The organism is Chryseobacterium potabilaquae (assembly GCF_902728265.1).
Taxonomy (GTDB): Bacteria; Bacteroidota; Bacteroidia; order Flavobacteriales; family Weeksellaceae; genus Chryseobacterium; species Chryseobacterium potabilaquae.
In genome coordinates, this window is sequence record NZ_CACVBR010000030.1 from 1 (window position 1) to 45,618 (window position 45,618).

46 protein-coding genes and 1 pseudogene are annotated in these 45,618 nt (G+C 34.1%); 38 read left to right on the forward strand and 9 right to left on the reverse strand.

What is annotated here, in order from left to right:
• Nucleotides 1-396 precede the first annotated feature (396 nt).
• Entirely contained in the window at nucleotides 397-774 is a 378-nt protein-coding gene (locus CHRY9293_RS13625; protein WP_162033485.1) for a hypothetical protein, read from the reverse strand.
• A gap of 47 nt (nucleotides 775-821) precedes the next feature.
• Complete coding sequence (locus tag CHRY9293_RS13630) at nucleotides 822-1,316, reverse strand: helix-turn-helix domain-containing protein (RefSeq protein ID WP_162033486.1); 495 nt, start codon at nucleotides 1,314-1,316, stop codon at nucleotides 822-824.
• A 355-nt stretch (nucleotides 1,317-1,671) separates the two neighbouring features.
• Between CHRY9293_RS13630 and CHRY9293_RS13635 the strand changes: the two genes are divergently transcribed.
• From CHRY9293_RS13635 to CHRY9293_RS13695, 14 genes are all read left to right on the forward strand, one after another.
• Nucleotides 1,672-1,890, forward strand: a complete 219-nt coding sequence (locus CHRY9293_RS13635; protein ID WP_162033487.1) for a hypothetical protein — start codon at nucleotides 1,672-1,674, stop codon at nucleotides 1,888-1,890.
• Nucleotides 1,887-2,099, forward strand: coding sequence for a hypothetical protein (locus CHRY9293_RS13640; RefSeq protein ID WP_162033488.1), 213 nt, complete (start codon nucleotides 1,887-1,889; stop codon nucleotides 2,097-2,099). The genes CHRY9293_RS13635 and CHRY9293_RS13640 overlap by 4 nt, the downstream gene beginning before the upstream one ends.
• 60 nt (nucleotides 2,100-2,159) lie before the next feature.
• A complete protein-coding gene (locus tag CHRY9293_RS13645) occupies nucleotides 2,160-2,555 on the forward strand; it encodes a hypothetical protein (RefSeq protein WP_162033489.1) in 396 nt (131 codons plus the stop codon).
• Between the two features lie 67 nt (nucleotides 2,556-2,622).
• The gene (locus CHRY9293_RS18890; protein WP_262887720.1) at nucleotides 2,623-2,757 is read left to right on the forward strand and encodes a hypothetical protein; all 135 of its coding nucleotides are present in this window, start codon (nucleotides 2,623-2,625) and stop codon (nucleotides 2,755-2,757) included.
• Nucleotides 2,758-2,782: 25 nt separating this feature from the next.
• Nucleotides 2,783-3,211, forward strand: coding sequence for a hypothetical protein (locus CHRY9293_RS13650; protein ID WP_162033490.1), 429 nt, complete (start codon nucleotides 2,783-2,785; stop codon nucleotides 3,209-3,211).
• Complete coding sequence (locus tag CHRY9293_RS13655; protein ID WP_162033491.1) at nucleotides 3,211-3,900, forward strand: lambda exonuclease family protein; 690 nt, start codon at nucleotides 3,211-3,213, stop codon at nucleotides 3,898-3,900. Before CHRY9293_RS13650 ends, CHRY9293_RS13655 begins: the two co-directional genes overlap by 1 nt.
• 22 nt (nucleotides 3,901-3,922) lie before the next feature.
• Nucleotides 3,923-4,111, forward strand: coding sequence for a hypothetical protein (locus tag CHRY9293_RS13660; RefSeq protein ID WP_162033492.1), 189 nt, complete (start codon nucleotides 3,923-3,925; stop codon nucleotides 4,109-4,111).
• Between the two features lie 4 nt (nucleotides 4,112-4,115).
• Entirely contained in the window at nucleotides 4,116-4,694 is a 579-nt protein-coding gene (locus tag CHRY9293_RS13665) for a type II toxin-antitoxin system RelE/ParE family toxin (RefSeq protein WP_162033493.1), read from the forward strand.
• A complete protein-coding gene (locus tag CHRY9293_RS13670; RefSeq protein ID WP_228455542.1) occupies nucleotides 4,666-4,986 on the forward strand; it encodes an HNH endonuclease in 321 nt (106 codons plus the stop codon). Before CHRY9293_RS13665 ends, CHRY9293_RS13670 begins: the two co-directional genes overlap by 29 nt.
• Before the next feature lie 91 nt (nucleotides 4,987-5,077).
• Nucleotides 5,078-5,821 carry a phage antirepressor KilAC domain-containing protein gene (locus CHRY9293_RS13675; protein ID WP_162033494.1) on the forward strand — a complete coding sequence of 248 codons (744 nt, stop codon included), beginning with the start codon at nucleotides 5,078-5,080 and terminating at the stop codon, nucleotides 5,819-5,821.
• A 123-nt stretch (nucleotides 5,822-5,944) separates the two neighbouring features.
• Complete coding sequence (locus CHRY9293_RS13680) at nucleotides 5,945-6,967, forward strand: DUF6291 domain-containing protein (protein WP_162033495.1); 1,023 nt, start codon at nucleotides 5,945-5,947, stop codon at nucleotides 6,965-6,967.
• The gene (locus CHRY9293_RS13685; protein ID WP_162033496.1) at nucleotides 6,930-7,676 is read left to right on the forward strand and encodes a hypothetical protein; all 747 of its coding nucleotides are present in this window, start codon (nucleotides 6,930-6,932) and stop codon (nucleotides 7,674-7,676) included. Before CHRY9293_RS13680 ends, CHRY9293_RS13685 begins: the two co-directional genes overlap by 38 nt.
• Before the next feature lie 153 nt (nucleotides 7,677-7,829).
• Nucleotides 7,830-8,156 carry a hypothetical protein gene (locus CHRY9293_RS13690; RefSeq protein ID WP_162033497.1) on the forward strand — a complete coding sequence of 109 codons (327 nt, stop codon included), beginning with the start codon at nucleotides 7,830-7,832 and terminating at the stop codon, nucleotides 8,154-8,156.
• A gap of 116 nt (nucleotides 8,157-8,272) precedes the next feature.
• Nucleotides 8,273-8,794 (forward strand): integrase core domain-containing protein, encoded by a 522-nt coding sequence (locus tag CHRY9293_RS13695; protein WP_228455543.1) that lies wholly within the window; start codon nucleotides 8,273-8,275, stop codon nucleotides 8,792-8,794.
• A gap of 155 nt (nucleotides 8,795-8,949) precedes the next feature.
• On the opposite strand, the gene CHRY9293_RS13700 is transcribed toward CHRY9293_RS13695, so the two are convergent.
• The 5 genes from CHRY9293_RS13700 to CHRY9293_RS13720 are packed head-to-tail and all read right to left on the reverse strand — an operon-like array spanning nucleotide 8,950 to nucleotide 17,815.
• Complete coding sequence (locus CHRY9293_RS13700; protein WP_162033498.1) at nucleotides 8,950-9,393, reverse strand: DUF4265 domain-containing protein; 444 nt, start codon at nucleotides 9,391-9,393, stop codon at nucleotides 8,950-8,952.
• Nucleotides 9,394-9,440: 47 nt separating this feature from the next.
• Nucleotides 9,441-9,827: a DUF2750 domain-containing protein gene (locus tag CHRY9293_RS13705; protein ID WP_162033499.1), complete on the reverse strand. Its 387-nt coding sequence runs from the start codon at nucleotides 9,825-9,827 to the stop codon at nucleotides 9,441-9,443.
• Nucleotides 9,811-13,197 (reverse strand): DUF6443 domain-containing protein, encoded by a 3,387-nt coding sequence (locus tag CHRY9293_RS13710; protein ID WP_162033500.1) that lies wholly within the window; start codon nucleotides 13,195-13,197, stop codon nucleotides 9,811-9,813. Before CHRY9293_RS13710 ends, CHRY9293_RS13705 begins: the two co-directional genes overlap by 17 nt.
• A gap of 2 nt (nucleotides 13,198-13,199) precedes the next feature.
• A complete protein-coding gene (locus CHRY9293_RS13715; protein WP_162033501.1) occupies nucleotides 13,200-16,268 on the reverse strand; it encodes a hypothetical protein in 3,069 nt (1,022 codons plus the stop codon).
• Between the two features lie 8 nt (nucleotides 16,269-16,276).
• Nucleotides 16,277-17,815: a T9SS type A sorting domain-containing protein gene (locus CHRY9293_RS13720; protein ID WP_162033502.1), complete on the reverse strand. Its 1,539-nt coding sequence runs from the start codon at nucleotides 17,813-17,815 to the stop codon at nucleotides 16,277-16,279.
• Between the two features lie 739 nt (nucleotides 17,816-18,554).
• On the opposite strand from CHRY9293_RS13720, the gene CHRY9293_RS13725 reads away from it, so the two are divergent.
• The 7 genes from CHRY9293_RS13725 to CHRY9293_RS13755 all read left to right on the forward strand — a co-directional run bounded on the left by CHRY9293_RS13725 (nucleotide 18,555) and on the right by CHRY9293_RS13755 (nucleotide 28,322).
• On the forward strand, nucleotides 18,555-18,737 hold the full coding sequence (locus CHRY9293_RS13725; RefSeq protein WP_162033503.1) for a hypothetical protein: 183 nt from the start codon (nucleotides 18,555-18,557) through the stop codon (nucleotides 18,735-18,737).
• 9 nt (nucleotides 18,738-18,746) lie between these two features.
• Nucleotides 18,747-19,157, forward strand: coding sequence for a hypothetical protein (locus CHRY9293_RS13730; RefSeq protein WP_162033504.1), 411 nt, complete (start codon nucleotides 18,747-18,749; stop codon nucleotides 19,155-19,157).
• Nucleotides 19,123-20,448, forward strand: coding sequence for a phage terminase large subunit (locus CHRY9293_RS13735; RefSeq protein ID WP_162033505.1), 1,326 nt, complete (start codon nucleotides 19,123-19,125; stop codon nucleotides 20,446-20,448). The genes CHRY9293_RS13730 and CHRY9293_RS13735 overlap by 35 nt, the downstream gene beginning before the upstream one ends.
• A gap of 6 nt (nucleotides 20,449-20,454) precedes the next feature.
• Nucleotides 20,455-21,084 (forward strand): hypothetical protein, encoded by a 630-nt coding sequence (locus CHRY9293_RS13740; protein ID WP_162033506.1) that lies wholly within the window; start codon nucleotides 20,455-20,457, stop codon nucleotides 21,082-21,084.
• Nucleotides 21,085-21,204: 120 nt separating this feature from the next.
• Entirely contained in the window at nucleotides 21,205-24,534 is a 3,330-nt protein-coding gene (locus tag CHRY9293_RS13745) for a coiled-coil domain-containing protein (protein ID WP_162033507.1), read from the forward strand.
• Between the two features lie 79 nt (nucleotides 24,535-24,613).
• A complete protein-coding gene (locus tag CHRY9293_RS13750; protein WP_162033508.1) occupies nucleotides 24,614-26,557 on the forward strand; it encodes a hypothetical protein in 1,944 nt (647 codons plus the stop codon).
• Entirely contained in the window at nucleotides 26,544-28,322 is a 1,779-nt protein-coding gene (locus CHRY9293_RS13755) for a hypothetical protein (protein WP_162033509.1), read from the forward strand. Before CHRY9293_RS13750 ends, CHRY9293_RS13755 begins: the two co-directional genes overlap by 14 nt.
• Nucleotides 28,323-28,527: 205 nt before the next feature.
• On the opposite strand, the gene CHRY9293_RS13760 is transcribed toward CHRY9293_RS13755, so the two are convergent.
• Nucleotides 28,528-28,749: an integrase core domain-containing protein gene (locus tag CHRY9293_RS13760; protein ID WP_162033510.1), complete on the reverse strand. Its 222-nt coding sequence runs from the start codon at nucleotides 28,747-28,749 to the stop codon at nucleotides 28,528-28,530.
• A gap of 514 nt (nucleotides 28,750-29,263) precedes the next feature.
• Between CHRY9293_RS13760 and CHRY9293_RS13765 the strand changes: the two genes are divergently transcribed.
• The 17 genes and pseudogenes from CHRY9293_RS13765 to CHRY9293_RS13840 all read left to right on the forward strand — a co-directional run bounded on the left by CHRY9293_RS13765 (nucleotide 29,264) and on the right by CHRY9293_RS13840 (nucleotide 44,257).
• Entirely contained in the window at nucleotides 29,264-31,495 is a 2,232-nt protein-coding gene (locus CHRY9293_RS13765; protein WP_162033511.1) for a M12 family metallo-peptidase, read from the forward strand.
• 115 nt (nucleotides 31,496-31,610) lie between these two features.
• Nucleotides 31,611-31,730 (forward strand): annotated as a pseudogene (locus tag CHRY9293_RS19000) (IS982 family transposase); the annotation flags it as partial.
• 77 nt (nucleotides 31,731-31,807) lie between these two features.
• Nucleotides 31,808-32,413 carry a hypothetical protein gene (locus tag CHRY9293_RS13770; protein WP_147474530.1) on the forward strand — a complete coding sequence of 202 codons (606 nt, stop codon included), beginning with the start codon at nucleotides 31,808-31,810 and terminating at the stop codon, nucleotides 32,411-32,413.
• 7 nt (nucleotides 32,414-32,420) lie between these two features.
• Nucleotides 32,421-34,124: a hypothetical protein gene (locus tag CHRY9293_RS13775; protein ID WP_162033512.1), complete on the forward strand. Its 1,704-nt coding sequence runs from the start codon at nucleotides 32,421-32,423 to the stop codon at nucleotides 34,122-34,124.
• Nucleotides 34,121-34,915, forward strand: a complete 795-nt coding sequence (locus CHRY9293_RS13780; RefSeq protein WP_162033513.1) for a hypothetical protein — start codon at nucleotides 34,121-34,123, stop codon at nucleotides 34,913-34,915. Before CHRY9293_RS13775 ends, CHRY9293_RS13780 begins: the two co-directional genes overlap by 4 nt.
• Nucleotides 34,882-35,910 (forward strand): hypothetical protein, encoded by a 1,029-nt coding sequence (locus CHRY9293_RS13785; RefSeq protein WP_162033514.1) that lies wholly within the window; start codon nucleotides 34,882-34,884, stop codon nucleotides 35,908-35,910. The genes CHRY9293_RS13780 and CHRY9293_RS13785 overlap by 34 nt, the downstream gene beginning before the upstream one ends.
• Nucleotides 35,911-36,363 (forward strand): hypothetical protein, encoded by a 453-nt coding sequence (locus CHRY9293_RS13790; RefSeq protein WP_162033515.1) that lies wholly within the window; start codon nucleotides 35,911-35,913, stop codon nucleotides 36,361-36,363.
• Nucleotides 36,356-36,844, forward strand: a complete 489-nt coding sequence (locus CHRY9293_RS13795) for a hypothetical protein (protein WP_162033516.1) — start codon at nucleotides 36,356-36,358, stop codon at nucleotides 36,842-36,844. Before CHRY9293_RS13790 ends, CHRY9293_RS13795 begins: the two co-directional genes overlap by 8 nt.
• Complete coding sequence (locus tag CHRY9293_RS13800) at nucleotides 36,841-37,158, forward strand: hypothetical protein (protein WP_122637455.1); 318 nt, start codon at nucleotides 36,841-36,843, stop codon at nucleotides 37,156-37,158. Before CHRY9293_RS13795 ends, CHRY9293_RS13800 begins: the two co-directional genes overlap by 4 nt.
• Nucleotides 37,143-37,505 (forward strand): hypothetical protein, encoded by a 363-nt coding sequence (locus CHRY9293_RS13805; RefSeq protein ID WP_162033517.1) that lies wholly within the window; start codon nucleotides 37,143-37,145, stop codon nucleotides 37,503-37,505. The genes CHRY9293_RS13800 and CHRY9293_RS13805 overlap by 16 nt, the downstream gene beginning before the upstream one ends.
• Complete coding sequence (locus CHRY9293_RS13810) at nucleotides 37,493-37,963, forward strand: hypothetical protein (protein ID WP_162033518.1); 471 nt, start codon at nucleotides 37,493-37,495, stop codon at nucleotides 37,961-37,963. The genes CHRY9293_RS13805 and CHRY9293_RS13810 overlap by 13 nt, the downstream gene beginning before the upstream one ends.
• A gap of 2 nt (nucleotides 37,964-37,965) precedes the next feature.
• Nucleotides 37,966-38,823: a hypothetical protein gene (locus tag CHRY9293_RS13815; protein WP_162033519.1), complete on the forward strand. Its 858-nt coding sequence runs from the start codon at nucleotides 37,966-37,968 to the stop codon at nucleotides 38,821-38,823.
• A 183-nt stretch (nucleotides 38,824-39,006) separates the two neighbouring features.
• Nucleotides 39,007-40,080, forward strand: a complete 1,074-nt coding sequence (locus tag CHRY9293_RS13820; RefSeq protein WP_162033520.1) for a hypothetical protein — start codon at nucleotides 39,007-39,009, stop codon at nucleotides 40,078-40,080.
• Nucleotides 40,081-40,095: 15 nt separating this feature from the next.
• Nucleotides 40,096-42,423 carry an autotransporter outer membrane beta-barrel domain-containing protein gene (locus tag CHRY9293_RS18610; RefSeq protein WP_185153220.1) on the forward strand — a complete coding sequence of 776 codons (2,328 nt, stop codon included), beginning with the start codon at nucleotides 40,096-40,098 and terminating at the stop codon, nucleotides 42,421-42,423.
• Nucleotides 42,424-42,489: 66 nt separating this feature from the next.
• Nucleotides 42,490-43,332, forward strand: coding sequence for a DNA adenine methylase (locus CHRY9293_RS13830; protein ID WP_162033521.1), 843 nt, complete (start codon nucleotides 42,490-42,492; stop codon nucleotides 43,330-43,332).
• Nucleotides 43,333-43,357: 25 nt separating this feature from the next.
• Nucleotides 43,358-43,705: a hypothetical protein gene (locus tag CHRY9293_RS13835; RefSeq protein WP_162033522.1), complete on the forward strand. Its 348-nt coding sequence runs from the start codon at nucleotides 43,358-43,360 to the stop codon at nucleotides 43,703-43,705.
• Nucleotides 43,706-43,717: 12 nt separating this feature from the next.
• A complete protein-coding gene (locus CHRY9293_RS13840; RefSeq protein WP_162033523.1) occupies nucleotides 43,718-44,257 on the forward strand; it encodes an N-acetylmuramoyl-L-alanine amidase in 540 nt (179 codons plus the stop codon).
• A gap of 154 nt (nucleotides 44,258-44,411) precedes the next feature.
• On the opposite strand, the gene CHRY9293_RS13845 is transcribed toward CHRY9293_RS13840, so the two are convergent.
• Nucleotides 44,412-45,416, reverse strand: a complete 1,005-nt coding sequence (locus tag CHRY9293_RS13845; RefSeq protein WP_162033524.1) for a phage integrase family protein — start codon at nucleotides 45,414-45,416, stop codon at nucleotides 44,412-44,414.
• Nucleotides 45,417-45,618 lie beyond the last annotated feature (202 nt).

Sequence of the window (45,618 nt, forward strand, 5' to 3'; positions counted from 1 at the left end):
GCAGAGTCTTTTAATGCGAAAATCAAAAACTTTAGATTGCAACTAAGAGGGGTAAAAGACAGAACCTTTTTCTTATTCAGATTATCCAAACTTTTTGCATAGCCCCCAACTTTTGCGCCTGATCCTAAAAAAGCCTTACAAAAATAGATAATTGAAATGTTTAGCTTAGGCAATATATTTAATAAAAAAATTCCGAAAGATTTTCGGAATTAAGATGAGCCAATATCGGGATTTGAACCCGAGGCCTCTTCCTTACCAAGGATTTGAACGACAGACAACGATTTTAAAATAAACTGAAAATCAAACATTTATATTTTCAATTATGTTAAATTTCTTTTAAAATTCATGGGTAATGTTACCTTAAGTGTTACCCTTTTAATTTTGTTTTTTGGTCTTTTATAGTTTGGGATTAAACTCAATTATGTCAATGAACCTTTCAATTAATTCTTTGTCTTTTTTTATTGATTCTGCCATTATCAAATTAGCCTTAGAATTATTTTCTGCAGCCTGTGCCAGATGTAAAATAACATCATAATGCTGATTGTCATTTTCAACTTGTTTCTGTATTAATTTAGATAATGTAATATGTGACTTCGACATATTGTTTATAAAGTCTACAGATTCATTTATTCTTTCAATAATTTTTCCCTCCATTGTTTTAATATCTATTACAACATTTGTGTTATGAACCTGATTGACTTTAACAATACTTCCTAAAATGTTTCCAGAGTTCATAATGTTTTCATTTCCTTCGATTACGATAAGCCCATTCATATTAATTATAGAATATTAGTTTTTAAAAATACGAAGAGCTTATTATGTCATTTTTTTAATTGCTCTTTTAATAAATTAATTATTTCATCCTTAGAATTAATTATTTCATCCTTAGAGTTAATTATTTCATCCTTAGCTTTTAGTAATTCTTCTTTTTCTTCTATAATTTTTTTAAGAGTTTTTATCGATTCCGTTAGGCAATTTGATTGAGAATTACTATCATTTAATATATCTCCACCTATATTACCTGTATTATTTAGATTGTTATTTCCTTTTATTTTTGTTGTATTATTTTCCATCCTTCCTTCTCCTGTCAAAAACCAAATTTTATTTATTTCAGGAAAATATTTTAAAAAACTATCTATAACATCAGGGCTTGGCTGGTTTCGTCCTGATTTAATATGGCTTATTTGAGACTGTTTTATTCCCGAATTATCTTTTTCTAGTTTATATCCTGAAACATCTTTCTTTTCAAGAACATAAAGTAGCCGTTTACTAACTCCAGACAATTCATTTACATTTTGTAATCTATTTTTATTCATTTTTTTTGTATAACTATTATTATCGAGCTACATAAATGGCAATCAAACACAATTTATTAAGAGACTAATAAATGGCAACTTTACTATAACATCAATAAAAACACTTATAGCACTTTAATTAATTACCCTCTCCAGTTATCATAAATACATATTATACAGTTATTTGTTTAAAAATGTCTTTCTTATAACAACCTTAGACTCTAAAGCTTCTTTTGAAGGGGAGGATATTAAAATTTACCATTTGATTTTCAATTAATTACAAAACAAAACAAAAATGAATTACATTTTGTTTTGTAGTTTACAATTTGTAAAGTATATTTGTACAGTAAGTATATGACAAAAATAAGATAAAATTATGATAGCCCAAAAAAAATATTGTGAAATAGTCCTTAATGATCCTAATATATTGGGAGAATTAATAAAGAAAATGGGCAGAGAAATGAGATTACAATCTATTGAATCAGCCTTAAAAAGAGGTAACGCCTCAATTCGAAGAACAGCAGCTTTTATTGAAACACTAGAATATGCGGGATATAAAAAAGAAGAAATAATTGAAAAAGAAAGAGAATTATGACAGAAGAAAGAGCAAAACTTCTCCTGTCAAAAATTAAAAGGATAAAATCAAATTCCGCCATTGTCGAAGCTGAATTAATGGTTGTTATAGCCGAATTAAATGCTTGTCTGGGTAGCGTAGGAACTGCCCAGAATAAGCAGAAAAAAACAAGAGCAGAAAAAAAAGCTGTAGAAATCGAAAAGATTAGAGCACAGTTTCATAAAAAATAAAAAAACCACCTGTTGACGCAGATGGCAGATAGTTTAACTATAAAGATAAACAATTTAGTTATGGATACAACAAAGTTACAAAAAACAATTTTAGGAGAGAAAATTAAATCTGTCCAATTCTACAGAATGAACGTTCCGAAACTTTATAAGGAAAGAATTTTTGGATTTATATGGCTAGAAAGAGGTCTAAGAGTTCGAATTGAGAATGGTAGCTACTACCTAATTAACCAAGAAGATAAAAAAGAGGATGCGATCCTAAAAACTTCAAATGATTACAAAAAAATAAAAAGAATGATTTCGAGATGGTTTGCCCATTATCGCAATAATGGAATATGCCAACATGTATCTTACTGGAGAGCTAGAGCTGTTGATGGAATGCATAATGTAAAATTATTTAAGCTTTCAGGGATTTCATTTAAAGACAATAAATCTAATTTTTTAAAACTTGCATCATGAAGGTAATTAAATGGTTAGAAAAATCATACAAAGATTTTATAATCTACTTATTCAGATATCAATAGCAATGAAAATAATAATCAAAATAGAGAATGTAGGAGGTATTTTCTACATCAACGGGAAAAGATTAGGTCAAGAACCTCTATCAGAATTTGAGCAGGTAGCACTGAATGAATTCATAAAAGAATATAAGCAAAAATGAACAATAATATTAAAAATTTATAGTAATGTCACAATTAGAAAAAACAAACGAAAACCAATTACAAGCATTTGATTTAATGGGAAATTTACCAAACCTTTTAGAAGCAAAGGTAATTCCTGCAGATTTGACCAGTGAATACTGGACACCTTCAGAACCCGGAGAATTCAAGCTATGCTTTTTCCAAGAAATTAAAAATTCTACTTATACTAATGAACAGACAGGTGAAACAATAGAGCTGCCGTGTATTGTGTTATTGGAGCAAACAACTCTTGGGGATTTAAAAACAATTAGAAATGGTTCTAAAAGATTAGTGGCATCTTTAGAAGATGCTTTACATCAGGGAAAAATTAAAGCCGGAACTCCTTTAAAAATTGAGTATTTAGGAAAAATTAAAAATACCACAAATACTTACCAATCGGATAGATGGAGTGTTAAACCTTTATTAGTTGGATAATGGAATATCAAAACTTAGCCCTGCCTGATCTTTCCCAGGCAGTGGTTTTATCGCAAGAGTTAGATAAAAACGAGCTATGGCGTAAGCAGCGAGAAGATAAATTTACTTCCTCAAATGTTTCAAAACTTATGACGTATGAAGACAAAATAGAGGAACTACCAAAAGGAGCAATAACATATATTGAAGAAGTTGCCGCTGCGATTCTTACAGATGGAGAAAGCATAGAAGATTTTAGAAATGAAGACATGGAGCGCGGAAATGAAAAAGAGCTTGAAGCCATTTTAAGATTTGAACAGGAAATGTCGCTTACATGTTATGCAACAGGAGAAAATCAAGAGTTTGTAGAATTATGTTCTTATTTCGGTGGTACTCCTGACGGATTATTTAATGAGGACGGTTTAGTTGAGATTAAATGCCCTAAATCTAAAACACATTTGTCCTATCTCAGAAATATCAAAAATGTTCAAAACCTAAAAAAACATAAACCTAACTATTATTGGCAGATACAAGGAAACTTATTGGCAACAGGAAGGCAAAATGGGTTCTTCATTTCCTATGATGAAAGATTTAAACAAAAAGATCATCAGATTTTAATTATTAAAGTGCTAAGAAATGATGAAGATATAGTAAAGTTAGAGAAGCGTCTTCAATTAGCTGAGAGCTACAAAAAAGAACTATTAACAACATGATCCAATCTAAATTTATTTATAAATGGAAGACACGGATATAATGCCTTACGGCATTCATATGGGAAAGCAAATGCAAGATGTTCCCGCTGACTATCTCCTTCGGTTATATGAAGAAGGTCAATTAACAGATCCAGTAAAGATATACATTGAAGATAATCTTCAGGTTTTAGAAATAGAAATAGAACGAGACAAAAAACAATTCACAAAATAAAATGATGGAATTAGTAAAAAACATAGCATTTATCCACAACTTTAGTGTAGCAGATAACGATGAAAATCTACCAGAAAATTTAGGAAACTTTCAAACTATAGAGGAGTTTCAAGAATATTTTGCTCTCAATACCCTTTCTGAACATCAAAAAGTTTTTGCAAAAAGATATTACTCTGATGAGGAAATCCACTATTTCAGAAATGAAATTTTAGAAGTAGCAGAAAACGAACTGCCAGAAGCAAAGCAACAGTTAGCAGAAAAAGATATTCAATTTTCAATGGCAAAAAAGGAAAAGAATATAGCATTTGACTTTGTTAGAGCTTTACAAACTAAAATCAATGATCTTGCTGCTGAAATAAAAATTGGTAAAACAGGAATTGAAGTTCCAGCAAATCGGACTTACAGAGTTCCATATAAGGGCAGGCTTTATTTCTATACATGGCAAGACAATGGAGACTGTGTACTGGTTAAAGTAGCTTTAATGTCCGATGAAGAAAAAGAGGAATTATTCAATCACACAGATAAAAATGAACAATTCTTTGAAAATTTTAAAAATGTCAAGAATAAAAGGCAGACCCAGTAAATATCAAAAATCATTACAAAATGACGAAAACTGGAAAGAGGTAAAAAGAAAAGTAAAAATCCGGGATAAACATCAATGCCGGATTTGTGGTGAAAAGATTGGTTTGGATGTTCATCATATTACCTATTTCGTAGATGGTGAAACTATTCGCGGACAGGAATTGGAACATCTACAATGGCTCATTACAGTTTGCAGAAAAGATCATAAAATAATTCACAAAAATCCAAACCATCCTTTGAATCCCAGAAACAGATTAAAGCAAAATGGAGAGACATACAAAAGTGTATCGTAATTTTTCTCCTATCATAATAGCTTCCTTTGAGGTTTTCCATAAAATTGTGGAAAACCCCAAACGGAGGAAAACCTATACAAAAAACAATACTATGAATGAATTAATCAAAATAACAGAAAATAAAGGCAAACAAGCTGTATCAGCTAGGGATCTCTATGAATATTTAGGGTTTGACAAAAGTCAATGGGCTAGATGGTACAAAAAGAATATTATCGAAAATGAATTTGCAATAGAAAACGTTGACTATCATGTATTCGACATAAAGTCGAATTCAAATAATGGAAGTAAAACTAAAGAATTCGCTTTGTCAATTGAGTTTGCTATGAGAATTTCAATGATGGCAAAAACCAGAAAAGGAGAACAAGCTCGATTATACTTTATAGAATGTGAAAAAATTGCTAAAAATAAAGTGATTGACTTCTCTGATGCTTCAGCTGTTTTACAATTAGCACAAAAATGGCATAATGAACAACAAAAACGCTTGGAAATAGAACAAATATACCAAGCTAACAAACCTAAAGTCATATTTGCCGATGCAGTTTCAGCTTCAAAAACATCAATTCTTATAGGTGAGCTTGCCAAAATCCTCAAACAAAATGGAGTTGAAATGGGGCAAAACAGATTTTTTGAATGGCTTAGGCACAATAATTTCCTGATCAGTAGAAAGGGAACTGATTTTAATATGCCCACTCAAAAATCTATGGAGTTGGGGTTATTTGAAATAAAAGAAACAAGCATTACTCATTCGGACGGACATATATCAATAAACAAAACGTCAAAGGTTACTGGAAAAGGACAGCAGTATTTCATCAATAGACTTCTCGTATCGGCATAATTAACGATATAAAAGTATTGCATATTGATTGCTTTTAAAAACAAAATCATACCAATAATGAAGATTTTTCACACAGGGAAAGATCTCGCCTTTTATTTTATAGCAAAGATAAAACATTAAGAAATGAAAGATAATGGCGTAATATTTCTAAAAGACTGGAAAATTCTTGTCAATTCACTTTCTCCTGAAAATCAATTGATATTTTGGGAGATGTTTACACACTATGAGTATGGCGTGGAACAGATTTGTGAAAACCAATATGTATTTCCTATTTGGAATTTCGTGAAATCCCAGTTGGACAATATGAAAGATAAATACAACGAAAAAATTGTAAGTCGAAACCAACTTAATGGATCAAAAGGGGGAAGACCAAAAAAAGAAGCCAAAGAAACCCATTTGGAAAATGAAATCCCAGAAAACCCACTGGGTTTTTCAGAAACCCAAAAAAGCCATAATAACAATGAAAAAGATAATGAGAAAGATAATAACAATAACAATGATGTTCTTTTAAAAAAAGAACCAAAAGGTATGACCGAGATTTTCAATTTTGAAAAAGTTTGGAATTCGTTTGAAGGTAAAAAAAATTCTTACGAAAAGGACTATAAAAATTTTCTAGGAAAAACAGATGGACTTGAAGTTGATTTTGAAAAACTTTTTAATGAAGCCAAAAAATCTAAAAACATTTATTTTCAATCTTGGATAAATAGCATCTATTCGAAATCTTCCAAAAAAGTTGCGCAAAAAAAGGTTTCAATTCCAGAATACGATGAGTTTTGGGGATATACAGAGCGATATATTATTTCAAATAATCTCGGGCCACCGGAAAATTGGAAAATTCCTATAGAAGCTAAATACAATGCCTGGAAAGAAAATGGGTGGAAAGATGGTAATGGAAAATCAATTAACAACTGGAAAACAAAAATTCAAAATACAATTCCTTTTTTAAGGCCAATCAAAAATGGACAAACAACTTATCAAAGCACAAACACAGGATATAACAATCAGCAATCAGCTGCAAGTGGTACGATTTCAGGGCGACAAATTATTGCCAAAAGAATTAGTGAACACTTTGCCCGAAATTCTGAAGGCGGAAATAACACAATTGACATTGAAACAACTATCAAAAGAGAATCTTTCAGAAGTTGAGAAGTTTGCATTTGAGGTTATAAGTAAGGTGAATGTTAATTTCTCCAAAGAACATGAAAACTATGAAATAGATTTAGCTATTTCAGAAATCAGAAGATATGCTGCTCAATCACAATTAACACCTCAAGAATTCTTCCAAGCAAGAGCCTATTTGTCAAAAGGAATGCTTACTGATTTTGATGGGGAAATTTTAAAACCATATAAGAAAATTGATTTTGAAATGTTCAATCAGGTAGAAGTAGCATACATTGAATATAAGAAAATTGACAAACAAAGAGAATTAGGAATTGAAAAAATTAAAATATTCCTAGAACCACCAAAACCAGAGTTAACACCAGAAGATAAGAAAAGGGAAAGAATCAAATTCTATAGATCAGATTATGAAAGGCTTCAAAAACAAGGAAAAGTTTTAGGAACTCTAATTTTTTATGATTTAATCAAGAAAAAAAGACTTGAAAAAGTAAGCTTAAAATTTGTCGAAAATATTTTAGATAATTTCGTTCCTGAAACAACCGGAATTTCTCATTCAAAAGAACCAGAGCAAATGAAACTTACAAGAATAAAAAAACAGGATATAAAAGTTTTTTTCATTGATGTGGTTGTAAATACCTATATTGAAAAAAATAAGTTAAAAGAACTTTCAGAATCAGAATGGATTGAATACTGGGAAAGCATTTTTGAATCCACTACAAGATCAGATCGAAACTAATGCACATAATTAAAATGTTTTCATATTCATTTTTAAATAAAATTGCTTAGTATAGGACGAAAAATGTAATTTATTAAGAATCAAATTAATTTAATATAAATTTGCATAAATAGCTGCTCCAAAAAATAAAAAAATCTAAATAGGAATATTTATATGGAAAAAGAATACAAAGAACTATATGCTAAAATTGACAAAATACTTGAAATACAAGAGCTTATTCTAAAAAGATTGGATGATGGGGTTGTATTATTTAAAAACAATCACAACCCCAGTCCCAGTAGCACCAGAAAACTTACTAAAAGAGAAGAGCAACAAATGAAAACGGAAAGACTTAGGGAAGATATTAGATTAAGCTTAGAGTATGGACATCAATTACAAAGGCAATTCAATTTGGCAGTACAACCACATATTAACAAAATTCGTGCTTATTTAGAAACTAAAAACCCTTCTGTTTTTGATGGATTAAAAAAAGATAATTAAATATGATAAAAGATAAACTAAAAAGATTTCGTTTCAGCGGCAATATACCCTAGTTGAAAACCTTTATCCATGAATAAACAACTTATCAATTTACAGCTATTGATGACTGTACAAGAATGAAAGTTATTAGGATCTACTCTAATAAAAAAGCAGAAAGCACTATACATTTTTTAGGGGAAATTTTGGATATATTTTATTTTCCTATACAGCATATTCAAACTGACTGGGGAACGGAATTTTTTAATTATTCCTTCCAATATGAGCTGCATGAGCATTTTATCAAATACAGACCCATCAAGCCCAGATCCCCTCATTTAAATAGTAAAGTAGAAAGAACTCAACAGACTGACAAATCCGAATTCTGGTCGCTAATGGATTTATCTGATCCAGATCTTGATTTAAATGCTTTAGTTATTGAATGGCAGGAGTTTTACAATAAGAAAAGGCCACACTCTTCTTTGAATGGAAAAACACCTTGGGAAAAATTACAGTCGTTGGAACATCTCATCCCTATTCAGCCTGATGTTACTGCAAAATTTTGGGACTCGAATGAAGTAATATTGCCCAGAAATTATACTTACTTAAGTTATATAAAACGAAAAAATATTAATTTAGTTTCAAAGCCCAAGAGAAAGTAGGCTCTGTTGGGGAGCAACCTACCAGCAATAGGCTTTTAGATATACGGAAAGGGAGACCCCAAAAGGTCTCCTCTTTTTATTTCCGGTATCTTCTATGGCTAAAAAAACCTCTCTTAATTTGTAGCGAATCTATTGTTATAGCACAAATAATATCTCTATCTCAAATTTTTTAAGTGAGTTTCAGACAGACATGCTTCTTTATAGTCTAAAATTTTATTATCAAATTGTTGATATAAATATTCTTTTACCTTTTTGTAATCTACGACGGGAGGTATATCAACTGCTATAAATTGCTGCTCGTGCATTCCTTCCCAAGAACAGTTTAATGACTCAATATCCTTTATTGTTTGCTCAATTGTTTCGTTTCTAAAAAAAGTAATTTGTATAGTACTATGTTCAGATGGTTCAACAATTTCTTCAAAGTATAAACTTCCTTCATCCTCTTCAACAGTGATAATATCGTTATAAGCAAGATTAGGAGCAAAAAAGGGTATGTTTTTTATTTGATACCTCTTATTGTCTAATGAGTCTATCCATAAAGTCTCTTCTGCTACATTTTCCCAAACATCATAATAAGTTAAAATAACTTTATTTTCCATATTTTGATAATTTTCCCAAAGAAGTTTCTTTAAATTATGATGTTAATTTATTCATATTGCTCTAATTCCTCCTGTAAATCCGAATATAAATCATTAGGATTGATAACGGTTCCTTTAGCGTCTGGAGTAAGAAAAATATTTACTAATGTTTTATCATTTATCATTCCAGGAATCCACTTTTCGATAAAATTATCTAATTCTATTGATTCTGGTTTATAATCTTTCCATTGATCAATGGCACACAACTTTGCAAATTCTTTTTCAGGCCATAGTGGTAATATTTGATTTCCATTATCATCTCCAAGTAAAGCCCAACCGTCATCACTTAGCCCCCAAATTTCTTCAAAATCAGTAACCTTTCTTATGAAATAATCGTATCTTTCATCTTCTGTCATTTTTAAAATGTTCGCAATTTTCTTATTTGTATCCTCCATATTTATGTTCTAATTTATGTAAATCAGCATCTTGTAATTTTGTATCTTTATAACTATTACCGTCTTTTGCTCGTTTCCCTCTGGGATGGGCTAGTTCGGTTCCTCTTGTTTTAGAGTTTCTTGAATTTCTTGGATTTCGTATTGTCTTTCTATTACCATATTTAATGTGTCTCATTTCGTTCTTAATCCAACCTCTGTTAAAACTACTTACTTTTGCATCATTGGCAAGTTCTTTTAGTCTAGCCTGTTTTCCGGATCTTCCCACACTTTTTAAATTCTTTACCTCCTCAATAGCTTTTAAAGCTGGTACTTTCCCCCCTTGAGTCATTAATACTCCTTCCGGGCCACCTATTATAGTTAAAGCAATTGTAGAGAGATCACCTATAGTATTTTGGATTTTTTCTTTTTTTGTTTCTCTTGGAACACCAGTGACTAAGGTTAAAGAGCCATCGTTATCTACTTCATATTTATTTCTTACCTTATCTCCTGTAAGGGCATTGTAGCCTCTTACAACCAAATTAGAAACCGAAGCTCTCAAGCTATTAACTCCTCCTCCTATCATCTCCGCAAATGCGACCGGATTGTCAGGAAGGCTAGAACCTGAAGGAGGATCAGGGCAACAACCTGCCTCAAGTGCTTCTTCTGGAGCATTTCCATCTGGATCTGTAAATCTCAGTGGATTATTGAATGCATAATTATAAGAAGTCCAATCCGAAAATTCTTCACTTAAAGAATCTGGAGATAGCCAGCGTACAGCATCAGGCATGTAGAATCTTGCTCCGTAATCATACAGTCCAGTCTCCTGTAATTCCTTTCTATTGTATTTATATTGATAACTAGGATTACCACTTAATATATTATACCCTTCATGTTTTAATCCAAAAGGATAATAATTGTTTTCTTCAAGAACTTCTACGCTTGATCCATTGTTGAAATAGCTCAAACGCACATTTCCCAGATGGTCTGTATAGTTGTAAATATACTTATTTTTTATAAAATCGAAGTATCCTTCTGAGGTTGGAACAAACTTTAAGGACGAATAAGAAGCTAATACATTGGAAGCACTACTATTATCATACTGAAATCCATTTAGATATTGAGTCTCTTTTGTCGTGCCTCCTAGAATATAATTTTTCGAAACCTTTACTCCATCTGCACGGTAGATATAACGGGTAATTGCAGCATCTGAATTCCCTGAATTAGATTTAATCTCAGATGGAAGATTCAACAAGTTATAGCTGATAGTATTGATTCCTTTATCAAGATGGCTTATCATATTCCCATTGTTATCATAACCTATAGGATTTCCCCCTCCAGGATAACCATAAGAACTTTGAGTTGCATCCGTAACTTTAGAGAGTCTATTTCCAGAATAAGTATAGCTAAGATTGTCAATCTGCATCGCCTGCCCATTCGGGTTTTTAGCATTTCGATATAAATGAGTAATATTTCCATTCAGATCATATTCCATAGATTCTCCAAAATGATCCGTCTGAGGAATCGTACTCAAAGGTTCAGCATAATGTCCATACAAGAGTCTATTCAATGCATCATAATTATAAGCATATCTCTTTAAGATTCCATCGTTAGAAGTCTTCCAGTCAATCTCTGCAATATTTCCATTGTATTTTGCAGGAGCAAGGGTGGCAAGTACAGGATTATTATATTTGATTTCATATCCAAACAATCTTCCATTCAAATTGGAAGGATCATTGATCTTAGTCATCCATCCACGAATGTTGTACTTATAATCTATAGTTTGAACTGGACTGGTCAGATTCACTCCTCCAACTTTCTTTGTTTGTAATTGGGAAAGTTCATTATAGGTATTCTGAGCTAAAATTTCCTCAGGATTGTTATCTACTTTATGGGTCTGTTTTAATAACCTATTCTCATGATCATAAGTAAATACTTCGGTGATGACTTTTTCAGTATCGGTATTCAATCGCTTATGTTTAGTGATTGTATTTTGAACTACTCCTGTAAAATCCAATTTGGATTCTATTCTGGTATATCCTCCTAAATGATTGATAGAATGATTTCCTATCACTCTTCCTGTAGTATCATAATAGGTGTAATTCTTGATCCAATTATCATTTTCAATATTCTTTACCAAACTCATCACAGAAAAGCTCTTGGTACTCTTTCCTCCACTTGTGGATGGATTATCAGTCAAGACTGACTCTCCCTGAATACTTGTCGGAAAAGTAGGATTGAAACTATAGAGAGGATAAGTATCATAATAGTTCACTGATAATACGGTTTCAAGATAAGGAAAGTGATTATTGGTATATTGAATCGACATTCCATTCTTGGTAAATCCTGGAGGATTTCGGTTTTCAACAATCAGATTGTTAACAATCATATTTTGCATATCTGATCGAGAAGTTCCTCCTACGATTCCTGTGATAATCACTCTCCCAAATAAATCATATTTACTGAAAAGCCATTTATTTTGGGCTCTCATGACTTCATCCTGAGTGAACACCAAACGGTCTGCTTTATCATACACCATATGCTCCCAACCTTTACCAGGAAGTTTCTTTTCTACCAATCTACTTCTTCCATCATAACGATATTCATAAGCCAAAGCCTGTTGATCTGCCAGATCCCAAGTCTTCTTTTTGGAAAGAAGTGGAGGAATTACCCATGCAAGCTGATTATATTCATTATAAACATAGTAGGTATCTGCGTTTTCACTCGCACTTAATACTTTTCTTACCAAAAGCAATTGTCCTCTGCCATTTTTGAATTCAATGGTTTTATTCCCATCTTCATCGGTGACAGTATTTTTATAAAGTTGGTTAGCTCCATAAGTTCCTTTATATTCAATGGATGATTTTGTAGCGTTGTTTTCCCAAATGGTATTAGTGGTATATTTTATAACTTCTCCTGCTATATTAGCACTATAATCGAACTTTACAGGTTTATTAGTCCAGTCGTTTCCTACCTGTATTTGCTGTTGGATTCTATCCAATGGAGAGTTTTCCAATACTTTTTCGGAATAGATCTTTTCAGCTCCATAAATAGATGAAGCATTTCCTAATGGATTGGGGACTATCGCTCCGTTTCCTGTTGACGACTGAGGAATTGGTAAATAATCTTTGGATTGTCTTCCAAATGCATCATATTCGATATGGGTCACCACATCTTTTCCTTGCGGAGAAGCTTTTACATTGACAACTTGCTTAGGTCTTCCTAATCCATCGAAATATTGAACCGTTTCCGATGTCTTCACATTGGGTTGCGTCGGATCTGAAAGATACGTTTTTGAAGATACATAGTTTTCAGTAGGACTTAATTGGGCAGGGAATAATCCTATCACAAATAAAGTATTGACTGATATAATTGTTTTTAATGTATTGGTCATTATTAGTTCTTGTAATTGTATTGGTATTCTTTTATTGTTTTATAAATGAGATTTCCTCCGGCATCTTTTTGCTGCTGCTTTATTTCTTTCAATCGGTTAGCATTGTCATACAGGTATATTTCTCTCATTCCTGATGGCAAGGTAATATTCGTTACTCCGATTTGAAGATTATACGTATAGGTAGTAATCTGAGTAGTCATCAAAGCCGGTAAGTTTCTAAAGGCCTCCAATGCAACAATCAGTGCATTCTCTGAAACATCATTCCCTTGTGCTGCATCAGTATGTGAAGCAGAAACAATTCCGGAGATTAATCCTTCCACCTGATTATACATAGCTCCTTCTATTTTAGCAATAGGCTGAGTTTGATTATATCCCCAGATAATGGATACAGGAATTCCGTCTTTAGTGGTATACTGTTGAAGGTTACCTTTTGCGTCATATACATCATAAGTTACTTCCGTAGAAGAACCACTCAAAAGATCATAATTCAGGGTAGAGCTTGGATAAATATTCGCTGTATGATCATATTTCGTTTCCGATTTTGATAGGGTTTTATTGATTCCGTTGAGCGTTTGTGTCGTCATCGTTTCCAGAGGAGTATCTACTATATTCGCATTAATCAACTTTTGATTTGCTTTTTCATGAGCGTATTTATAGGTCGTTTCTGTGATATTTCCTTCAGCGTCCGTATTTTTAAGTTTCGATAAATTAAGTCCGTTAGCGGATTGATATGAATATTCTGTTGTAGAGGAAATCGGATTATTATTAAGAATTTCATGAGTTATTGTTTTAGAAGGAGCAAACGAGCCTCCATATAACTTAAAGAAATATCTCGAAAATATTCTGTCTGTTACATAGGTTACAAAATTATTCGGAATAATTTCAGAAATATCCGTAAAATCTGTAGTGGAAGATTTAATTTTCACAAAGTTCTGATCATAGATCTCTTGTTTATACAACTTTCCTCTTTTGTAATTATTGGAGCGATAAGGCAAATTAATATTTCCCATATTGGGTGGAGAATAAGAGATTGGATTTATGGGTCCTGTATTATTATACACCTCCTTAAAATTCGGATCATCCGGATACATTTTATAATCCGTAAAATAAGACTTTGTATATCCTTTATTATTCTCTATTTCCGTTACTTCAGAATACAGAACAGGAGAAGAGTTCATGGATGTTTCAATTATATTATTAGAATATACATGAAGGGTTTCTCTTGTGGTTGGTCCTACTTGTACCTTCAGATAATCCAGATTTCTATAATAATTTGACAAGATCCCACTTGATTTCGTATTCGCTGCATTGGGAGCATAATTGCTGATATATTTATATTCCTTTATTCCTACTTGTGTTCCGTCATTGGAGTAATGGATCATCTTTTGGATACGCCCTCCCCCTACAGAACCTATAGATGGTACTAATACATTTTTAAATTGAGAAGAAGAATTTCTGTCCATCTTTTCACTGTATTGATGAGGCTCATAGATAAACTCACTTTTTCCTTTAGTAGGATATGTAATGTTTTTCATCAAACCTACAGAACATAATGCAGGATTGGCGTCTCTGGTATTATCTGTAATGGTATAATCACCGGTATTTTTATCCAATGTAAAGTTGGGAATAAGCTTTGACATGGGTTTATTATTCCAATACCCCCAATAATCGATAAGCCCGGTGCTATCATCGGGAAGATCCTCTTTATTATAATAATCAAACCCATATTCTTGCAAATATTCCAATGATAATTTAGCTTTTCTGAACATTTTCACGTTATCCAAAAAGAAATAATCTTTATTTCTATAGTAATTAAGATTCACAGTCTTAACAATACTACTCCCTGTGATATTATAGAAATTAATATTTTTCAGTTTTAAGGAAGGAATAGCAGATATTAGATACTTTTCATATCGCTCATAATCAAAGGAGACAATAGTTTTTCCGTTGAAAAGAACTGTATTGGGAAAACTTTTTTTGGTAGCCGAATATGACTGTCTATTCGTATCAGCCGAACTGCTCGAACTTCCCCAACGTACAGTACCATCAAACAATAAATTTCCCACACTATAATTATCATTCGTTACATTAAACTCCTGCTTGAAAATGATATTACGATCAAACATCAGCTGAAATGGTTCCTGTAACGTCAGAATGTCATCATAATTGACACAAAAGTTTCTATCACCAGAATAGGCATCTGCCGTACGGTATTTTATTTCTAATATATCAGAATTAGGATACTCTATTTTATAAAGATTCCAGGCTGTAATGGTAAATCTGTTTTCTGCTTCAGCGGGATTCAGGTTATAAGATATTTCCAGATTTTCGTAATTCCCTCCAAAATAATATTGAATCCCTTTTTCATCTGTTATTTTTATCGTGGTTGTTTGGGTAAGACATTTAGCCCCATTTTGTAACTTAGGATGAAGAGGTTGTTTGCTGGATAATCCGGAAATATCAATTTTCAAATTTTTATTATCAGAGATAATAATCGGCTTCATATCATTTCCAATAAAGAAATATCCACTATTCCCCATGAAATTAAAACTGAATTTATCCGGTTCCAATTCAAAACTATGGTTTCCACATTTGATCCCTTTCCCACCATATCCGACAGGCAGGGATGGATAGTTTGAATTATAGATGTCATTATTATTTTTGTTGCATGTTTTAACTCCTTCTAAATATCCATATAATTGATTGGAAGATTGTGGGAAATCTGAAAAAAAATCATCAGCAACACCTCGTACCTCCCTACTTATTGTTCCTCCTATATCTAATGACCAATCTAAACCTACATAATTGGATTTTTTTGCAGGAACAAATCCCGTCCCGTAGTAATTAAGGCTTATATCATACCCATTTCCATTATATAAGTCTCCGTAATGGAATAAATTAATATTATAGGAAGTACTCCCCGAATTGAGACTGACAGGGATATTACCAAATTTCTCAATATTGTAAGTTTGTGGAGATTTAATAACTGGTATTATTTGCGCATAGTAAGATGATATTGATAAAGTAGTAATCGCTACTATCCCTCTGCATGTATTCTTTAAAATGTTCATACTTATATTTATTTCTTAATCAATTTTGCGTTCGTTGTTTTATTCGTATCGGTTTTAATGGTAATCAAATAGGCGCCATGAATGAGAGGCTGCGTGTTAATCTTGGTCACCTTATTATTAGTTTTCATACTTTGCACTTGCCTTCCACTCATATCATACATTAGGATATCAGCTTCCTTGAAATCAAATCCGATTTCTACATACGCATACTCTGATACAGGGTTGGGATAGATCTTTATATCTTGCTTCTCGATTAATTGATCGATCTGCTTATCTTCTAGTTTGACAATTTTCCAATTTTCAGAGCCAAATTTTTCAGCGCTGGTTCCTGCTATAATGATCGAGCCATCTTTATTTAATTGAATATCAGAGAGTCTTTCTTCTCGTTTTTTTGATTCACCTTTGACATACTTTCTCCACTGTTCATTACCATTTCCATCAAGGTATAACATCCAAAAAGTCATATCTCCCGTTTCCATTCTTTCCTCAGATTGAGTATAGCCTCCTATCAATATCCCTTGAGTAAGATCTTCACTTTCAATAACATGGGTTGCCATTAATAGATCACGATTTTTGAAATTATAGGATTTCTGCCAGATTTCTTCACCTTTTTCATCCAGTGAGATTAGCCATACATCTGTTCCTTCTTCCAATCCTACCGTTTTATTGCCTGATCTATCGGATCTGGATTCTCCTCCTATAATAAAACCTGTAGAGGTTGATGCCAATGTTCTAAGATGGTCATCCTCTCTTCCTCCAAAGTTTTTTTCCCATTCTACCTTTCCTAAGTTACTGAGTTTTACCACCCAAAAATCTCCTTCGCCATAGTGATCTGTAGTCTTTGATCCACTCGCATTGCTTCTGGAATAGATTCCTAATAAAGCTCCTCCATCCCTCGTAGGGATCATCTTTTCAATCTCATCGTTTACCTTACCACCTAAAATCAATTGTGACAATTCTTTTCCATTTTTATCCAGTCTTACAACAAGAACATCCTTTGCTCCATATCCTTTATCTGTGTTTTGAATATTCCCTGCTACAAAGAATCCTAGATCAGTAGTCTGGATAGCGGCTCTGGCCTGTTCCTCAGCAGCCGAACCAATGGTTTTTTGCCAAATTTCATCTCCAAATTCATTAATACGGATGAGCCACATATCGGAACCTCCTTTGGACTCTTCTTTTTTATCCAGACCTTTTCCTGAGTATGAAGTTCCTGCTAGAAGATGACCTCCATCCTGAGTGGATACGGTGGCAGATAAAAAGTCATGGTTATCCCCTGAGAAATATTTCTCCCAGACCTCTTCTCCTTGCCCATTAAGCTTAATCAAATGAAAATCGTAGCCCTTATTTTGTTTGTTGCCTACATTTTGAAGCTGCTGACTCTGGATAGAACTTCCCGTAATTAAGTATTGTCTATCAAGAGTAGTAGTGATCTGACTTAGAAAATCCTGCGTTGAGGATTGAATATCTCTTTGCCAGACGACTTCCTGTGAAAAAAACACAGGAATAGCGCATAGGTACAGCGCACCGAAGTAAAGTTTTTTCATTGTTTTATTTTTAAAAGTTGTGAACTTAGAAATTCAATTTATTTATCAAAATGGAGAAATCCCCTATTTTATTTTGATTATTCTAGGCAACTATCAATTGTAATTCTATAGGTGTAATTTTGATTTATGTCCATGGATAAAGGCATCGAGAGTAATTTTGATTTCATTTATAAGTAGTTGTATTTGTATTATTTAAGTTTGCAAAAGTAACACCTTTATATGGGTATTAAAAATTCCTGCATATGAGATTTATTAGGTCAGTGTTTTAATTATTTCTGCAAAGATATTTTCTAATAGCGTCAAAACTCGACGTATTATATTTTTCTTTATCTTTTATGAAAATATTTTTTTTCAGTATTCTTTAATCACGTTGGGGGATATATTTTTTCTAGTGTTAGTTTATTCTAACATTTTCATTGAATTTGTGTAAAATAAATGTTAGATAGCTTGTTTTATTAATCTAACATTTGTAACTTTACTTTGATTATAAGGGATTATTTCAATAGTATCCCTTTGTAGATTTAGACTCATCCAGCTTACATCATGCCAAAAAAACAAATCGATATTACGGATAAAATTATAGGTATTTATGTTGAGAAATACTTTGGTGAAAAACTGTGTGATATTCAGGGAAGATATCATGTAAAGTGTCATTCTGCTATTTATTTTTATTGTTCTGTTGTAGAAGACCGGTTGAGATTTAATAAAGAGCTGAGAGAAAAGATAGAAATTAAGAAAAATGAATACAAATCAAAGATTAGAATTAATAGAGAGAGAAGGGAAAATAGCTTCCGTTCTCAAAGATGAACTTATGGTGATACAAAACAATGCTATTGCAGAAGGCTATTTGCTCACCTACCTGTACTCCGATAATGTCTTTGTGTATATGTTATTCTCGAAATTCACATTACCAACTGCCTAAACTCATGAGATGGCTTACAAGAAAAAAGAAATCTTTGAAAAAGCTAAGGAAGTTATTCCCCAATACAAACTTTTCTTCATTGAAGATATTGTTTCTTTTCTGCCTTGCGATAAAACTACATTTTATCGTTTTTTCCCACCAGAATGCAACGAATACAACGAGCTAAAGGAATTACTGGAGAAAAACAGAGTTGAACTGAAAGTATCCATGCGATCAAAATGGTATACATCGAATGCTCCAGTCTTACAGATGGCATTAATGAAACTTCTTGCCACTCCCGAAGAACTTCAAAAATTAAGTCAGACATATATTGATCATTCTAATAAAGGAGGAAAATTCAATGATGGAAAATTAATTATAGCGGGCAAAAAATTCGCAAGCCAATATGAAAACCCACAAACCGATGAGTCTTCAAATTGAAATTGATGAAAGTGCGTATTCAAAGAATTTTGAAAACCTGTTGGTCTCACATGATAGGTATATCGTTGCCTTTGGGGGTAGAGGAAGTGGAAAAACAGATACTTTTTATCTCAAATATCTTTTGGAATTATTCCAGCCTTACTCCTTTAAATTGGCTTATATCAACAAAGAAAAAACGAATATTAGGGATCAGCAATATGCTGGATTTAAAAGAGTGGCACAAAGAACAGGTTTGTATGAGTATCTTCATTTTTCAGAGGGGACCTATAAAATAGTAAACTCTGAAAACGGGAATGCCTTAGTCCCCAAAGGAATGGATGATCCGGAAAAAACAAAAGGGCTTGATGGGATCACAGCCATTTGGTGGGATGAGATCAACAAAGGAACCAAAGAAGATTTTACCGCTTTAAATAAACTGTTGAGAAGTCCTGAGGCTGAATATCTTCAATTTGCCTTATCTTTTAATCCTGTAAGTGAAAATCATTGGCTAAGATCCATGTTCTTTGATGAAAAGAATGGATATGGGCTTAATGAAAGATTTAGAGGTAAAGGCTATCTGCATCATTCAACCTATCGGGACAATGAATTTATAAACCAGGAAGAATATCTTGAAACCTTACTTGCTGATAATTATGATCAAAGCAGTATTGACTGTGATATTTACGGAGTATGGGGAAATCCTAAGAAGGGTAATTTATTCATCAATACCTTCAAAAAAGAAAAACATGTTCCTCCCATTCCCTATTTATTTGACAGAAGTCTGTACACCTATATTTCTGTTGACTTTAATGTTAATCCTATGACCGCTCTTGTATTACAGACGGATCTTCATTTACGGAAAATAAGAATCATCAATGAGTTTAGGGATTTTGACAGTGATATTTATAAACTCTGTGACTGGATCGGTAGAAATTATAATACAAGAGATCTTTTCATCACGGGGGATAGCAGTGGAAATAACCGGCATTCTTATTCTAAAGGGAGCTTAAGTGGATATCAGATTATACAAAACCAATTGAAACTCAACTTTACTCAAATCAAAGCCATGAAAGGAAAACCAGCCGGATATGTTCAGTCAAAAAGATTAATCGGAAATGCTTTTTTTGCAAGACATCCCGATATGAGTATCAGTAATGCCCCCTTTTTAGTGGAAGACCTGGAGTCGGTTTCATTAAAGCCTTCCGGAGACATGGATAAGACTTCCGATCCTTCCCAATCTCACCTGCTTGATTGCTTATTGGATGGACTATATACCATTACAAGAGGAAATGTTAAAAACATACCAAATTAAAATATCATGTATAAAGTATACAAAAAAACACCTCAGGAAGTTTGGGTAATGAATGAAACCTCCAAAGAACTAACTAGGCTTAAACGTATTAAAAGCCATTGGGAATTAGGAGACTTTTATGTATTTAACAGTGTTCTATCGATGCCTTATCAGAGAAAGGTCATGTTTGATCTTATCCAACAGTTTAATACACTAGGAATAGACAAAGAAGAACTCATTAAAGAAAATAATGAGATTCTTACTTTACTTGAATCCAGAGAACAGGGGTTTGAAATGAAGATCTACAGTAAAATTACGGAGATCAACAAAACTGCCAAATCCTTGTGGGACTATCAAAGATCCTCCATGCTTATTGCGGCACTTCTTGTAGTGCATGAGGATGATCTTGATCTCATCGGTATTTTTGATCAGCAGCAGGCCGAAAAAAGAATTAATGAATGGTCTAAAGATTCTGAGCTGCTTGCTTTTTTTTTGAACATAGCACAAATGAAATGCAACAATCTGATAAACAAATTAGAAGTGAATTTACCCAACTTTTTGGAAACAGAATTCCCCTCGATACAGCCCCAACTCATATCCAAAGAAGAAAAATGGTTCTTAAGGCTCATAAACAAAATAAAGAACTTATTGAATTGATTGCCGGAGGAGATATTGAGAAGATCCACTATATACAATCATTATCCGTGGCGGAAGTATACCGGCTTATGAATGATTTTTTGTCAAAATCCAAAAAGACATAAACGATACATTTGTCTTATGGATCCAAGTGCTATTTTCACCGTTGAATTTGACAAAGAGAAGTTTGTCTATAATGTTTCTGAGGCGATTAAATCAAGCGAAAAGTTCGAGGAGAAAATGGAATCTTTATCTAAAAGTGCCGATCAAATTAATTTCTCCCGACCCATATCCCAACTTAACAAATTTAAAGAAGAGCTTACCTCTGCCTTTAAAGCTCAAAACTCACAATTGGGTCTTTCCAAAGATCAGATCAATCAATCGGTCGATACTATCATAAAGTCGGAATCAAAAATAAAAGAATTTCTAAGCGCCTTCAAGAAAGATTTACAATCGGCAACGGATCCTCAGGAGTTTAAAACGTTGAGAGATGCAGTCACTCTTACTGAAAATGCTCTTGCCGAATTAACAGGAGAAGAACTCAAAAACGAAACGGCCACCAAATCGGCAAAAGCGAGATTGAGAGAAATGAAACAGGAACTCATAGAGCTTGAAGATGCAGGTCTTGATGATACCCAAATGTTTCGCCAGCTCACCATAGAAAGTGCCCGGCTAACAGATCAAATGGGTGACCAGGCAGAACAAATCAGGGTCTTATCTTCTGATACTTTTGGTCTGGATGCAGGGGTTGACTTGCTCACGCAATTGGCTGCCGGCTGGCAACTCACCGAAGGAGCAATGCAACTGTTTGGACTTTCTACTGAGGAAACAGAGGAGCAGATGCAAAAATTGGTGGCCATTCAATCCGTCATGAATGGACTTCAGGAAATTCACGCTTTTTTAACCGGTCAAAGTGCCGCGAAATTAGCCCTACTCAACGGGTGGAATAAAGCAGTGGCCCTGAGTACAGCGTTAGTGGCCACAATTACCGGGGAAGCGACGCTGGCTACAAGAGCCTTTTCCACCGCTTTGGCAGCAACCGGTATAGGAGCCGTAGTGGTAGCCTTGGGATTATTAATTGCCAATTGGGAAGAAATTACCGCAGCTATTACAGGAGCCACTGCTGCTACTGATGCAATTGAAAAAGCCCAAAAAAGTGCCACAGATACCTTAGCATCGGCCAATAAAGAAATTGAACTTCAAAAAGGTTTATTTGAAGCAGCCAGAAAAGGCGTTATCAGTAAAAAACAGGCTTTAGATGATTATAACAAAACATTTGGGGATGTGCTCGGAACTGCTAAAAGTTATAATGAAGCCGAAAGGATTTTCAGGGATAAGACAGGCGCCTATTTAGCAGCACTAAAAACAAGAACAATTGCAGAAGCCTTATTTCAAGAATCGGCAAAAAAAAGAGCCGAAGCCGCTACTCTCCAATTAAATGGATTGGATAAATTCCGGTCCAGATTTTTTCAGCTTACCGATTCGGAACAAAAAAAATACCAACAAGTCCTGAAAACACAAGGCAAAGATGCCGCAGATAAATACTACGAAGGAGTTAACGAGGCCTATGTTTTGGCTCAGAAAAAGAAACCCCTTATCGGAGATGCCAATGACATTGAAAAACAAGCCACTCAATTTCTTATGGAATCTCTTAGAATTGAAAAAGAAAATCAGCTCCAATTAAACGCCGAAAAAGAGAAGACGAAAAAAGAAAAAAATAAATCGCAAGTTGAAAATATCTATGAAGAATTAAAACGAGGTTTTCAAAGTGATCTTGAAAAATTAAATACAGCCGATTTGAATGGCCTCTCTGCTATCAATGCCAAAGCGGAAGAAAATTACAAAGAAAGAATTCGTAAAATAAATGATGCTCTACAGGATGGCAAACTCACCAGGCTTCAAGCTCAGGCCCTAAGAAGTACCGTTGTGGGGATCAAAAAAACAGAAATCCAACAGGAAGTTAAAAAATTTCAAGAAGAAAGAGCTAAAGCGCTGGAAGAGGCAGATAAGCAGCAGCAATCCCTACAAGATGAATTGAGCCAAAACAGACTCGATACTATTCAGGATGAATATGAGCGTGAAACTCAAACCATCAAACTCCAGGAAATAGTAAGGATCCAGTCCATTGAAAATGCCAGAAAAGAAGCAATAGAGAAGATTAATGATCTTGAAAAACAGGAATATATTAATCAGGAGCAGGCTCAAAAAAGGAGTAAGAACTTACAAGAGGTATATGACCTGCAAATCGTTGAATTGAAATTAGCCACCAATAAAAAACTTCAGGATGTCAATCTGAGAAGACTGGAGGGTGAACGCGATTTATATGATAAACATCTGGAAACATTACAGTCCTTTTTAGCCAGTCAGCAAACCCTGGAGATAAAAACCATTACAGAGAGATTCAATGCAGGATTAATTAATGAAGAAAAGTTAAACTCCGAGATCAGCAAAATCCAAAAAAAGTATAGGGAGCAGGAAAAACAAAACAGGATTCGTCAGATTAACGATACTATAGAAGCTTTACAAATAGAGATTCAGGCCACAGAGAGTGCTAAAGAGAAAGAAACCAAATTAAAACAAATCTATGACCTTCAAGCCGAGCGAAATACGTTAGAAACCAACCAGAGAAAAACACCTACCTTTTTAGAACAAATATTTGGGAATGATGAAAAGGCTAAGAAAAAGGCGGAAGCAGTACAAAATCTTGTAAAAACTACGATCCAGAGTTCTATTGATCTGTTAAAAGAACAGTCCCAGTTAGAAGTAGAAGCCTACGATCGTGCGATATCACTACAACAGGGAAGGGTCGATGAAGCCCGAAAAATTGCAGATGCCGGAAATGCTGAATATCTTAGAGAGGAAACTGACCGATTAAATGAACTGGAAGCCAAACGTGAAGCAGCGGCAAGAAGACAGCTGGAAATTGATCAGGCGGTTCAGGCTTCACAGATACTCGTAGCCGTTGCCGGAGCGGCTGCTCAGATCGCACAAGGAGGAACAGTGGCTGTTATTACAGGAATTGCCTCTATCATAGCAGCTCTGGGAACAGGAATTACGCTGGTAAATCAAATGAAGTCCAATGCGCCTGAGTTTTACCAGGGAACTGAATATGTTGAAAGAGGAGCTCACCCGGAAGGTAGAGACACTATTCCCGCTATGCTCAATATTGGAGAACGGATTGTTCCCACCTATATCAACAAACAATTAAAAGGAATTAAAAATAAAGATTTACCCAAACTCCTCACTGGTGAATTGTTTTACAACCCTATGATCCAAATAAGTGAAAAGAATCTATCAAAAGAAGATCATACTTCCGGATTGGAAGAAAGACTAAAAAATTTGGAAAGTATACAATCAGAACAATTGGAATATATAAAAGCATTAGGAATAAACATTGTCATGGATAGTGAGGGCTTTGCGGCTTCTTTAGAAACCGTTTCACTCAAAAAGAAAAAAATGTTTAATGCATAAGTATGCCTAATTCATCTAATGAAAATGGGTCTACTCATCCAGCTCAACATTGTTTACTCTCCCCCCAGATACTACTATCATGCTTACTATTGAAATCAGAAAACACCAACATGTAGATCATAATGCTAATAACGTATTGATCGATTGCACAAATGCTATTGCAACCTATATTCCGGGAACAATACCGGATAACGATTGGATTGATATTACCCAGGATTGTGAAAATTTAGATACCCTGGAATTTTCAGAAAAACAACCTGATAAGCAAAATAAACAAAGGGAAAAAGGAGCCACCAGCCAGATTGTAATTGGTTTTGATGCCTATCATCTTATTATGGATTGGCTCATGTCTACCCCTTGTAGTTTTCTCAATTATTTTGATGTCAGGATCACAGATACGGATTTAAACTATCAGTACAAGCCTTATGAACTCAAACCGGACAATATAGAAATGTGTGAGGATGAGGGTTGTCAATTAACTTTACCTCTGAGGGAATCAGATCATTTAAAAAGTGTTGTTGATAAATTATCCATTCATGATAACTGGCAGGGATGGTTTGGGAGTGGAGCAAAAGATTTTCCATGCATTCAGGTTTTCAAACATTTGAATGCGATGACTAAAGCCTTTACCATTGGGGCATGGGCAGTAATAGATGCCATCAAAGCCTTTTCAATCATAGGCCTCTTTATTGATATATCCACTCTCTATAAAAAAGCCTATGGATTCGGAAATTTTCTTCCATCACCCTATATCAGAGATATTCTTGAAAACTGCATGTCAAAGATCGGATATACGATTAATACTCCATTTGATGTGGGTCAATTTGCAGAAAATGACGTTTTTGTCTATTCCAATGGATATTATCACACCAACTATGATGATGAGCCTGTAAGTCCCAGTCAAAAATTTATATTTGAAAACAGATTGGTATGGCAGCTATCAGATTTTCTGGAAGCCATTTGTGACTTGTATTGCTCTATATGGTTTATTTCAGGAACTACTTTATACATTATTCCTCAGAAAGATAATAATAATTCAGAACCTGTTTTCGAAATAGCAGAACAGGATGTGGTCAGTGATTGTAAAACATTCTCCTTTGAAAAAGGAAAAGCAGGAGGCAATTATGAGTATAGTAAAGATGGTGCTGATACCGCAAGTGGTGATACCATCAACGAGTATAATGATATAGTGGACTTTGATGGGCTAACCAATAACGCCATGCTGGAGGGGCTATTTGATAAAAAATTCAGATTTTCAAGTTCAAGTTTTTGGGGCGATTCTTTTGGAGAAGATCTGCAGGAAGAAATAGAAAATTTTTCCATTATAGTAGCCGTTCTAATCGCTATCGTACTATCCTGTGTGGCTTTATCTTTTGTTACCGGTACAGCAGGAGCGAATGTGGCTGCAGGCGGTTTTATTGCCTCTGCAGCGATTGTGATCGCAGCCACTGTAGCGATCACTGGTGCTGCTATCGCATTTATCAATGGACTTGGAAGTAGCACGAAATACGGTTACAGCAATGCTCATTTCAAAGGATCATTAAAGGTGGTGGGGACCGGAAGTATATTTACACCACGAATCATACGCATGAATCCCGGTAGTGATAACAGAAATAAAAAACCCGTTATTATCAGTAGTGACTCCATACAGATTAATCCCTATTATAATACCTCAGGGATTTCATGGCGTGATCAATGGACAGGGTATGGTTACGGAGATTTTAATGAGGCCTTTAACTATCCTTTATTCTTTGATTCCCTGTATTTTGGAACACTGTATGATACGCTACATGAAAAAGTAGACAATGCTTTGTTTCTTTCTCAAAGCAATGAGTCAAGAAAGCTAGTTATTCCTTTATGTGGAGAGTACCTATCAAAAACAGGCGTGAATAATGATCAAGAATCCATTATTGGGAAAATTATTCTCTACAAAAATACCCGATATAAAGTGATTGATTTTCAGATTAAATATACAGACTTAAGTATCACCTTCAATTTGAAAAAACAAAATGAGATTATATAGTTCAATAAACAGTTTTTGTGATTCCTATGCGATCCCCATTAGTGAAAGTACCATTGGATATTTGCAGTTTTTTAGTGAATTGGTCATCCCCAATTCTACGGATGTAGTCACATTAAAATGCTATGTTGTAGATGCTATTGCGATGAATGAGGTTTTGGCAACTCCCCTTAATAGTATTGTTCAATACCTGGGAGATGATACTTTTAGGATGCTTATTCAGGGATTTCATGATATCCCCGAATCATTCAGGTTCCGATTCAAAATAGTCATCACTACCGATTCAAACTCAGCCATAGTATATTCCGATTTGTTTTCGTTTGAGAAATGTGTTGTCAGTTATCCGATCATTCCCTGTTTGGCAGAGGGGCAACAATATTCAGGATCTGGCGCTTTTCTAGGAGAAATCACCGGAAGTATTGTGTATCAAAGCTGGCATACCCATGAACCTAAAAAATATACCCCTGTCGTCTTTTTACGCAATCTGTCATTTAATAAAAAAACAAGTACTATTGAATATAAAAAACTTAATAACAAACCCTTAAAAAGCACATTAAAAAAGAATTTCAATTTAATTTGTGAACCTGTTTCAAGTATGTACAGTGAATATGTAATGGATATTTTTGGTTTTGGAAAAATCAACCTTTTAACAAAAACCTATGCTTTTGATACCTATTCTGATGAAATACTCGATGAGAAAGACTGCTATTCGCTTTATAAAATTTCAGCTACTGCCTATCAGGAAACTCAGTTGAGACTTCAATGTTCTAACCAATGTGTGGTGTTGGATCCCATCACCTGTGAGGATTTGGTAAGTCCTGATGAAAATATCATTGTGCAGGTAAGTCCTGATGATTTTGTGATCGGACATACCCTAGATATTACCCAACAAATTTTAAACAGCACCGGATTTGATATTTCTGAACTGGATTTTTTAAACGGGATCCGAAATGATTGTTGGATTATCGTCTATGATGGAAGTTATATTATGCTCAGATATGATCCTGTCAATCCCAATGGAAGTTGTGAAGAATTAGCATTTAATTATAGTATTTGTGGTGTTATGATCTCTGTTATTATTAAGATGGTGACTCAGGAATTACCATGTATAGCTTCTACATTAACTTCTATAACCTATTCTGGTATCGATCCGATGGGTTATACTATCATAGGGGAATTCAATACAGAGGTTAGGTTACAGTATTCAATTGATCATGCAAATTGGATAGATGCGGGTATATTCCCTATAGGAACGGAAATATTTACCAACAGCTTGCCTGTAGATTCTCAGCTGTATGTAAGAGTGATTTCGACATGTGAAGAAGGCTTAATTTCTAATGTTATTGAATACCAAAGCTTCATTATTGACTACAGATCTGATTTTGTTTCAACCATCTATAAAGCGGACTCTGGAAGTCACTATGTAGGGCAATTAAAATTCAATAATTTACAGATTCATACCGTTGATTTGTCTGATATTGTGAAGGTAGAAGTGAGGTGTAGATTTAGAGCGATAGGGGAAAACATATGGTTTGATCAAACAGAAACATACGATATTCCCATCCCTTCCCCTTCTCTATCTTTATCCCATCAATTTATCTATGGATTCAAAGATCCTTCAAAATATATTGGGACAAGAGACTGGAATGGGGCTGATAACTTCTTCCATGAAATAAAAATATATACCTCATTGGGAAATTACATCGCATTTCCGCCAGCTACTGCCAATCAAATGTGGTATGGTGATTATCCTGATGCCATTACATAAAGTCTACCCGTAATTTATCGTTAGTTTTATTCAAAGAGACTGTTTTAAAAGACAGTCTCTTTTTTTGTTCATGACTATAAAGGGAGCGATTCACGATATGATGAATGTAATAAAATTAATTTAAGTTTTTTATAGCATACATGGCTGTTTAACGCAGGAATCGTTTCTGAACCTCAAATACATATAATACCTGGGCAATATTTCTTCATTCGATTCCCGATTTTCTAGGAATATAGGGTTGAATAGGAATGATATGCTCCAATTTTTGTAATTTCTCCCAATGCGTTTTTCCATTCAAAGAAGAATGTGGTCTTTTCTTATTGTAAAATTTCTGCCATTCAATAGCTAAGGTATTTAAATCAAGACTTAGATCAGATAGATCCAGTAGCCACCAAAATTCAGATTTATCAGTTTTTTTGCTTGTCATTTAAAAAAAATCATTATATTTACATATATCACAAATATTTGAATTAGTATTTAATATTCAACCCCTTTATCACTTGGGAAGTATTTAAAGAGTATAAAACTTTATAATAACTAAAGATATACCTAAATTACACTTTTGAATCAGACTCTGTTTAGGTACCACTTATAAAATAACTTTAGTATAATTTATAAAGGAAAGCTATATTGGCTTAGAAGGAATCATTTACGAACGGTATAAGTTGATATCCGTTCACCGAGAATTACTGATTTTAATCCAAATGTTATTAATACAATAGGAATTAATAGAATATAGGAGTTTCTCTATTCCTACTCAACATTCATTCCTTTACTGAAACTTGTTTAGAGTTGCTCCTCCTTTAGGAGTACTGACTTTATTATCCCATTATACCTTTGTAAATAAAGGTTCTCCAAAATTTGAATTGTTTAAATATTAGGCAAAATCCCGCTATTTATACAAGTTAGATATACAACTTTTAACCTTAAAAATAAATATTATGAAGAACTATTTATTACTAGTCTTAGGATTGTTTTTTTCACAATGCCCATCTCAAGGTATTAATTCTATAAATTTAGAATCCAGCGCGTTAGTTAAAAAAAACAGAGAAACCTCTCCTCCGGAGAAAGCGCAACAATTGAGACCTGTAGCTCAAAGAGTATCAGAATATCATCGGAAAACTAAAACCACAAAATTTGATTTATTTGAGATTAATAAAAATTCTGGTAAAGAGGCTAAATATAAAAAAATAGCAAAAGATATTACGATAATGAAGATTAAATATGAGGAGCTTAAAAAGCTGGTTAAAGGAAAACCAAATTTTATTGAAGTATCTTTTCCTTTTGATCAGAATAAGGAAATTACAGTAGAGCTATATAGAAATGAAATTTTCACAAATGACTTTAAAGTAACTACTGAAAAAGGAGAAATTGTAAATTATACTCCTGGGGTTTATTACCAGGGAATTGTAAAAGGAGATAATAATTCTATAGTAGCCTTTAGCTTTTTTGAAAACGATGTGGTAGGAGTTGTTTCTGATACTGAGTCCGGAAATGTAGTGGTAGGAAAATCGAAAAATTCCGATGATTTTGTCAGTTATTCAGAATCAAAATTAACTATGAAAAATCCCCATATCTGTAGCACTAATGAATTACAAGAAAATCAATCTCAAAAAATATCCTTTGATCCACAAACAAAAGAGATGGCACCTCAGGATTCAAATAAATGTGTAAGAATATTTTATGAACTTAGCTATAGGGCGTTTCAGAGTAATAATTATAACGTAACAGCTACTGCAAATTGGATGACGGCTATCCATAATAATGTGGCAACTCTTTATAATAATGATAATATTAGTATGGCTGCCAGTAGTATTTATGTGTGGACTACTCAAGATCCTTATTATAGTAGTCTTGATCGTTTTAGAACTAATAGAACCTCATTTAATGGTGATTTAGCTCATTTAGTAGATCCGGGATCTGGAGGTGTTGCTTATTTAAATGTCCTTTGTACGAATTATAGATATGGCTATTCAGGGGTTTACCAAAATTATTCAAATGTCCCCACTTATTCTTGGACTGTGGGAGTAATTACTCATGAAATAGGACATAATTTAGGTTCTCCTCATACACATGACTGTTCATGGAATGGTAATAACACAGCTATTGATTCTTGCGGGACATCTGCAGGCTATGGCGGAGGATGTAATGCTTCAATTCCTTCAGAAGGAGGAACAATTATGAGTTATTGCCACCTTACTTCAGTAGGAATTAATTTTAGTAAGGGATTCGGGCCCCAACCTACTCAATTAATGATAAATAGAATAGCTTCAAAAACATGTCTTGGAAATAGTTGTACTGCAATTTCCTGCACAGGAACAGTGAATAATCTGGTAATAGATAATATTACTCAAAATTCTGCGAATGGAATAATTACAGGGGTCAATTCTACTTCTTGGAAGTATCAGCTTACCAAATTGGATGGGACAGTGATAACAACGAGTACAACAAATACTCCGAGTTTTAGTCTTTCAAATCTCCAGGCTAATACTTATTATAAATTGTTTGTTGCAGCAGAGTGCTCAAATGATTATCAAAAATCACAAATATTTTTGACAGATGCGGATTGGTGTGGAGGAGCATCATTTACAGATACTGGTGGACAGAATGGTAATTACGATAATAATGAAACGATAATAAAAACATTTTATCCTACTACCCCAGGTATGACGATGACTTTAACCTTTTCACAGTTTACTTTAGAAAATAATTATGATTATATGTATGTCTATAATGGACCATCTATAGAATCTCCTTTATTTACCAATGGGGCTTTAACAGGATCTAATTTACCTCCAGCTTTCACTTCTTCCCATTCTTCAGGAGCAATAACGGTTAAGTTTGTCTCTGATTATTCTATAAATAATAGTGGATGGATAGCTAGATTATTTTGTGGTTATAGGAATAGACATTATAGTTCGAGTACTCAACTCAATGAAAAAGCTGATGTACAAATTTTTCCAAATCCGACGAAGAATATTATAACTATTTCGTCCCAAGAGGGACTGAAGTCTTACAAAATATATGATGGAACTGGAAGGATTATAATTTCATCATCTTTGCTAAAGGGAAATAAAATTGACGTTGATCTGTCTTCTATTAAAGAAGGAAATTATCTAATAACAATAGAAACAGAAAAACAAATAATACAAGAAAAATTAATTAAGCTCTAGTTCACTAGTGTCCAATTAGTATATTAAAACACTCTCTCAGTCTACTGAGAGAGTGTTTTAATAGAGGTCATTGCTCCAATTTTATTTAAAATATATTTCGTCAATAGCGGAATTGAAATCATTTGATGGGTTCAAAACTAGAATACTTGCTAAACTGATAGCATTAACTGTTGTAAAGCCGATTAATAAACTAAACAACAAAAATATCAACAACTTAAAAACTGCAATTGCTTAAATGCACTACGGGTTAAAGTCTATATTTTGTCAAAATAAGAAAGTACTGAGCATTTACCTTTGTTAAAAAATAGAAGCATGTCTATACTAGATGAATTGTTAATTGCGTGCAGTACAGACTGTGCAACCGAGCAGCTACCCTCTATATCCGACCCCTGTAATCCCGAGGTCTGGTACGGAAGGGCAAACGAAATCTTATTTGTTCCCTGTACTGAACAAATTGACGAGAGCTGGATTATGAATTTAGGTAATTGGCAAAGAGTATTTCATGATGCGGGCTTTCTGGGTCGAAAAACCGGAAAAGGAATAGGTTCTTATACCCAGGTCAATGCCACTGCTATTGATACAGGGGCCAACTGCGGAATACCCACTCTTGTGGGGACTAAAACAACATGGGAACTGAGCTATAGAAAAGTTATTATTGACAGATCCACTCAACTTACCACTCATACTTTTGCCAACACATTACAGACGGGCGCTTTACATCAGTATAAATTATTTGTCCGATATTGTGATGCTGTGGATATGATTCTCCCTATTGGTAAGGTAGCCTTGAGTAAATTCAATAGTACATTACCTGAAGGAGTCGATGATTTTATGACCATAGAATATGGGTTTCAGTGGAAACAAACAGGGATTCCTACCCCCATTCTTGTACCAGGTTTAGGAGCCGTTTTACAATAAAAATATCATGACCACCTATTCTATAGAGAATGTTTCCCAGCTTGCTAAAAAAATAAAAGGGAATCGCGATGAAAACGCATTCCCTTTTAATTATTGGAATAAAAAGAAACTGGATCTTCAGGTACACACCAAAGGAAAGATGTATGAAAAAACAATGACGGTGTTTAAAAATGAAGAACCTTCAGCTTCCCATTTTGTGATGGAAACCTATGAACCTATCACAAAAAGTTCGATTTGGAAAGGCATTGATAATATTTCAAGGATTTTTAAAAATACAGGATTTGATATTACAACCGATGCAAAGACAAGTCGGTTTATTGCTCAAAGTGACATTAAAGAAAAGATTATTGACAACTTTGTTAATGGATCCATGTCTAGTGATCCTAATATCTTTGCCGTTCCATATATGGGCGATCAGGAAAATTGGGAAATTAGATTTATAGAATCTCATCTTATTACCTCCATTGATAAAGAATCCATTTCCTTTATCGATGAAACCCACAGCACGTTTGAGATTGAATTAGCCTATTATCCGTTTTTGAGAAAAAACCATCAAAACACCTATAAAGCTGATTGTTTATTATCAAGCTATCCTAAAAAAATATTTTCTCAAAACAAGATCAGATACATTTATATTTCTCGTGAGCAGTATATTATCATAGACTTTAAAGGTGAAGTTTTTACCGCAACATTTCATACGCTTGCTAGAGGGACTTATCCTTATATTGCTACAGGAGTCAATAAAGAATTCGGTTTTGTTTCGGAAAGCCCCGTAAGCCCGTTTGTTCCATTTGGAAATATCTCTTTACTGCAGCATAGAGCGGCAAGAAGTGTGGAAAACATTTTCGGGTATCCGAGAATGAGCGAAATGGAACTCCCTTGTGATCATTGCCATCAGGGAAAAGAAAAATGTGAAATAACAGAAGACTATCCTCTGGGGGAAAGGGAGTGTACCAAATGTCACGGAACGGGATCCTTATCACTCCAATCCATATTTAAAATTTATAAACGGAAACTCTCGGAAGACCCGGCATTAAATGCAGATATAGATCCCGTAAAATTTCATACACCCGATGTCGGGATTCTGGAATATATTAGCCAATCATGGAAAGATACCCTCAGGCTCGGAGAGGATGCGATCTATGTTCAGCAGATTGTAGAAACAGGCAATGTACAGAGTGCTAAAAGCAGAGAAAAGCAATTGGAACAAATGTACAGCTGGCTGGACAGATTGAGTAATTTCTTTTATAATTCTGCCTCCAGGATTATCAATAATGTATGTCTGCTCAATGGGTATGGCCATGTGAGTATTGAAAAGCCCATTTCATTTGCTATTATGAATGAACTGGAAAGCTTTGAATATCTGAACATGATTGTTAATTCAAACAGCCCCATCTTCATTAAAACGGTCCATATAGAAAATTTCCTTAAGAAATACATCAGCAGTTCTAACCCTATTATACGGGTGGTGGATCTGCTTAAAAAAGTAGATGTATTTTGCTTCTATTCGATGGATGATCTGCAAAAAATGAGCAATAGTGGGGTTATTGATGATAAACAATGGAAAATACACGCATATGCTTTTCCCTTGCTTAATCAAATGTATGCTCTAAATCCTGAACTATTCCTACAGGATGATAATGAAATTATTAAAGAACTGGAGGTGAGGCTAGGTGCTGTTATCCTTTCTTCAAATGCTGTATTGCTATGATATTCGACGATACTCTTCTGCGTGAAAAAGAACTGATTGATGATAAAGAAGTCAAAAAGTTAGAAAACTCGCTGGTGGCGCTCCTTATTGAAAATATTTCTGAGAATATTAATATGGTCAATAGAAAACTGGAATTTTCAAATACCACCGATAGCATTGTCAAAAAATCCTTAAAAAAGTTTTACAACACCAAAGTATACCGGGAGTCATTGACAAAGTATCTGACAAAAATAGAAGATATTTCTCAATTGAAACGCGCTGCTTATCAAAAAAAAGGTCTGTTTATTCAGTCTTCAGAGATTAATCCTCTTCAAAAACTGGCGATCGATGAGCATTTGAGCTATTTGAATGAAAATGGGCTTAATGCAAGGTTTAATCAAATGTTGCGAAAGATTATCTATTCCAATATATATGCGGGAAGATCACAAAACCAACTGGAAGCGGAATTGAAAAACGTCATTTCCCAAAAAGAAGCGTTAAGCAAATATATAAAGCAAACTCTCATGCAGGGAGCCGATGCGTATACTTCCATTATTGATCAAAAAATTACAGATAAATACATTGACAACCTAACAGGATATACCATGGTAGGCTCACTCATTGAGTCTTCAAGCCCGCAATGCAGGTATTGTGTGGAAAAATTAAAAAGAAATATTAAAAAAGAAGACTGGAAAGCCGTTAAGGAAATAGCTTCACAAAACGGTCTTATGGAAGAAGCGGAATTTAAAAATCTTCCCACCCATAAGCTACATTATGGATGCAGGCACCAATTTACACCAATAATAGAATGATTATGGATTGCTTACAAAATATCATACAATTTAAAAGTCTTTGCTCCTCTTCTTATAATGGCAGATATGTGGAGGATTTCGTACAGGTAAATAGCATACTTCTTTCCGATCTTGTTAACGAAAATGAATTAAGCGGAAAAGACTATGGAAACTTTATGATCGAAGCGGCATGCCAAAGTGTATTATCAGACCTCTATACGAGTTACGGGAATATAGTGCTGGAAAATGTGGTTGAGAATCTTGTTTTTTCAGGGCATTTCAATACACTTTCCATGGCAGGGGGCGGTTTTTCGTTAAGAGATATGTCGGGTTCTACCATGACTAAAATGGTTATTAAATCGTTAAAGATAAAACCGCTTTTCGATGGTCATTTTACCGTTATACTCGATGACGGAAAAGAGCTCAAAAGCGTTGACTTTGTCGCTCAGAATACCGTGGAAACTACCTATGTACTAGATTATGAAACTTCGTCTAAAATACTAAAGGTGTATGTTACGGATCCATCAAAAGAATTTTCACAAATTAATGTTACGAAAAAAACATGTGGCAGCTGTTCAGGGGTAAAATATAATGTAGTATTACAGCCCCTTAAAAATAAGCTTCCCGGAAATATCTATTCTACCTTTATTCCTGACGCCTTTTTACTATGTGATTCTTCTGGTTTTATCTGTAAACTATTACAAAGTCCGGTTATAAAGCAGGCTATTATAAAAGCGGTGGCTATTCAGTGTGGGATCAGCGTATATGAAAGGCTTCTTTTATCTCCAAGGGTGAATGACTCCACGATGAATATTAATAAACAGGCTGCAGAACTGTATTTAAATACGCTGGTGGGTAAATATCAGGAATTTGTTTTCGGAACTAATTTTGCCTCAGGAATTTCCAAAGCGAATAATATTCCATTAACAGAGCTTATTAAGAGAAATATCAAAAACTTCAAAGATATTTGTATCAGTTGTAATTCGAATTATCAAACAAGTACGGTTATTTTCTAAATGAATGCAATCACTCAAACTTTACTCAACATTAAAGAATTTGCCGAGGGTGAAAAACCTTTAGATTATATCCTCATTGCCGTGAATGAAGCAAAAGCTGAATTTCAGAACAGAATATTTAATTCTGAAGAAGGGGCAAAAGATGAAAAAGGTAAAGGGCTGGGAAGATATACTAATGCCTATGCCCGATATAGAATCACAAAAGGCAGACAGGCAAAAGTAATCGATCTTGAATTAACAGGTTCTCTACGACGTGATATCAAAGTGATTAAAAACCAATCGCAGGTACTGATTATCATCATTTCTGATGTAGAATTAGAGAAACTTGAGCATCTGGAAATGATCTATACAACAAAAATCTTCTCTCTCAATGAGCGGGAACATGAGAGGTATGCAGAAAAAGCGGCAGAACTTTTTATTGGAGAACTCATACATATATTTAATAATGAATAATACGATTAAAAGCAAAATTGGTTCATTATGGCTTGAATCAACCTGTTACCATGAGGTTAGCCTTCAAAAAATAGGTGGAAGAGAAACGGCTTGCTCCTTTGATGGGAAGGATTATATTTCTCTGAATCCTAAAGACAGTGAGTGCTCTTTTAGTTATTTCAGAAAATTAAGTGAAGAACCTTTATACATTGATACAGGAGATTGTAACCTTCTTATGAGTAAAATAAAAGAAGCCTATCGGTTTGTGTATTTTTCTAAAGAAAAAAAAGAGGTGGAACTTCTCTTATTATTATTTCAAAAGAAACTTTCTCAAGAATTCTCACTGGTGATAAAAAGCATCAACAGGGATGAGAATAAATTGTTAAAATGGGAATGTGGAATAGTTGATCATGATATAAAACTTAAAAACTGGACCTATTTCTCCATCGACTTTCAACTCACCTATAAATACGATAACTGTTTAATCTCTGATTGTCTATGAATTGCTATACCTGTTCGCTTAATCTTTGTACGATCTATCTGGATTGCGACAATAACGCCAGCATTGATTTGAATTTTCCCGCACCCGAAAACGGTGAATATATTTTGTATCTCAAATACCTGAATATCGTATTGTCTTTTTCTAGCATTTTTCAGCAAGGAGAGAATCTCCTCTTCAATCTCACAGAGCTTAATGAACATTACGCATACTCTTTTCATATCATGATCAATGGAGAAAAACTTTTTGTCAATAATGGCATGAAATCTTATGATAACTTTACTTTCAGGACAAGAAAAGAATGGAAAATATCCTGATCATATTATCGTGTATAGGTTTTTGCCGGGCTTTTTATTATGCCATTGGAGAACCCATGTCTACCATGAACGAAAACGCCATACTATACTGTTATACGGATCGTATCAGTAGGCTTATCGCAAGGATTCATCATATCCCGCTTCCTGGTGACGGGACTATCGCGTATTATGCTGTTTTGGGATATATCGAAAGATATTACAAATTCTTAGGATTTTGTTATATCTGTTTTTCCTTTTGGGTAGGAATGATCTTTTGTGGGTTTTATTTCCATTCAATCCATGACAAAGTAGCCTATTTCGGCTTATTTATATTAATCAATTTTATTATAAGAAAATGGACCATTTAGAACGTTTTAAACCTGAAAACCTTACCCGGGAGGCAATTGATGAAATCAATGCTATGCCTCTTGAAGAGCTCATAAAACTGGAAGATATTCCCGGTGTTCTTCTCATCAGAGACAAAGCTTCGACCCATAAACATTACACAGGACAATCTACCTATAAAAATCTTGCAGTGCTTCATAAGCTAGGGTTTAAAAAAAGATACGAAGTCGTGGGAACATACCCGAGTCCCATGAGATCTATTACTTTACCTGAGGAAAATTTCACCAAAGAGGATTTTATTGCTCCTGAAAAGCAGATTGTAAATCAGGAAGGGGAAGATTCAGGGGAAACCTCCGGGGAACATGCTATAGAGGAAAGTGAAGAGCCTGTATCAGATATTTCCGATGCTGACAACACCAATACAGAAGAAAAAATAACAAAAGCTCAACCCATTGAAAGTAAAGCAAGAAAAACAAAATAAAAATGAGCGAATTATTATACACAAAATTAGGAATTGATCCTTCATCTCTTGAGGGGCTAACAGAAGAAAAGGCTGTAGAAATTGCCAGTACTATCGAAAGTGGAATCCGATCAAAAATTCTTGAAAGTGAAGATTTTTATAAAACTCTTGATGAAAATAAAATCCCTTCTGAATATAAAAACAAATATCTTTCGGAAGGGACATCCAAAATTGCAGGAATTGCTAAAAAAACACTGGATAAAGAGTTTGCTCTAACCCAGGAAGATAAAAGTAAATTTGGCGAAGAGGACCTTAAAAATATCGACAAATATATTTCTAAAGTAAAAGAGATTTATTCCGGCAAAGTCAATGCAGGAAATAACGAGGTGGGAAATCTTCAAAACGAAAACTTAACCCTCAAGCAGTCTGTTGAAGAATATAAAGGTCAACTTGAAAACCTTACTACTGAATATGAATTAAGAACGGCAGACAGATTAAAACAAAAAGACATGGAATCACTGACCATGCTTGAAGTGATTAAATTAAGTGGTCAGCTCATGGGTAATATCGGAGCGACCTTTAAACTGGTGTATCCGTCCCTTACTGAAAAGTATGCCCTAGTAGAAGAAGGGGGAATTCCTTCTATCAGGAAAAAAGATAATCCTGCTTTTAAAGTTGAATTTGATAATGCTGGGAAAAAAGAGCATTTATCATTGAATAAAGCACTTGAATTAGAATATAAGGCACTGGGACTGTGGAAGGAAACAGAAGAAAAATCCAATCCCCAAACAATAACGATAAATACAGATTTTATGAAGAAAACAATCCCTGAAAATATTCAGGAGAGTATTAGAAAAGAAAGGGCGTTTTTAGAATCCTAATGTTTCGCTATACACCTGTAAAAGCATCTTATTTTTTAGAGATGCTTTTTTATTTTGTCAAAATAGATCCTTTTATATCTGCTAATTTTGTTGGGGCAGCAGTGCCGTACAACTCTTTTATTCTGTGCGCAAACACGAAATTGCAACAATCCAAATAACCTTTAACGAAAAAATAATGATAAAATGGGTCAATTAACACCTTCTTCAGGTCTCTGCATACCTACCACAGGAGAGCTTGTAGAATATTTCGGTAAAAACACTCCGGAAGGAAGAGAAAATGACGGACTGGGATTTCTTCAATTTTTGAAATCTCAGGCTAATATACAAGGCACCAAAAGATTGTCTGACAGCATAAAAGGAGTGGTAGGGAAAAGACGAGGGGTAAAATTAATGTATACCTCTCCGATTTGCTATTCTATTTGTGCAAGTCCTTTCAATTGTCTGGAAATTAGAACGCCTTATTCTGTTCCCTTAAACGTGGTGGACTATGAAATTGAAACAAGATATACCCCTTGTGATGGTACAGGTGAACCTATGGAGCTTACCCTCGATGCAGCTCAATATCAGCAGTATTGTGACCTTGATGATGCCTCTTTTTTTGGGGATCTTATTATGGGCTATGATATGAGATTTATGAAGGAACTCAATAAGGTTCTTGTAGAAATGCTCCTTACCAATATTACTAATACTCAGGTGAGTTATCCCATTGTTTCTTCAAATCAGATGACAGGACAAAGAGTGGTTAATAATGAATTGCCGTTATGGCTTAAGGAACTTGTAGCTACCGCTAAGATGGATTATTCAGAATATGTCATTTTCGGCGGACAGCTGGTGAATCTCATAGCAACGAAATTTGGACTCAGAACCTCTACTACCCAAGGGGAAGTCTATACTATTAATGATCTGCCCCCTTTATATTATGACAGAAACTTTGATACTGTTTTCGGGAAAAACTCTTTGGTACTGCTTCCTAAAAAAGCATTTCAATTCGTAGACTGGACTCAATATGAAGGTTCAAAAGCATTCAAGGGTGAAAAAGAAATTTTCTTCACCAAAAATGTGCCGTTGGGTAATTCCTCATTTCAGATTATCGACTGGATATGGAAATGGGATCCTGAATGTTCAAAATACAAGTATATGCCTTCTCTGTATGCAGAACTGGTAAAAACCATTGGGGGAAATTGCCAGGATGCGGATCAGGATGGGATTTTTATTATCAAAGATTGTAGTACTACAGTAATTCCTGTATGTCCTTAATATAAATAAAAAAAGATGCCTAATCTTATTAGTCTCCATGTTGTGTATGATTCAGCCGGTCTTTTGACCGGACTGAATGATATTGACCTTATCTGCTCAATTTCACCACCCGAAAATAAACAAATCTCTAGCGCAGTATATGATATTTCAGTGAGCCCACCCGTAAAGGTTTCTAATCCTATCAATGGAAATACGAAGATACTAGTCAAAATAGAAGACTGTGATGGTTCTTATTATTTAGTATCCGATTCTTATGGAAAAATATCCGATGCAATGCAAGCCGATTGTGAGTTTTGCGTGTCGGAACCTTTTGGTGGAGAGCCGGAAACGGATCCTATATTTTTAGCATCCCCCGCGCATGATATTACATCAGGTCATATCACGTTTTTAAATGCGAAGGATTACAATAGTCTGAACAATCGGCCTGATCTTTCATTAAAAGCCGATTTGGTAGGAGGGATAGTTCCAGCGTCACAATTACCAAGCTATGTGGATGATGTGTTGGAGTTTGCTGATTTAGCTTCTTTTCCTAATCCGGGAGAAGAAGGGAAAATATATGTGGCTTTAGATACCAATAGAATATACAGATGGAGCGGATCAGTGTATATCGAAGTATCACCAGATACGGATAATTTGACTCAAAGATCAGTAATTCAAAATGTAACCTATACTCAGGATTCAACGAATTATTATATCAGGGGTCAGGTTTTACACCTGGCCAAAGATCAAACGGCAATCAACTTTGCACCTGGTGTTCTATCATTCTATCTAAATGGAGTATTACAAACTGGTACAGGTATATTAATAGATAGAGAACCAACTCCTCTCCTAGCTAGTACTAACTCTCTAGTAGATATGAATGAAGATTCAGTGACAGGAGGATATGCTTTTATCAGATTCTTTATTACAATACCAAAAGCTACTAATACATCTCCTCTATATACAAATGGAGATGGTTATATATCATTTGTACTTAGGTATAATAGTTTTACTCCTGATAATACTGTATCAACTCCTATGCATGTGATGAGAGCTGTGTTTACAACTTCATTAGGAATGTTCCTGCCCTTAGCAGGAGGGACTATGGTAGGGGCCATAAATTTTCCTGCAAGTAGTGCAGTCCCTGTATCTCTCACTAGAACTTTTGCTGGAGTAGCAGGAACTTCTGGATTTGCAAGAGATTTTACTCAACTTATAGATAATACTGGAATTTTAGATTCTTTTGGACACTATGGGGTTTATACTGATGGTGTTATAGCTAGTGGTTGGCATGGGTATCTCGGAGGGCAATCTTATCTCACAAAAAATGCTATTAAGTGGGATTCTAACCAAGCTGTGATTATTGGATCCCTGAATAATGCGATGCTTGCTACACCAGGTTATGCTTTGGATGTAGTAGGTAATGAATTAGTGAGAGGAAATGTTGATTTTACAGGAAATCTAAATACAACTGTTGGAGATTTAGTAGTTCAAAGAGCAGGAGTTACAGCTTTTAGATCTACAGCAACAGATAGTACAGTGTCAGGTAACGCTCCTACTGGTGTAATATATTTAAGACCTCAAGGAGATACAGTTTCCGGTGGACAAGTGATCATTAATCCGAATAATACACAATATGTAGATGCCTATAATTTATTATTTGGAATACAGACAGTTTCAGGATCTTCTTTATTTAATACAAATATACCCGCAGATGCCATAAGAGGTTATGGATTATGGATGGGCCAAAATTTACAATTCAATGGAACAGATTTTATTCAACCTAGAGGAGATTTACCTTCTTATGGTTTTACGGTGAATAATCATAAGAAATTTTCTTTTAATAGAGGTGCGAATACCGGAGTTAGTGGAAGTGTAGTAACGTTGACAGAATTGGTAAGCATCGATGATACGGGAGTAATAGCTACCTTAAATACCGGAAATAGTACTGGGTGGAATAATAAGCAGAATGCTTTAGTTAGTGGAACGAACTTAAAGACGGTAAATTCTAATTCGCTGTTAGGGAGTGGAAATATTAATATTCCAACACCTCCTGTACAATTTGGGGCTTCCTATACAAAAGAATGGAATGGCGCCGTTACGACAGCTACTAATACCGCTGTTTTTGATATATCTTCGGCCTCGTTTGCTTCTATTTCCAATATTTCAATTGGAACAGAGTTAATCGGGGCTAATGTTAATAATGCTCCGTTAGGAGCCATTACAGCAAGAAGTTTAACAAGTATTACGATCTCCTTATATGAGAGTAAGAACACTGGTGTACTCATTGGTGGTAATATAGATGGGTTGGAAACTCATGCTACAGCCAATACGGTGGTGTATTTAACCGTCAAGGGAAATTAAGAATTCAAATTGTGAAGGATAGGAGTTATAAAGGCTGAGCACAAATTTAAAATCACCGAATTAATAATGAAAAATTATACTCAGGCTCCTTTGCCTTTTCAGGGACAAAAACGTCGCTTTTTAAAACAATTTAAAGAAGCTTTAAAGGAATTTTCTCCTACTGCTACCTATGTAGATTTATTCGGAGGTTCTGGCTTGCTTAGCCACACTGTAAAAAATGTATATCCTGATGCTAATGTGATTTATAACGATTTTGATAATTATTGTCAAAGACTTGAAAATATAGATAAAACAAATGCTTTACTATCCGATATTCGAAAAATTTGTATTGACAATACAAGTGGAGTACATAGGGAAAAGCTAAGTAATGAGTTGCACGGTCAAATAATCAATAGGATAGGTAAAGAACAAGCTTTTGTAGACTGGATTACTATTTCATCATCTCTTCTTTTTTCAATGCATTATGTCACTAGCTTCGATCAACTTAAAAAAGAAAGATTCTACAATAAAGTACGGTTAAGTAATTATAGTGCCGAAGACTATCTTAAAGGAGTTAATCGGGTTAGAAAAGATTATCAGGATTTAGTGAATGAATATAAAAATAAAGTGGATGTTGTTTTTTTAGTGGATCCTCCCTATTTATCTACTGATACAGCCACCTATAGTCGACCAGATTATTGGAAATTGACTGATTATCTCAATGTTTTAAAAGCTGTTAAAGATGTTTCTTACTTCTATTTTACCAGTAATAAAAGTCAAATTATTGAGCTTTGTGAGTGGATGCAAAGTAATGAGTATTGTAAGAATCCTTTTGATGGAGCTGTTATTGTAGAAGCTGACACCCATGTAACACATAATGCAAGCTATACAGATATTATGATGTATAGAAACAATGTTGGAGACATGTAGGATTTTCAAAAGTAACTCATTAATCATGAAACAAATATTATTTGAAAACTTTGGAGCTTTCATCGGAGCAATTCTAACAGGGATTGCAGGGTTTTTATTTGGAAAGAAAAAGTTGCAAGCTGAAATTGCCGGAATGTCAGCAGATAATGAGGCTAAGGAGATTGAAAATGCGGATAAGTTAGTCAAACTTTATAAAGAAGCCTTGGATGATCTAGGCAACCGATATGAAATAAAATTTAAAGAATTATCATCCATCTATGACAGTAAAATAAAACTCCTTGAAGATGAAATTAATTTACACAAACGAATCATCGCTCAATTGAAGGAAGATAATATTGTCCTGAAACAAAAAATAAAAAACAATGGAATTTAAAAATTAAAAAAAATGATATTTATTTCAGCAGGACATCACAACAATGATCCCGGAGCAGTTGCAAATGGTTATATTGAAAGAGACTTGACAAAAGATGTAAGAAATATAATTATTCAAAATTTAGATGTAAAAAATGTAATTCAGGATAAGGATTTCGAAACAAATGCTCAATATCAAAGGAGAATTAAACCCGGAAGTGGATCAGTTGTTTTTGACATTCATTTTAATTCGGGAAATCCTACAGTAGGGGGAACAGAATGTTATGTGAACCAGAAAGATTTTGCAGATAAGAATTCTCTATCTTATAAAATGGCTGATGAAATTTGTAAGCTTACCTCCAAAATATTAGGAATTCGTAATCGTGGCGTAAAGCCTGATAGCCTAAGCCAACATTCCAAAATCGGCATCCTTAATCTTGGTTCTGGAATTTCAGTCTTGTGGGAAATTTGCTTTATCTCCTCCGTACTCGATATGCAGAGCTATCTTCAAAAGAAAAATGAGCTTTTGAAAGAAATAGTCAATATTTTGAGAAAGTACGATGCTCAAAAATAAAGTTAACTATTTAACCTACACAGTTAGCGAGATGCTACCGTTTATTATATTTATCTCTTGCAAATTAGCTAGTAAGCCTTTATATTATTTCCCGATATCATCCAAATGATATCCTATTGCTGACATCGGGAAAATAGCTATTTTAAGCACTGCTCTATTTAATTGAAATTTTCTTTAAAACCTCTTTCTTTCGATCATTCTTACCAATTGTATATTTGTTGGTTGTTTCTGGTGAAAGATGATTTGCCATTCCCTGTGCAAAATTTATTGGTACGGTTGATGGTTCTCCAGAGTTCTGGAGTTCATCAAGTTTATCTAAAAATAAATGTTTGAAGGAATAAAAGTCTTCTATTACTTTTATAATTTTTCTATTATCTGTTGGATCTTTTATTTCATTTGAATCTTTCACATTCCTTTTCCAGCGTTTTGTGATTTGATACGCCTTAATTGGGATTAAGCCCGGACGTAAACCTTTAGAGAATATATAATCTTCTTCATTTTTGCTTTCCAGCAAAATTTGATTCCAATATGGAATTGCTGCAGGAATTATTATTTTAGTATCCCAAACATAGGTTCTTCGTTTTTTTATTAAAACTTTATATTCTTGATTTTGAATATCTACGTACTTTGCCTGAACTCTTAAAAGCTCTGATGATCTAGCACCAGAAAAAAAGAAAATACTTGCATATCTATAAAACTCTGGATAATTATCATGGAGGTATTGCAAAACAATACTCTTTTTCTTATCACTTAAAAGTTGTCTTATTTTCGGAACTTCCATTTTTTTGGATACAGGTGATACTGGATTAAATTCAACACAGCCATATTCCAATAATTCTTTAAACATTGTACTTAAACAACTACGATATTTGTTGAAAACAGAATTTGTTGTGTTAATAGCCTCCAAAATATTTTTAATATGCCAAGTTTTCGTTTCTCCAATTTTTAAATATGAGTATGCCAATTCTGGGAGAACCTTTTCAATCTTATTTAATAATTGTCTTGAAAGTCCAAGATATGCTTCTGAAAATGGAATTTTATCTCTTACTACCCAGAGTGCTTTTATAAAATTCATATAGGGGTTAAGGTTACTTTGATTTTCGTGCATATGTTCTTTTGTAATAGGATTGAATTTTTGCACATCGAGTTTTAATTCCATTTCTTCTTTGTAAATCTTTGCAAACAATTTCAATCCCTGAAGATCAGTTCCTGAAAATTTTTTTCGATATTGAAACGGCTCAGGCGCAAAAGTTGGGGGGAACTTTTAATACTATTATCTTTGCTTTATGATAAATGATCAGGAACTTCTTAAATTATTACTTCCAGAATTTTTGGTAGAACACTTTGATATACTAAAAGCC

Bases quoted from the DNA above. Each gene is read 5' to 3' on its own strand.
- CHRY9293_RS13625 (WP_162033485.1), bottom strand. From the start codon at position 774: ATGAATGGGCTTATCGTAATCGAAGGAAATGAAAACATTATGAACTCT.
- CHRY9293_RS13630 (WP_162033486.1), bottom strand. From the start codon at position 1,316: ATGAATAAAAATAGATTACAAAATGTAAATGAATTGTCTGGAGTTAGT.
- CHRY9293_RS13635 (WP_162033487.1), top strand. From the start codon at position 1,672: ATGATAGCCCAAAAAAAATATTGTGAAATAGTCCTTAATGATCCTAAT.
- CHRY9293_RS13640 (WP_162033488.1), top strand. From the start codon at position 1,887: ATGACAGAAGAAAGAGCAAAACTTCTCCTGTCAAAAATTAAAAGGATA.
- CHRY9293_RS13645 (WP_162033489.1), top strand. From the start codon at position 2,160: ATGGATACAACAAAGTTACAAAAAACAATTTTAGGAGAGAAAATTAAA.
- CHRY9293_RS18890 (WP_262887720.1), top strand. From the start codon at position 2,623: ATGAAAATAATAATCAAAATAGAGAATGTAGGAGGTATTTTCTACATC.
- CHRY9293_RS13650 (WP_162033490.1), top strand. From the start codon at position 2,783: ATGTCACAATTAGAAAAAACAAACGAAAACCAATTACAAGCATTTGAT.
- CHRY9293_RS13655 (WP_162033491.1), top strand. From the start codon at position 3,211: ATGGAATATCAAAACTTAGCCCTGCCTGATCTTTCCCAGGCAGTGGTT.
- CHRY9293_RS13660 (WP_162033492.1), top strand. From the start codon at position 3,923: ATGGAAGACACGGATATAATGCCTTACGGCATTCATATGGGAAAGCAA.
- CHRY9293_RS13665 (WP_162033493.1), top strand. From the start codon at position 4,116: ATGGAATTAGTAAAAAACATAGCATTTATCCACAACTTTAGTGTAGCA.
- CHRY9293_RS13670 (WP_228455542.1), top strand. From the start codon at position 4,666: ATGTCAAGAATAAAAGGCAGACCCAGTAAATATCAAAAATCATTACAA.
- CHRY9293_RS13675 (WP_162033494.1), top strand. From the start codon at position 5,078: ATGAATGAATTAATCAAAATAACAGAAAATAAAGGCAAACAAGCTGTA.
- CHRY9293_RS13680 (WP_162033495.1), top strand. From the start codon at position 5,945: ATGAAAGATAATGGCGTAATATTTCTAAAAGACTGGAAAATTCTTGTC.
- CHRY9293_RS13690 (WP_162033497.1), top strand. From the start codon at position 7,830: ATGGAAAAAGAATACAAAGAACTATATGCTAAAATTGACAAAATACTT.
- CHRY9293_RS13695 (WP_228455543.1), top strand. From the start codon at position 8,273: ATGAAAGTTATTAGGATCTACTCTAATAAAAAAGCAGAAAGCACTATA.
- CHRY9293_RS13700 (WP_162033498.1), bottom strand. From the start codon at position 9,393: ATGGAAAATAAAGTTATTTTAACTTATTATGATGTTTGGGAAAATGTA.
- CHRY9293_RS13705 (WP_162033499.1), bottom strand. From the start codon at position 9,827: ATGGAGGATACAAATAAGAAAATTGCGAACATTTTAAAAATGACAGAA.
- CHRY9293_RS13710 (WP_162033500.1), bottom strand. From the start codon at position 13,197: ATGACCAATACATTAAAAACAATTATATCAGTCAATACTTTATTTGTG.
- CHRY9293_RS13715 (WP_162033501.1), bottom strand. From the start codon at position 16,268: ATGAACATTTTAAAGAATACATGCAGAGGGATAGTAGCGATTACTACT.
- CHRY9293_RS13720 (WP_162033502.1), bottom strand. From the start codon at position 17,815: ATGAAAAAACTTTACTTCGGTGCGCTGTACCTATGCGCTATTCCTGTG.
- CHRY9293_RS13725 (WP_162033503.1), top strand. From the start codon at position 18,555: ATGAATACAAATCAAAGATTAGAATTAATAGAGAGAGAAGGGAAAATA.
- CHRY9293_RS13730 (WP_162033504.1), top strand. From the start codon at position 18,747: ATGGCTTACAAGAAAAAAGAAATCTTTGAAAAAGCTAAGGAAGTTATT.
- CHRY9293_RS13735 (WP_162033505.1), top strand. From the start codon at position 19,123: ATGAAAACCCACAAACCGATGAGTCTTCAAATTGAAATTGATGAAAGT.
- CHRY9293_RS13740 (WP_162033506.1), top strand. From the start codon at position 20,455: ATGTATAAAGTATACAAAAAAACACCTCAGGAAGTTTGGGTAATGAAT.
- CHRY9293_RS13745 (WP_162033507.1), top strand. From the start codon at position 21,205: ATGGATCCAAGTGCTATTTTCACCGTTGAATTTGACAAAGAGAAGTTT.
- CHRY9293_RS13750 (WP_162033508.1), top strand. From the start codon at position 24,614: ATGCTTACTATTGAAATCAGAAAACACCAACATGTAGATCATAATGCT.
- CHRY9293_RS13755 (WP_162033509.1), top strand. From the start codon at position 26,544: ATGAGATTATATAGTTCAATAAACAGTTTTTGTGATTCCTATGCGATC.
- CHRY9293_RS13760 (WP_162033510.1), bottom strand. From the start codon at position 28,749: ATGACAAGCAAAAAAACTGATAAATCTGAATTTTGGTGGCTACTGGAT.
- CHRY9293_RS13765 (WP_162033511.1), top strand. From the start codon at position 29,264: ATGAAGAACTATTTATTACTAGTCTTAGGATTGTTTTTTTCACAATGC.
- CHRY9293_RS13770 (WP_147474530.1), top strand. From the start codon at position 31,808: ATGTCTATACTAGATGAATTGTTAATTGCGTGCAGTACAGACTGTGCA.
- CHRY9293_RS13775 (WP_162033512.1), top strand. From the start codon at position 32,421: ATGACCACCTATTCTATAGAGAATGTTTCCCAGCTTGCTAAAAAAATA.
- CHRY9293_RS13780 (WP_162033513.1), top strand. From the start codon at position 34,121: ATGATATTCGACGATACTCTTCTGCGTGAAAAAGAACTGATTGATGAT.
- CHRY9293_RS13785 (WP_162033514.1), top strand. From the start codon at position 34,882: ATGCAGGCACCAATTTACACCAATAATAGAATGATTATGGATTGCTTA.
- CHRY9293_RS13790 (WP_162033515.1), top strand. From the start codon at position 35,911: ATGAATGCAATCACTCAAACTTTACTCAACATTAAAGAATTTGCCGAG.
- CHRY9293_RS13795 (WP_162033516.1), top strand. From the start codon at position 36,356: ATGAATAATACGATTAAAAGCAAAATTGGTTCATTATGGCTTGAATCA.
- CHRY9293_RS13800 (WP_122637455.1), top strand. From the start codon at position 36,841: ATGAATTGCTATACCTGTTCGCTTAATCTTTGTACGATCTATCTGGAT.
- CHRY9293_RS13805 (WP_162033517.1), top strand. From the start codon at position 37,143: ATGGAAAATATCCTGATCATATTATCGTGTATAGGTTTTTGCCGGGCT.
- CHRY9293_RS13810 (WP_162033518.1), top strand. From the start codon at position 37,493: ATGGACCATTTAGAACGTTTTAAACCTGAAAACCTTACCCGGGAGGCA.
- CHRY9293_RS13815 (WP_162033519.1), top strand. From the start codon at position 37,966: ATGAGCGAATTATTATACACAAAATTAGGAATTGATCCTTCATCTCTT.
- CHRY9293_RS13820 (WP_162033520.1), top strand. From the start codon at position 39,007: ATGGGTCAATTAACACCTTCTTCAGGTCTCTGCATACCTACCACAGGA.
- CHRY9293_RS18610 (WP_185153220.1), top strand. From the start codon at position 40,096: ATGCCTAATCTTATTAGTCTCCATGTTGTGTATGATTCAGCCGGTCTT.
- CHRY9293_RS13830 (WP_162033521.1), top strand. From the start codon at position 42,490: ATGAAAAATTATACTCAGGCTCCTTTGCCTTTTCAGGGACAAAAACGT.
- CHRY9293_RS13835 (WP_162033522.1), top strand. From the start codon at position 43,358: ATGAAACAAATATTATTTGAAAACTTTGGAGCTTTCATCGGAGCAATT.
- CHRY9293_RS13840 (WP_162033523.1), top strand. From the start codon at position 43,718: ATGATATTTATTTCAGCAGGACATCACAACAATGATCCCGGAGCAGTT.
- CHRY9293_RS13845 (WP_162033524.1), bottom strand. From the start codon at position 45,416: ATGGAATTAAAACTCGATGTGCAAAAATTCAATCCTATTACAAAAGAA.